We start from the raw sequence: 57671 nt of genomic DNA, 5'->3' as shown, positions 1-57671 counted from the left end.
AGGATAAACAGTCTGTAGCCGTCCTTGTTTTCCGGGAGCGCCTGCATGAACGACGCAAACAGCGACAAATCAATCATGCTCGCTTCGTCAATAACAAAAATCGACTTATCAGGGAAACGCGTCTTTTCGCAATAACGGAAACCGTTGGTCTGCGGATTGTAACTCAGAAGACGGTGCAAGGTCGTATAGCTGTCAATATTCTTTAAATGCTTGACGACGGGGTCTTCCTTTTCTTCAAGCTTGAGCATGGCGATGCTTTCGTCAATACTTTCGCGCAGCCGGTTTGCCGCCTTGCCACTGGGAGCCGCAAAGTGGATATTCCAGGACATCATCTCCGGATTACTTTTCAGCAGGTTCCAAAGCAAGAAAAAAACGACGGTCGTCTTGCCGGTCCCCGGTCCACCTGTAATAATCAGGTTCCTCGTTTCTCCCTTGACAATCGCCTCGTCCTGAGCCGCCTTCAAGTCAAACGATGTATTTTCGATTACCGCCTCGATATCCTCCTTATAGGAATTCTTGCGACTCGAATTGGAGGAATTTCCGTCAAACACGCATTCCGGAGTCCCTTTCCTGAAACATTTTTCAATAATGGTCTTTGCAAACAGGTACTTTTCCGTATACAGGTACGGAATATCCACCTGATTTTCATCCTTCTGGAATTCAATAATCAGTGGCGGCTCGACGTTGTCCACCAAATCCTTACAGCCCGCTTCGACAATTTTACGAAAATCCTCGACACCGGGATACACGTTCTCAATCTCGGACGGATTCTTGCCATTCGAGGCGAGCACCACAAGACCATCCCATTTTTCCTGCCACTTTGCCAGCAGCTTTTCGGGATTCAGCGACATTCGCGTATTGCCGTCATCTGACAGCGAAAAGAACAGATGCAATACTTTTTGCGCAGCGAGCGAATACGTTTTCCCCTGATGAACATCCGTCAGGAACTGGACAAGCCTTTCATTCAGCGGAGACGTACCACGCATGTTCAGCAAAAGACTGAAAAAGTCCCCTGCCGAGCCATTCAACTGTTTCACCATTTCTTCTTTCATTGTATACTTTCTCCGTTAACTCTACTCGTACATTTTTCCTTCGAGTTCTTCGTAAGCCGACTTTAGTTTGTCAAACGATTCCCATGTATGAGCATAGATTCCATCACCTTCACCATCCTTGCAGCCACGGGCAAACACATAATAAATGCCGCCGAAATTTTCGTTGAACACATCTTTCGGTTCCTTATGCATAATGCAGCTTAGCCACTGGATAAGGCAATAGGAATACAGGACCATTTGGATGGAATAGTGGTCTCGCACCGCCTCGAACGAAGCTGTGCTATCGTACTTTGCAAGCAAGTTCGATTTCCAGTCCAGAACGGAATAATAGGGATGCCCAGGCTCATTTTCACGAACAAAGACCAAGTCCATAAAGCCCTTGCAGAAGGTCTTGAGCCTATCGGCGACCACGCCGCCTTTTTCGTTCGCTTTCAGTCGGAATTCCATTTCGGCACGACGCTTGTCGGAAGCAAGCTCATTCAACTTAAACGGCTTGCCCGTTTTTTGGGAGCCATGAATTTCGGGAAACACCGCATTCATGGTATTCCAGACGATATCGATTGTCTTGGTCATCCAGTCAGGATGTCTGCCTATCGCCAAGCCCTGCGACAGGAAGGAATCTTCGACCAGTTTTTTCAACTCCGAATCCGATTGCGCCTTGTCCAAGGTCATATTTCCGATTTCAACAAAATCAAGCTCTTCGAAAATATGGTGAAGGGCATCACCATAAAGATTTCCGCGCGGATAATCGGAGACCTCATTCACCGTTTCCGACTCTTCCGTTTCAACAGGTTCATCTGACACGTTCTGCGGGATCCCATCAATGGACTCAATCTCGATTCCAGAAGATTTCTTATCGATAGAAGAATAGGAATGCTGGTAGAGCGAGGAATCCTTGATCGCCTTGTGGAGCTTTCCGAGAACTTCATCATTCGGAAGTTCCGACTTATCCGGACTCTCATTCTCATTGAGGCATTTCAGTTCCTCTTCAACTATCTTCTTGAGCTTTTCAACATCCCAGTCACCCTTCCATTCGCGTAGTTCCGCATACTGCTTGTCGTTGCAGATTTCGCGATGGGCATAGGCCAAATAGGACCACGCTCCTCTATCGTCGATAACTTCCTTGCCATTTTCAAGAATAAGCTTATTCATTTTCAAATGGTAGCGCGTCATCTTTTGGGGGCTATTACCGATCTTTTCGCACTTATACCATCGATCATACTGGGGCAAAATCAGAAGCGACGATGCACGCGTATAATCGACATAGAGCAGACGGTGCCATTCCGCAGTTTCTTCTTTCTGACGATTTCTCTTGGACTCATCATCAAAGCCGAAGTATTTGGTCTGCAGTACGGGTCCATCAGCATTTTCGGTTTCATCCACACCATACACAAAAGGACCTTTCGCATTGAAATTCACGCCCTTGAACCCAGCACAGGATATGACCACGGGGAATTCAAGTCCCTTCGAGGCATGAATTGTCATCAACTTGACAGCCTTGAAGTCGGTTCCCTTCGCGACGATATTCCCATCTTCATCACCCGCCTTCTTGCTGTCGCTCGCCAGAGTTTCTAGATGCTTGACAGCCTGCTGAAGCGACGCCTTTTTCTCGTAAAGGTAACCGAAGATATAGTTGCCGATTTGGCGCAACTTCATCAGTTCCTGCAATGTCGAAGGAGTGCTAAGTCTCTTTTCGACCTGGGTATCCTCGTAAATCTGTTCCTGAAGTTCCGTCCACAGTTTCTTGGCTGCAAGCTGTCTCCAATGGGCGATTTTCAGGAGAGTCTCCTTGTCGGCATTCTTCTGCGGGTCATCGGTCAACGCCGCAAGATCTATTCCAAAGAAGTCCGTGACAAAGACACTATTCAGCAACTTCGTGTTGAAACCGGTCAGGTTCGGTGCCGCAAGCATTTTCAATACAGAAATCCACTCCGTACACTCCCTAGAGTCAAAAAGGGATGTATCCTTGTACTGCACAAACGGTACGCCCACAGCAGCAAGGCACTTCTTGATTTCATCCATTTCAGGTCTCGTGCGGCCCAAGATAGCGAAATCGGAAAAGTTCACATTTTTCGGTGTATCAGAGCCCCTGTCAAAGACCTGCAAAGCAGTCTTGCCGTCTTGAACCCTACAGCAATCGATAATTTGCTGCACTGCAAAACGCGCGAATCCCTTTTCGGGAACAATGGGCGAAACCCAAATTGGCGCCGTCTCGGGATTTCCTTTAAACAGGGCGTTCTGATGCTGGAATTTCGGTTTGTCCGGGACAAGCGAACGTTTAAAATCGCCCTTCGGCAAGAAGGCATACTTCGTATCGTCGCCTTTTTGGAAGATCAGATTGCACGCCTCGATCATCGAAATGGAAGAACGGTAATTAGTATCTAACGCGCTGCCGTTTTTGATGTATTCCGTTGCGAGGCGGTAAACCTGGAGGTCGGCACCCTGGAAACTGTAGATAGACTGTTTCGGGTCGCCTACGACAATGAGGTAATTTTCTGCGCTTCTCAAGAATACCGGTTCAAAAATTTTCCACTGGTATTCGTTGGTATCTTGGAATTCGTCAATGATGGCAATCTTGTAAGTCGCACGCAGCTTCTTGCAGAGAATGGTCGGTTCAGCAGGAATCTGTCCGTTAGGGCATACCGCCTCGCGAACCGCCGAAATCATGTCGTTAAAGGACTGCTTCTTAAGGCTTTCCTTTTCCTTTTGCCACAAATCATAAAGTTCCCTGGTCTTTTCATTCAAGAAGGAATACTTTTCGACATTCGATTTCGACGACAGCTTTATCGGATTGCTTTGGCACAGCGCAAAAAAGTAAGCCAGCGATTTTCCTAATTCCGAATTCAGGTTACCCGTAAGCTGGGTTCCTTGACCTGTAAACAATTTGCCACTGCCGCCCGGCCACGCCTTGATTTTATTGACAAGGTCTGCCACCTGATATTCGTTTTCACGTCGATTAGAAATCGCCGTATAGGTTTCAGTTTTATGTCGATTCAGGGCATTCCAATGTGCATTAGCCTCGGGATGTATCGCAATCCATTCTTCCACAGACGAACACAGAACATTCGACTTTTTCTCTGGCGAATATTCCTTTAATGCGCTAATAAACAAGTCCCTGACATGGTCGATATACTTCGGAAGCGGTTTCGCTTTTTCAGGGTCCTCCTGCATTGCACACAGTTTTACTATTTCACCCGCCCATTTATCGCGAATGAATCGGTCAATAATGACCTTTGCCGCTTGGTCATCGGCGTTGTCCATATCGAAGGGGACGTCCGCCTCGTAAGCGAAGTCATGGAGTGTTTTTCTACAGAACGAATGGATAGTCCCAATGACAGCCTTATCGACATCCTGGCAGGCGCGTTCAAAAAGAGCCTTGTCTCTAGGATTTTTCGCATCAGCCAGACATTCACTCATTTCTTCGCGGATTCGGTCGCGCATTTCGCCAGCCGCTTTTTCTGTATAAGTAACAAACAGGACCTCGGAAAGGGGGATACCCCTCTTGACCAGTTCAGCGGAAATTTTTCGTATCGTAAATGTCTTACCGGTACCCGCCGAGGCTTCAATAAACTGATCCTTCAAAGGTTTATCCGGCGCAATGGAGGAAATGTCAAAAGGATTCAAGTTATTCATTTTTTCAGCCCTCCAGTATTTTTTCTAAGCTAGCAAGAAGTTTTTTCTGCGAATCGCAGGCTTTGTTCCACCCGTCAGCGAATTCATCGCCCGGCAAATATCCGGAACATTTTTCAAGGTCGTCAATAAAGAGATCCTTACCGGCAAAATTACACCAGGAACCATGATCATTGCCATCATCAAGAGCGAACTTAAGGTCCGCTAAACTTTCAAATTTCTTAGAAATCAGTTCAATAGGCAAAACTTTCTTCCAGCATTCGACAAACGCCTTTCTGTAAATTTTGCCCAGAAGTTCAGTCGCGGCATTCGCATCAAGTTTCATTTGAACAAGTTTCGACTCGAAATCTTCTTCATCCATTTCATTTCCTGCAGCCACGAAAAGGCTCACCTTCTTCATCTTTCCAGATGCAAGCAAACCCAATGCCGCAATATAGGGTTTCAAGTATTTTCCTATAGATACGGAATTACCAAGTTCAACGATTACGCATTCGGTTTCATCGGCTTTCGAAACGAATAGCAGCGGAAGATTTCCCTGCAAGATAAACTCTCTATTAGAATCGACATGGATACTTTCGTTCAATTCCACCGAGAGGCATTTCATCTTGTCCTTCGGGAAGAATTTTTCCAGCTGCCCGTTTATCGCAGTCGCCTTCATACAGATTTCTTCGACGACTCCCAAGCCAAATTCACCGGCGGGGATCCGTCCCTGGTCTTTGAGGCTACTGAAATACATATCAGTCGAGGAATAGTCCATATCCATTCCCCTCTGGATAAATACCGAGGTCTTCACAAATTCGCTTCGGTCCAAATTATTCAGGCTAACAGGTTCCACATACTGTTCAGTCGGATCATCGCCGTTCTTGTCGAGACGCAACATGCGACCAACATAGAACTGGAACGGATCGTTCAGATAGTTCTTCAACTGCGACATGGAAACCTTATCTGGATAGCTAGACGAATCGTCTGCCGGCTTCGCGGAGACATTCCCTGAAACCTGAGATTCAGAACGATCTGTGTTCTCCCCCGATTCCTCTATCTTACGCAAACAGTTGATCGACTCGAGATACCTGCGTCCTCGCCTCGTGAAAATCTGTTCCTTGCTACGGGTCTCATCAAGCGGAATTGATTCCGTCTTCAAGGGTTCCACCGCTTTTCCTTCGGAATCATACGCCTTTGCAAAACCCGACACAAAATTCTTGAGGTCGCTAATAACCGGCGACGGATAGATTTCGCTGTCCTTGGCTAGATTCACATTCTGGTAACTGATATGGAATCCATCCGAGGTGCACATCAGCTGGCACAGGAATGCATAACGGTTTCGACTAATACTCGAATCGTCTCCGGGCCATGGGCGAACCAATTTACGCAAGTCAAGAGTGTTGTAGGAATCAACCGTTGGGAAATGATCCGCATCTGCACCCAGGAAGAACAAATGCTTTACTGGAATAACTCTATTGGGCGCAAATTTCATGAACGAAATTCCGTTCACAAAAAGGTTTCCAAAGCTAAATTCCGAAACAGTTGCCACCTTGAGAATGCTTGCCTTCACAACCTCTAGGGGAATTTCCTTTTCGCCAGCATAGAAGAAATACTTCAGACGATTTAGAGTTTTGCAGACTTCCTTATAAGCGGCACTCTCACCGACCAATTCGCCAGACGGATTTTTCATCCTAGCCCACACACTGATCATTTCGAACAATGCGGAAACATCTTCCTGAGAAAGATTCTCGCCAAAGGCGCATGTCCATTTTTCAAGGTCGTCGACGACCTGCACGAACTTCAGCAAAATCGAATCGTTGGAACTATCCATATCCGCGTATGGAGTGCATACACCTTCCGGAAGTTCAAGCGGCTTCGATGTCAATCGTGCCAGCAGCATACGCTTTGTCGCCATAAGCCAAGGAGCCTTACCGAACTCCTGCTCAGGCCTATCACGATAGACATTCATTTCGACAATCCACTTTTCCCATACGGCAACCATATCCGGAGTAATGCCTCGGGTTTCCTGAACAACCGGATTTGAAACTAGGCCGAAAAAGTCGGGGCGAGAAACAGAACCATTTCTTCTCACACGGAAAAGCGTCTCTAGCAATGCCCCCACCAGGGAATCCTTAGAAATGGAATCCACAATCGTATACGGAATATGGACAATCGTCTTGTCACCATTCTCGGCAGCAGTCTTCGCCTGATCAAAAATCTGATAAATGTAAGGACTGTATTCCTGCAAATTTGGCGACACGACTAAGATATCCTTCGCATCCACCCCCTGCAAAAGCAGCTTACAAATAGACGAATGCAACGCTTCCACTTCGCGAAGCTTGCTGGGTGCGGCGGTCACCGAAATCGACTCGTCCTTTGCATCCTTTAGGAATACGCCGTCTTCAAGCTCCTCTTCATCGAACTTATTCGTGCGATTTGCAACTAGATATTGGACAGCATGCAAAAGACTGTCGGGCGAATCCATTTTCTTATCGAGCAGTTGCAAGTGCTCGTTCTCTGCAAAATCACATGAAGAATAGTCATCCGTAAGACACCAAAGTTTGATGTTATCGCGACCAGCCTTTCCCCAATTACGAAGAAGTGCATTCTCATTTTCGGCAACGGTATCCTCCGTTTCAGTCACAGCGTCGCCATCTTCGGTCATTTTAACCCTCGGAACGATGGCGGAAGTATCCAAATCTTCCCAGAACTCCATGCAGGGATTCTGGACATACGCGTAGACCTCATGCTGCTTCGCAAATTCGCGCAACACAACGCGATAGAACTGCCCCATGCCGGACAGCCCCAAAATATAGACCGGAGCATTCGATTTGTAGTTAAACTGAGGTACTCCCGCAGAATCAAGGCAGGACTTATAAAGAAACGGAAGCGTAAGGTACTTGACCCTTTTTTCGGGCTCCGATTCGCTATCGGCATTTTCGAACACCTGCGTCAACAGGGACTTTGCATCGACATTGTGGAATATCTTAGAGTAGAGGGTTCGCTCCCACGCTTCGTTTTCTACCGGTTCAAACTTTTCGTTCTTTGTGCGCTTCACAAAGAAATCCTTCAGCGAGCCTCCCGACTTGAGCAAGTCCTCGGACCAGCAGTCAAGAATTCCCTTGGCCACTTTTCCATCGGCACCTAGAACATACTGATTGGGACGACTCGTCTCGTATTCAAGAAACAAGCCCGCCAATCGGCTAGCAAAGTCGAAAAGTCTTCCCGCATCGAGTTTTCCGCCGGATGTTAGGAACTTGGCAACCTGACCACTCTCGTCAATCGACTCATAGCTATATTTGCCGTTTTCGTCCCGATGCAACAAATACGCCATAACGACATTCGAAAGCATTTCCGACGAGAGTTTTTGCAGACGACTATCCTTTCCCACCAGAATATCGAACAAGAACCTGTCAATGGTGCTCTTGTTCAGGTTGGCGAGCACACCCTTCTTCTTCATCCAGCGGAGGCGGAACCACTGTTCAAGTTTCGGGTCCGGGAATATCACGACCGGGGCGTTGAACGGGTCTTTCCATTCTTCTGAGATGGCTTCTATCATCTCGTCGGCGAGATGTTCCAGATTCAATGCAAATTTCAAGTGTAGCATAGTGTGAATATATAAATGTTTAGTTTTTATAGCCCCATGGTGCGGCCCTCGCGACCATCTTTATAGGCAAGTTCCGACTTGAGCGCATTGAGGACGGTGTCCGCGGTGAGTTCGCTCTCGTCGTAGAAGCGGAGCGAGGCGTATGCAGCGTTGAAGTCGCCCGGAGTGAGCATGCGCAGGCTATGCGCCGCCTCGGGCATTTCGACCTTCGGGAAGAATCCCTTCCACAAAGCCTCGATGCCTTCGGGCTTCAGGTAACCGAACTTCACCTTCAGCGCAAAGCGCCTGCGGGAGGCCGTATCGAGTTCCCCCTCGAAGTTCGTCGCCGCAATGAAGATTCCCTTGAAGTTCTCCATCTGGGTGAGCATCTCGTTCACCTGCGTCACCTCCCAGTTGCGGGCGGCACCGCTGCGGTCGCGAATCATGCTGTCCGCCTCGTCCAAGAAGAGAATCGCCTTCTTCTCTTCCGCTTCCTTGAACATCTTGCGGATTGCCTTCTCGGTATTGCCCACATAGCAGTCAAGCAGGTCGCTCGCCTTCTTGATGATGAGCTTGCGGTCAAGAGTGCGGGCGATGTGCTTCGCGAATTCCGTCTTGCCGGTACCGGGCGCCCCGTAAAGCAGCATGTTCAGGCTATCGGCGCGGTCGCCCTTCTGCATGTTCTTCCACTTCGCATCGAACGCGCTCATCACCTTTAGGATTTTCGGCATGTCCGCGTCGGTGTTGATGGCATCGAGCAGGTAGCGCGGCGCTCGGCTTTCCTTGTCGCGGTTCGCGTATTCCATATCCAGATTCAGCAGGTTCGCCTGCGCCTCCGCGATGGTGCGGATGCTCTCCAGCGGGTCCACCTTGCAGCCCGACTCCAGCAACTTCTTGGTGCCGGCAATCGCCTGCGTAATGCCGCCCGCCGTAATCTGGAACTCCGAAGCAAAGCGCTTCAGTTCCTCTTCCGAGATAATCGCGCCTGCACCCTGTTCGCTCACCACGGACTGCCACACCTGTTCGCGCTTTTCGACATCGGGGCGTTCGAAACGCACGGAGTAGTCGAACCTGCGCAGCGTGCTGTTCTCGATATAGCCAATGTTGTTCGAAATCCAGATGACCGGAATCTTGATCTGTTCCAGGAAGAAGTTCAGCGCACCCTTCTCGCAGCAGTTGAGAATCATGTCGGATTCATCCACCAGGAGAATCGCCTTCTTCTTCTGGTACTTGGTGGCGGCATACAGGATACTCCCCATGCGGCTACGCACCACCGAGTTTTCCTTGCTGTCGCGATGCACGCCCTCGGTGCTGATGTTGGTGAGCACCAGCGGGCGCTTGAGTTCCTTCGCAATCGCCTTCGCGAGTTCAGTCTTGCCGGTACCCTCGACCCCGTAGAAGAAAATGTTCAGACCCTCGCCCACCTTCGCGTGCTTGATCATGTCGAAAGCCATTTCCACCTTCGGATTCTTGCGGCAGAGTTTCTTGTACGGCACGCAACCGCCCTCGTAAACCCTGAAGTAGAGGCTGTCCAGGTCATTGCCCGAATGCCCGTCCAGGAACATCCCGATCCGCTTGGAAATATCGAGGTCCTCGTCCAGGATACCCATCTGCTTGAGGGTGCCCTTGTTCGAAACCAGGTTCTCGAAATCCACATCTGGGTAAAGCTGCGGGAAAACATCCGGGAGCGCCGCCCCGCGGAACCTGCGGGAACCAATCATGTCCAGGAGCGAACTGCACTGTTCCTTGTTGAAGAAAATCCACGAGAACAGCACGATTTCCATCTCGGCATCGCTCAGGTTGAACGCATTCTGCACAATGTTCAGGCGCCGGAAATACCCGTCGTCCACGCCGCAATTTTCCTCGAGAACCTTCTCGAGCTCGCGGGCAACGCTCTCGTAAAACACCTTCTGCGAGGAGGTGTCGAAAATGCCCTCGCCGCACAGGTAGTTGCGCACGAAATCGGCAATCTCCTTGACGGAACACGACCTGTCGATTACATCGTTAAAGCGCACCACCGCCATTTGACGCCTCTGGTAAGCAACGCTCGTCTCCTCGCTGCTTTCGTCGCAGCGGAGCCTCTTTCCGGCGTAACTCCCGTTCACCTCCTTCACGAACCGCTTCCTGGCGGCGCCGGTGATGCAGTCCTCTTCGGCGTTGAGCCTCTCAAAATGCTCCGAAAGGTCCTTCAGCACGCGCGAAGCGGCCTCCTTCGTGAAAATCGCGATGCAGTCATCCGCATCCGGCATGCTCTTGGAGGCGCGCATCATGCGAATCCAATACTCATAACTTTTAAGCGTTATGAAGTCTAAAGAAATTTTCTTATTGGATTGTTCTGCATGCAACGAGCGCAAAACACCTTTAAAATATCCCTTTTTCACAACACCTCCTTATTAGCGACGCATAATACATCTATATATCGCTATTTAAATTAAAATCGTAAAGATGATATTTTAAATATAGGAGCACTATGCGACAAATATAGTCGCTTATTTTACACGATCAACCACCAACTGAATACGTAATTATTTGTCGCATAAAACAATTATATTGTTATAGGAAACAATAAATTTCGTTAAAAAAGGGAAATTGCAAATGGCGGCACACCATTCTCAAGTCGATTTCATTCTCGGGACGAAAGCAGATATTGATAGACTTTACAACCTGCTTAAGGATTTGCCGGACAGTTTTGACTATTCCGACACCGTGATGAAAACTTTTCCAGGTGAAGTAGGCTACTTTGACGCGAATAGGATTACTTATGGCAACGCCGCCAAAAAGAGTATCGAATTTAAGGATTTATACTTTTTGTCCATTCCCAGTTTTAGCTTTAAGGGACATGGTTGGGATTCTCTCCAATTTTTGCATGCAAACAAGATTAACTACCGATGGCTAGTAGAGGCCGCTTGCAACGACGAAGACCCCAGTGAAACTTTCTGGACTGTTCACAACAACGATACCAGCCAGCAAGAAACCGCCACTACTTACGATGAAGAAATGATGACCTTTCTAAACGGCAGAAAGCCGCTCCCTCCTGACGACCCCAGGCTGCATGTACAGCTCAGCGACTTCGTCAAGGATGGGATTCGGATTTTTGAGATGTGTACGGCTAAGTGAGGAAGTGATTATTACTTTCTCTTAAATATGGCGGGGTTATCATTTTCTGCAGATCTTCTTGCCGTCTCTATTATAGGTTTTGATTTCTCAGCAAGCTTGTGCTCGTTTTCCATATAATTCAGAATTCGGAAATATGTTTTTCCTTCATTCCTTTTTTGTTTCTCGTTTATAAGACCGCGTTCAAATGTATTTAAATCACCGCCTTTTAAATAAATTGGTTGAACATACAGTTCCCTTATAAACTCCACTATTTTATCTTCAGGTTTGGCACATTTATAATATCGCATTAAACTACCGATTGTTTTTCGCAATGTAGAATAGCGAACCTTCCCCTTAATATGTTTTTTTACAACTCTAACCCGCAAATTTGTTGTTTTTCCAACCGCAGCCTTACCAACATAAATACAATAGTACCTTTCTTTGCCACTATCAAAAAATTCAAGTTCCGGTTCAATTTTTTCAAACTCAAGTTCCGGACATTTAAAATGATTTATAATTTTATCGAGTTCATTCCATTTCGCCCACCACTTATAACACCCAGCTTCTGTATCTATGTATTTAGAATTCTCTTCTAGTTTAGGAACAAGAATCGGCTGTTCTTTTTCACTGTACTTTTTAAGGATGATTTTTCCGCTCATATTTTACTCCTTTGTTGAAATCCTGAAATATTCCCAAATGCGGACCATGGACAATGTGTCCAGTTTGCAGTATTCAAGAGACGCCCTGCGAATAGCTTCCGTGTGTAGCTTATTAAAGCGACCTGCTTGCAACAACACATAATCCAATTTGCTAATACCACCTTTATTGATTTGCTTATTAGCATTCCAGACATCCGAATCATCAAAGTCGGCAGGGAACTCGTCCTTGTTGACTTCGGCGGCAAACACCTCCAAGGAGGGCAAATTGTGATAGGGATCCATATCGTCACCATACTTTTCACGGAAATACGGATCGCTCTGCAGAATAGCGGGCATCACCCGCTTAATAGAGTTTGACGATCCCATGCTCGGATGATAGAAATATTTCTGAGCAATTACCTTCAAATCCTTCATATCTCGGGAACCCGCCACAAAAGAATTCTTACAACTTCCTGTGGGATGCGTAATACTTTCTATAAAGCGAATCAGTTCATCTTTATCCGCTTCATTAGAATTGATCAACTGTTCTCGAATAGCATTGAGAATATTATTTTCATGAATATCGTAGCGGAAAATATCGCCATTATCTTTTTCCAATTGACGCTTTAATTCACGAACGAATTCAAAGTTCGGGAATTTACCAGGCTCAAGAGAAATATATTCCCCAGCATGCTTATAAGTACCATCTTCATAGGCGATATGGTGCGAGAACTGATAGGCAATTTCTTCGTTAGGGTGATATCCCTTAAATAGCGGAACAGCTCCCTGATAAGTTTCAAAATCGATAAAATGAAGCGGATACGTCCACTTAATTTCCTTTGCCGCCGCTTTCAGGAATATCGGTTCGTTACTCCCTGTCTTTGTGCTATGCACATGCAGGTAACGGAGGTCATTATTCGATAGTTCCGCACGCTTTTGGAAGGCCTCAGGCGTTGCGTTTTCGGCAGGAACATATTCGTTTTCATCAATATCGGACAGAAGGAATTTCTTTTTTTCAACCCAAATATTCTTAAGGCTTGCGGGCAAGCCTCCATTTCCTATTCCGCCTTTAGTTTCATTAATTAGAACCTTCCCGGCTATATCAACCCCAAACAGATCCTGAAAACATTCGGCACGACCATCTTGTTTTTGTTTATCTTCTTTGCATTTTGCTATGGTTCCGTCTTCTCTCTTTTCATACCTAACATAGTATGGGCATTTATTAAAACATTTTGCACTAAAGCGGCAGTTGCTATAATCCTTGTGATTGTTGACATACATACCTGCCACTTTTTCAACGAATTTTACAAAGCAGCCGTCAAAGAAATCATCTGCTATATTTCGGATTTCATCTGCGATAATCTTATCGCTGATTTCATCGACATCAATAATACGATCAATACGACTTTTGTCTTGCAATTTTTCGCGAATATCAGGAGCGCATTCTATTTCACAATGGTCGCCTTCAAGGAATTTTATTTGCAAAAGGGAGTTCAGCGAATCTACATCGCACACAGCATCGGAATTTACAAGCATCAGACTAGCATGCACTTTAAGACGCGAGAATTCTTTATGGGTCTTAATGAATTGCTGAATTACATATTTCTGGAAGGTCACATCCAGAATTTTGTCAATGTATTTGGAAGAGAATTCTCCATTTTTGTCAAACTCATATAACAGTTCATCAGCGCCAATGCACTTGGACTTGACTTCGATTATTTCAAGTTCGTCACCTCGCTTGTGGAGGATGTCCACATAGACTAGGTATTTGTCCGTCGCAATGGCCGCTTCTCCGATATCTACGTTTTCTTCTCGCAAAAGCTTTAGTGTATCCGCAATTGATTTTGCTTGCGCCTCAATCGGATTCGCGCCACCTCTTTGAATGATATTCTCGTTAGGAACATCCTCGTAAACGCAGGCAAGTGCGCCAAACTGATCACCTACTTCGGCAATGCCATCCGGACCTTCATAGTGATAGGCATACTCTTTGCTGTTTCGGTAATAATACGCCCGCATCGGGCATTCTACGGCATGGTTAAAAGCGGATTTGGTGAAAAGTTTGGGCATTTCCGATCCTTTCTTAGATTACTAACAAATAATAATGGAAACTTGTATCTTTTATTTGATTCCACTTTATTCGGCGTTCTTTAGTTATCTCAAAATATGGGGGAATTTTACTTTTTGTCCCTTTTTTCACGTTTATTGGATTTTTAATCTTTCCCAGAATAGGGGTTGGAGAGTCACCCCTAAAATATTGATATATTCCGTCATTTTTGATTTTCTCTTTCCAAAAGCCATCCCCCTTCGTCTTGCCCTCGCCCTTTGCCAAATCAGAGACCAAAGTTAAACAAAATGTTTTATTGAATTTAGTCTCAGACTTGACTTCTTCCATAAACTTAATGTCTTCCACAAATTGATACATTCTTTTGGGGATGGCACCATTAGTCGGGAATTTTAATTCTATTGCATACTTTTGTGATTTTTTGTCAAGGCCATTGAAAACAACGATGTCCATTTCAGATTTTACAAACCCGCTACCGCCAAAATATTCAATATTCTTTTCAAACTGAATTTTAAAACCTTCTTTTTCAAGTTTTTTTCTCAAGAAGATTCCTAATTCGTGCTGTAAAGAGAATTCATTATAAACATCACCATCATCAATTTTATCAATTTTTTTCTTAAAGAGGGATGAATTCATAAATTCATCAATGAATTGCTTGATATCGTCATCTTGAACCATTTTTTTCTCCTGTCTTTACTTTTGGATCATTCCCCATTCCTACCCCTAATATATACTGATTTTTACAAAAAACGGAGAAAAAATTATTTCCCGTAATTCTCCATCAGGTATTCTGCGTACTCCCTGAGCCATTTGCGTAGAGAAACGGGCTTTATGACGCGGGCGGCATCCGTAAAAGAAACTATCCAATTGAACAGGAGCTTGTTTACTTCGGCTTTCAGTTTCACCGTAACCTTTCCGTTTTTCGGCTTGCCGATTCGCATGGAGCGGTTAAACGGATTTTCGTCGAGATAGAGGATTGTCCGGCTCTTGAACTCAATCTCTATATCTTCAAGTTTCGGCTCCTGGCTCCCCATGAACGCTGCTCCAGACACCACCTGCCTGCGAAGTTTATCAAGAATCTTCGGCTCTTCAACAAATGTTTCTTTTGAAAGCTTGACTTCATTGATTCGGCGGAACTTAAGCGTATAGGTCTCGCCACCCTGCCGTTGGCAACCTACATAGAGGTCGTCTTCGTAGATGATGATCATCAGTGGAATTCGGGTCGATTGTCTTTCACCTTCTTCCGTCTTGTAGGTCACATCAATTTTGCGATGTTCGTGAATGGCCTGCAAAATAATCCGGATTTTTTCGCTGGAGTCTTCTTCAAAATCCGGAGGTGCCCCCATAAAAAGAATTTTGGTGTTCAGCGCATCACCGAGTAACTGAAGGGATTTTTGTTCGCTGTGCGGCAGACTTTTTTCGATGCGCTCCAGAAGCTGTGTGATAATTTCGCTAGTAGCCGGATAAATATTCGCGATGCGTTTCAGGAACACGAAATGCAGCATCGTGTTTTCGAAGTTTGGGAACAGAAGCCTTTCTGCGTTGCGGAGCGCCGAAGTATAGTAAGCCGTGCGCCCCACCGTTTCTACGGCAATGTAGCGTCCGCCATCCATCTCCGAGAGGAACCGCATATCACGCTGAACGTTGCGGCGTTCACCTTCGGGGATTTCAAACGAAGTCATTAGGTCGCTAACGGTAAATTTCTTGTCGGGATTCGAAATCACCTTCGCAAAGAGTTGCACCGTCCTTTCGCCACGGGTCATGTCTGCCATATTTTCTCCTGAATTTGTTTTCCATAAATATATATAAAACATGACAAATAGCGTCGCATGATTTCATTTATTTCTTATTTAAACTTTTCTCAATTTCAACACGGGCAACTTGAGCGCCAGCTGGTCTCGCTCATTTTTCAAGCTGCGAAGATGTTCCTCGACCTGACTTTTTAGCAAGGGAGCCTGCTTGCAAAACATTTCTGTCAGAACATTACGAAGTTCTTGACCATTGTCCCGAACAATCGCATCATCCGCTTTCGCCAATAGGCTTTGCAACGCCTCCACGTCACTGGCACAAAAGCCGATCCACAGGACACACTCGCCCCCTGCCGGTGGGAAAAGTTTCCGAATTTTCCTAAAAGCACCAAGCATGTCCCGATTTTTTTCTTCTAAATCGTCTTTATTTTGCAATAAGAATACAATTTCGTCTTCTTTTTCGGCGAACATCTCACCATAATCGCGAGAAATCAACTTATGCAACTTTTTCATTGCATTGATAGTCCTGCTATATAATTCCTTCGCAATGATTGACGCCTTGGAGTCATCCTCAATACCATCAAGATCAGGACCGCTCGTCGATACGGCATCGTGATCAATCTCCATACCGTCGGACCAACAATAAGACAACAGTCCAAGGTGAGCCTTACGTAACATTGCGCGTTTGCCCTCAAAAACCACCAGTTCTTTCTGAACGGCAATAATGTCATCTTTTATCTGCTTAAGTGTTCGCATATGAAATTTCACTCCTTTATGGAAACAACTATTGACGCATATCGCGATTTTAAACAACCCGCACCATTTCTGCAATATCCATACAACGATAAAGCGTATTTTGGTAATTTCCCTCAAAATGACAGTGATAATGCCCGTAAAACCACAAGGCGGGCTTGACTTGTGACAGGACATAATCCAAATACTTGCGGGATTCGACGAGTTTCAGCCAAGTTTCATCTCGCACATAATCCGCCTGTAGGAGGGGCGGATCAAACGAAAACGGCGCCTCGTGCGACACTACGATATCAACAGCAGTGGGAAGGTCTTCGACAATCTGCACAGGAGCCTCATTCGGCCACCAAACACGTTTTGAGGAGCCAAATTTGATTAGAGAATCGTTTACCATCCGCCGCGACTTGCGACTCAGCGAGTCAACCAAGTCAATGTCTTCAGAAACTGCCCCACCAACAGGATAAATTCTCTTGCCGCATAACTCGACAATGCTGTGATCCGGCAAAAAATGAAGTCGGTCGAAATCGTGCTTACCATCGAAAAACGCGGGGTTGTCGTGATTACCGCGAATCGTGTATATACAAATATCATTTTTCTCTAGAGCCGCACGCACCTTGCCGTAGGCAACGTCCATCGATTTCGGGCGACCGAAGCCTACACCAAAATCACCGACAACCAGGATATCGGCGCACGATATCCCGCGATTCACCGCATTCCGGACAAGCCCAGACAATTCGCCGTGAATGTCCCCGCAAATCCACAGTTGTCGTTTGTTGTGCATGATTACCCCATCAGATTCACCACGATTTTAACCATCATTTCCATGTCTTCGGGGTGGCTCTCCGCAATCATCAGTGTCATGGTCACGAGCGTCGCGTCGGCAATTCGCTTGGAACCGTCATCCTTATACAAGATGCCGTTGTTCAGCAAAAACCACAGAAAGAGCGTTGCCGCGATGCGTTTGTTGCCGTCGCTGAACGAATGGTTCTTCGTGACGAGATAGAGGAGCATCGCCGCTTTTTGTTCCACGCTCGGGTAAAGCTCCACACCGCCGAAGGTCTGGTAAATCTGCCCGATGCTGCTCTTGAACGAGTCATCCTTCTCGTGGGCAAACAGCTCGCTACCGCCAAACTTCTCCTTGAGCCCCTGAATTGCCGCCATCGCGCTCTCGTAAGTCGCATGGAACTTTTCCACATTGGCAGACTTGCGCAGCACAAGCCGCTGATGGTCGTAATCGTCCAGCGTATCCAGCGCAAAAGCGTAATCCGTCACCACGTCAATAAGTGAAAGGGTATCGTTGTTCATAAGAGCCTCTTTTTGTAAAGTTCGTCAAGGAAATCATCGTAAATATACACATACTATCCGACAACTACTGTCGCATAAAAGCTACTTTAAAAAAAATTTTGTGCTAGAGTGACAAACGACAATATTTGTCGTATGCAGAAGATATTTTTAGAAATCCAGCAGGATCCGAATATGAGAAAGTCAGAAATAGCATTCGTTAGGGATATGGAGAGTCCGAAAATCAGCAACATGTTACAGTCTGATATAACCTTCGTAAACTTTGAAAAGCGTCGCTATATCAACGCAGCCCCAACAAACATACAGGAACTCGACATTCTGTACAAGGATGGTTACAGAGCCATTGATACGGCGCTGGCGGATACCATTATGCGGCTTAACAGCATAGATGGCTGCAGGACTCGTTATTGCTGTTCTGGACACCCCGGCAGATTTGGTGAAGGGTATATCGTATTTGAGGAAATCCCAGAGACGCTAACGGAACAGATCGGCAAACTCACATACTGGAAACATGATGCAAGCTGGGAAAAGGGAACAAGCCCCGATGCCGACCATCCTCCTTTAATCCGTTGGGGAATGAACGGCGTCGCGCACACTAGCGCAACCACATGGCTTAAGGCACTGCTTGAACTTGCCGAAATGGAATGTTTGCCCCAACGCAATTCGTTTGACGAATATCGAATCGAAAGTACGTATAAAGGCCGCTCTCCGCGCAAGCAAGAAATCAGGCTCGTATATCCTGTAACGTTGAAGAAATGAAATCAGCCGGATTACGACAGGCTATAACTTGCTTTTATTTTCGCGGAAAAACATCAAATAAGATGTCCCGAGAGCATCGGCTAATTTCTTTGACATGAGCATAGAAATGGGTCTGGCGCCACGTTCAAGCGAATTGTAATTCTGTTTTGCGAGACCAACCTTTTTGGCCAATTGCGCCTGGGTAAGCCCCGCATTTACCCGCATTATTTTCAGCACTTTTGCGGGGTTCATCCTCTTCTTCGCTTTTTTGTACCAACCCAATTCTTCCACCGGCTCAAGCGCATCATCGTCTTCATCGATACGGACGGAATCAGGGAAAAGCACCTTGGGTCCATTTCAACGATGTCGCTATACGAATAAAGGCTCCATTCGTGAGTGTCCAACAGGTGACAAGTGTTTTTTGAAAGAGGAAGCCTAAACCGTTTCCCGCTTGAACTCTTCGGCGGTGGCGTCTGGACCATCCCACCAAAGTTTATTCGAATCGTCGTAAAGCATTTTCGCCGTATTCGATTCCATAAAATCTACAAGGACATCTTCGGGAGACCTCTGGGTTTCCTTTGCGATTTTCTCGACCGCCATAAGCGCCGTCAAGTCCATGGAAAACAAAATTTTGTCGTTTGCCATAGACTACCTCAAAATCACCCGCTCGGATTTCACAAACCGGAGTTTAGAAAGGGCTGCCATACTCCTGAAACAGAACTGGTCCTGCAGGCGTTCGGGCAACAAAAGGCTTATGCACATGTTGTCGGCCTGTTCGCTCCCCATGGGGCCAAAAACATTTCCCATGTAAGCAAGAATCGTTGCGTTGGTATCGTCATTCGCAATCTTGCCCGACACAACATCGTAGTCAGCCATCTCTTTGCGAATATCGATGAATGCGCTACTCCTGCGGTGAGCGACAATGCAGTGAAGCCAGGCGACATCAGCGGTATCGAAATAAAAGCAATTCAGTCCGGCCGCATCCGTCACCGAAAAAGACGAAACAAAGCCAAAGCGCTCATTCTCAGAAATCAGCCCGCGGTTTTTGGCCTTTGCCGCAGAAATCTTCGCGAAGTTTTCCGCCTGAATTTTAGAAGATGTGAGATAGAATCCTCTACCAAAATCCTTAAATTTCGCACACCTGTCCAAATCCGGTTTTTCCACGGCGCAATAGCTTCCGTGATAGAGAATCAGTCCTGTTTCCAGCTGCTTCATAAATCAGCCCCCTTCGCCTTGAGGTAAGCCTTGACATCTTCAAAAACAGCCTCGTCGCCTTCTACATGGAAAATGCCAAAACATTCGCGGATATACCTGAGGACATCGAACTTCTTGAAAAGCTCCGCAGTAGCCTTCAATGTCAGGCAAAACCGTTCCGAGGCCATCCTCAGAATCCGAATCTGCATAAAGAGTATCTGCTGCTGTTCCGGCATACCAACAATTTATAAAAAAGAGGACTGCGTATCATATTTTTTTTCTAAAATCGCTCTTTTATCACATTTTCACCCATCATTTCAAGTCCAAGACAGGGCGGAGCGCGGCGCCCCAATAGTACACGGCACGCATAAAGCTCCCCAGCCGCTTTGGAGCGCTCGCGTTTATGGGGAAATATTCCTTCTCGTTCAGGGCTTCTACGCTGTAGTATTTATCCTTGTCGTAGCAGAGAACCTCGTCGCGGAGGCTTTCCGCAATCGAGGGGCAGCACTCTTCCGGCGACATCTGGATTTTTACGGCGTGCATGCGCTCCGCGACCGTTTGCATGTTGTGCTCGAAGGTCGCCGATTCATGCGTATTAAATACAACATAACGGCAGTCCCCTGCAATCTTCTTTACGGCGTACCCCAGATGGTTCATGCAAAGTTCAAAACGGGTAAGGTTGAACATGGGGGTAAGCTTCTTTTCCGATTCAGGCAACTCCACCAACGCGAACTGCTGTACCCTGAGCCACTCAAGAGTCGCCTCGTAGGTTTCGTCTTTTCCGAGGCCATTGTGCATATAGTACGCACGCTTCCGGAATTCCAAAAATTCATCCACGTTCTCTTCAGAAAGCATCTTCCGCATTTTTTCGTCCAGCCCATCCACAAGCGCATCGATCTGAGCGATGGCATCGAATACCGCCGACGGTTCCTGTAGCGGAAGGCTCGAATTTACCTGGACTAGATAGTAATAGCCGGTGTCATCCGTCGTCTTGGAATATTGCGAGAATTCGGGCGCACGGGCGCCCGCGCGTTCCATGAAGATGTAGCTATCCACCTCCAATTTCGCAGCCAACGCCTTGGCGATTTCCGCCGACGCGACAACACAAACAAGGCAATCGCCGCGCTCACCCTCGACAAGCCTGCACGGGAAGAAATTCTCCTGCATTTCATTCTCTTGCGGGAACTTTCCCTTCTTGACGGCAAACACCGCCATGTTCAGGCCGCTACCCGAAATGGGCGCTCCGCCCGCCTGGCCATAGTCAGGCAAGGTCATCTTGTGCGATTCGCAGAGCAGGCGTGTCATAGCATCCAGTTCACGGTGCATTTCCTTCCGATCCCTGCGTTTCCCGGCACCCTGCAGCTGGTCGATTGCGAAGTGCAGCTTGCGGATATTCCATGGTTTGATTTTGCATTGTTCCATTTTATCCTCCTTATATTTCATCATCGTGAAGCAAGCTGGAATTCCTTCAGCTTCAGTTCGTTGATCATAGTTTCAAGATTGCAGGGTTCTCCATCGTCACGCAATTTGAGCCCCGCTTTTCTCCATTTCGCATCTTTTCCTTCGGCAGCATTCTTTTCGTATGCGACCTCGGCAAGGGTCCACTTGGCGATAATGCTTTTTACGACCTTTTCGATATCCCTCTCGTGCCCTATGCTCATCAGGCCACAATAACCGCCAAAGCTACGGTTCTTGACGAGGATTTCTTTTTTGCACTTGGGGCAAATCGCAGTCGCCACCGATCCTCCCGAAAGGGGCGAACCCGAGAACGAGCGGATGACCGCCGTGTCGCCGCACTTGCATTCCACCTTGAACTGTTCGTTGTCCCAGATTTCGAGGAGCGAGGAAAGCTTGAGGCCGATGCTGACGAGGGTGCCGGCGAAGTTAAAATGCCTTACAGCGGACAGGTGTCCCACATAAAGCCCGCCACCCTTGATTGCGTATTGTACATCGATATTCGCGTACCGCGGGGTTGCGATAATTTCGTCCCGGTGCCGCAGAATCAGGTCCAGGTTATTGTAAAGCAACGCGCACTTGCGTTCAGAACGTCTTTTCTGGAGGGCGTTCAGTTCATCCTGCTCCCTGTTTTCCTGGTGCATCTCGTCGCTCGTGAGCTTGAGCCTAGCCGCCTCCCGCTTGCAAAAATCAACGAAACTTTCGCGATTGTCGTCCGAATGTATTGTCGCCATAAAAACTCCTGTCAAAGGCGTTGAGTTTGCGCAGCAAAGCCGCCTTGCCTGCTGCATTATATTATCGCTTGTTTATGCATAAATGTAAATATACGCACAAATCTAAAGCGTAATATACAAACCCCATGCGACAAATACTGTCTCGATTTTGTCATTTTTTTAGGGATTTTCGCAAAAAAAACGAAAATCCTGCTTTTTCAGCAGGATTTTGCTGTTTTTACTTGCATTTATCTCTCTAGATTTATAGAGTTGTCTTTGAATTTAGTTTTAATTCCTTTTATTTAGAGAATTAACAAATTCTAGAACGGAAGTTCGTCCACAGATTCCGTTTTCGCCTGCTTGAGCCCGCGGCAGAGTGCCACGGCGTACTTTTTCTGGACAGGGAACGAGGGCGGGAGTACATAGGCCGCATCGCCAAAACGATCGCAAAATTCGGAGGGAGCGTTTTCGACGAACAATTTTCTTGATGTTGTTTTCGGCATCGCGCAATGTCTCGAAATACCCGACCTTCGTTTGCCAAGTGAGGGCGCAGGGGCCAGCGCAGCGGCTCCATCTTTCTTTGTAGACCTGGTAAGCACGCCTTTCACAGGGCGCGAACTCGTAAACTTCCAGGACGAAAATGTTTTTTGTCTGTTCTGCTTGTTTTTTCATGGAGATTCCTTGACTTATAAGGCAAATATACAACGGGAATGCGACAATTAAAGACGCATATAGCGATGATTGCTTTAAGCCCCCTGTTGCCGAAGATTTTTCACCTTATCCTATCATAAATCTTGACAAAAACCTCCCACGAAACGATAATATTTATGGAAACGAAAAGGAGTTTTTTATGGATGAAAACGATAGATACCAATGCATTATTTGCAATTATATATATGATCCGGAGTACGGAGACCCGGATGCCAGCGCAGACGCCTTGCCGGGAACATCGTTCCAAGACTTACCCGACTATTGGGTATGTCCTCACTGCGGAGCAGAGAAAGAAGATTTCGAGAATATTGACTAAACTGGTTAAAAGAATTCTTTAATGCGAGCAATGAAAGTTTCTTCCATCACACGCATATAATTAGAGAACTCCTTAAAAGAGTCAACTTTTGAACATATCGGTAATGCGATTATGTCAATCTTCCCGCCATACCCTAAGGCCGTTTTTCCCCTACCGGTATCTTTTGAAAACTTCAGAGAGTTCGCTACATCGACATTGCAACTCTCGTAAAGGGATATCAATATGGAATTGCTTGCTTTTAATGTATGCATATAGGCTAGCATTTGGAACAGGTCGTTGCGCTGGAAATGGAAGTTCGTACCGCCCGCTGTTTCGACAGACTCTTCATCACCATCTATTTTTTCTTCATTTACTGTATATAATTGCTTGTATTTTGCGTCAAGGACAAATCCATTACAATCCCCAATGGTGTTTGAATTCCTGGAATCTTTCCTATAGAAATCTGGATAATAAATACCGCCATTTTCAAATATTTTAACGCCATTTTCCCTGTCGCGATTATTTGAATGAACCAAATCTATTTTATGATCTTCAAACACCTTTGCCAAATATTCTTCCCACAAGGACGCCCCATCAAAAAGAATTCCAGCAATCGGATTATTGGTGTCAGCTCCATACCCCATTTTTTTATGGCACAAAATAGCAAGGCATAACTTGCGCAAAGGCTCGTATGCTGTATAATAGGGATGCGTTATCGGTTTTAGATTTTGGGCGATAATCTGATGCCTAGAATTTCTATTGTAACTCACGGTCGAGGCAACGATGTCATTTACATTGTCTCTCGTATCTCCGTTATTTTCGAAAACACAACTGCCATATTGTAAGCTGCGAATATATTCAATAGTATGGCGAACAAGCTGAGTCACCTTGTTGTCGGTCGTGTATTCGCGGGTATGATAAGCAATTTTCCCGTTAAAGGGCGTATTGAAACGAATGTGTTTTGCGACATCAACTGGTCCACGGACATTGACATCGTTGTAGCTCCTAGTCACGTAGGCGCGATAAATTCCCTGACGACAAGCGGCATTCAGGTAACCAGGAAATAAATAAAAGAGAAAGTCAAAGAAATCGTCTTGTTCAGAATCCGTTTCTTGCGGAACAATGGCAACGTTGCAGACCCTCTGAAGCATGTAGTGCAGGAAATAATTTTTCCCGCTACTGTCAAATCGAGATGTTATCCGCATTTGCACATCATCACCCAAGCGGAAAAAGCCCATGACGTTTCCCGTCAAGAATGAAGGTTTTGCAAAATTTTCGCCTACGGACTTGAAGATATAATCTTTATCCTCGAGTTCTTTTCTTGCGGATTTAGAAGGGAACACAAGGAAATTGCCGAATTTCTTTTTCTCGGAAAGTCCTTTGAGAGAAATTCCGCTGAATCCTTTCAGCAATTTCTGTTGTTTTTCGTCAAGCGAGGTTTCTGCACTTACAGCTTCATCCCACGGGACAGCCTTGTACTGATTATCCTTTATAGAAATAATCATAACTATTCCTGAGATTCACTAGATTCCGAGGCAATCCCAATATCGTACGCTCTCTTTAGACCTTCTATTTTTTCTTCAACTTTGTCCATGCCACGAAGGTATTCCCTCAACAAGCCTTCTATATGATTTGTCCAAAGTTGTTCGAAGTCGCCTTCGCCTTTGTAATTGTTCAATTTAAGAAAATACGCTGGACCAATATGGTATGCAGAAGAAAGACCAGGAATTTTTTTAATGGCGCTGTTAAGGCGAGTCATCCGTTTGTCAGCTTCATCATAGGACGAGCCCAGTTCTTTTAACATATCTGAACGTTCAGAAGCTGTAATTTCTTTAAACGCGAACCTGCGACGCATGGCGAAATCCATACTTTCGACACTGCGATCAATATCGTTCATCGTGCCGATAATATAAACATTTTCGGGGACAAAGAAGTGACCGAAGTTTTTGTCGGCTATTCCCAAGGCGGTGTCAAATTCATTTGCTCCATCTTGAAGGTTCGCGTATTGTGTCCTGATTTTACCTTCTTTTCCTCGATATCCTGGATCAATAGAGAAGAATAGCTCGCCAAAAATTTTTGACATTTCACCACGGTTAATTTCATCAATGATGAAAACATAATCGTTTTTTTCATCACGGAGTGCTTTTTGGCAGAATTGCTTAAATACGCCGTCCTTTAACTCGAAAACGATGTCTGTTGAACCCTCTTTTTTAACAGGACGCAGTCCTTCTACAAAATCAGTATAGTCGTAAGATTGATGAAATTGGACAAAACCACACTGTTCGTTGAATTGCTTTTTCAATGCGTCAAATCTTTCTTTATCTTCAATCGCAACCTCAGATTCTTTTTTGTTAATCAGAGCTCTATCCTCTGCATTGAAAATCAAATCCTTGGCAATTTCTTTGGCTAAGTAAGTTTTACCAGTGCCCGGAGCGCCATGAAGAATGATGTTGTGATTGTTGAGAAGCAATTTTACATACGGATTTTCATTTTCAATCATTTTATTTTCCTTGATGACGGATGGGACGGATTCATCATTACTTGAATTTTTACTTTTCTTGATATACCCAAGAATTTTATCTCCATAGTTCTTTTCAAATTCAATCATTTTTTCTACAGCGTCTTTCGCAGTCTTTTCAAGATTACCATAGTCATAGGAAATTTTGGCATATTTTATAGCGCAATGAGGCATAGAACGCCTCTTGGTGCTTATTGACTCCAAGAATTCATCATTTGCAATTAATGTGTCAAATCTAGCTCTTTCAGGACGTTCGATCATGTCTTCACAATGAAACCCAACTTCAACTTCATTTGTCATCGGAGCAAATTCATAATGATATTTTTTATATCCCCATTCGCTTCCACCATCATTAGTTTTGTATTGAACGCAAGAAGAATCTGTAACTAAGCATACCAATTGGGTTTCTGATTTACGCCTTTCCATTTCTTTTTTTATTTCTTCTAGCAGTTTTGCCTTTTGTTGATCATTCAATGCCATTTTATCTCCTTGATAGATTCATCACTTTTTATTTAAATATATACATATTTTTCGACTATTAGGATTTTTTTAGGGACTTTCAACAAAAAGAGAGACTTTTTTAAGGGACTTTTCGTAAAAGCTGTCTTTTTTGCTAAAAATGCCAAATCACATCTCATCCGCAGGATTTTTGAGCATTTCCATAATATCCTTCACCTTAAACCACATGTCATCTTTTTCCTTTTTTAGGAACGGAAGTGACTCTAGATCCTCGGGTTCTTTGTACCAGGCGGGCACCTTTCCCTTTGATTTAAGAGCCGAGGCCCTGAACATATAGTTCATGTCGGTCACCTTGGAGACGTCCCATTGGTCAATATTTCCATTAAATGCAGAAATGGCGAACATCGCTCTCATGTACAGTACGTTCGAAACATTCCACTGGCTGATATCGCCATTGAATTCTGAAGAGAAAAACATGGCGCACATGTTTGTCACGTTGGAAACGTCCCATTGACTGATGTCACCATTGAATTGCGATTTAACAAACAGTTTCGACATATCCGTTATCTGAGAAACGTCTATAAAATTCAGGTCACACTCAGGACCATAAAGAGCCATAGTCTCTTTAATCAAATCCTGCAACTGCTTTTTTGTCGTAACAACGACGATGGGCATGTCTTTGGGTTGTTGAGTCATCATCTCTCCGGTTATATTGATACATTTTTTTACAGGCCGAGTTTAGAACGCCATTTTTCTTTAACTTCAGTGGACAGATCCCGGCGACCATCATCGGTACTTTCAAAGTCCCCTTCCATAATTGGATAATAGACGTTCCCTTCGGAATCAGGTTCAGAATGGTCAACGTCCTTAAGGCAGGTCACCCGTTTTCCCTCTTTATCCAAGAGATACAGCTGTTCACCGCGAGAACCAAGACAACGTAGATAATCAGAGAATTCATCTATTTCCTTGCCTTCAATATCGTACAAATCTTCAAAGAAGTCAGGAACCTTAAATGCGATAACGTCGCTACCTGCAGCCACTCTTTCTTCTATGAAACTTTCGTGATCAAACTTTTCTGTTTCAAGAATCTGTTTTACGGGGAGCAGATAGACCTTTGAAAAAATACTTGGAGCGAGGCCGGTAACGCACATCACGTCGCCTTTATCCAGTTTGCAGCCCGTGTCATCATCATATGTTATATTGCAAACGTTCCCAAAGGAATCTACATGGTACCCCTGGTAGTTTGTAGGGATAAATGGCGATTCACTTCTCAGCTCATCTGCTTCTAGTTCGATCATTCTTTGTCTTGTGGCCGCAAAATCAACGCCATAACCAAATCGACCCGAATAAGTTCTTCCGCGGCCAACGGCCCATTCGTCATCGAGGTCAAATGATTCCCATTCCGCCTCAAAGACAAGGCCGTCCGAAGCCATCTTGTCATATACCTTTATCGGTGGACAATTGGCCGTGCGGAAATCATATTTTCCGGCAAGGATTTCGTCCAACGAGCAAAAGAAAGTTTCGCCCATGTCGTCAAAAGCATCACCGGTGCCCCATTCCTTTTGATTTGGTTCAATCATCGCGAACGAGAAGAGCACTAAGTCATCTTCATAAGTGAAATTCTTTTCATAGAGCTTTTTGAATTTCTCTATGTTTTCTTTGTCCATCTTGATGAAATTTTGTATTTCAGCCATAGTTTTCCTGGATTCCTGGATAAATTAATACAATTGATAACTCAAAAAGGAAGGTCATCGTCCGTTTTTTCTTTGAGAAGAGGTTCTGTCACCGCATCAATATTGTACCGAAAAATTCCTCTTGGAACCTGGTCTCCTTTTACGACTAGACCTTTACCAACGGCCCATTCGTCATCAGCATCAGACCTCCATTCTGTTTCGAACACCAGTCCGTCAGTTGCCATTTTGTCATAAATTCCAATGGGAGGCCTACACCTTGTGAAAAACTCATATTCCCCCTTTAACAACCCCTCTAAAGTCTGTAAGGATGGTCCTTTTTCATACAGCAAATCGCTGGGAGTTCCCCAATTGTCCAAACGCCACGTCGCAAGGGTTTTGCCTATCGGCTCAGACTTTTCATCTCTAAAAATACTTGCATCTTGTTGAGAATTATCGAACCATTCCTCGTCTGCCTCGTTCTTTTGAACTTCCGGAATAATCTGCGAAAAAGAAAGCCGTCCCTCTCCATAGAGTTTCTTGAACTTTTCGATGTTTTCATCATCCATCTTGATGATGTTTGCAAATTCTAGCATGTTAGATAAAATTTCATCATCAGCCTCATCCAATAGATACTCGGCTCCCTCGTCATCGATTTCCTGCGAATAATCATGAAAAAATTCTAGGTCGGGATAAAGCTTTTCCAACGCTGTTAGAAGTTCGCTTGGAGGTTGCCAAGCGGTAGTAAATGAATAACCTATAGAATCATCGGTTTCTTCCGTAATTGTTGAATCTAATGAATTGCGATTTGTTCCCCAGTGGTCAATTACCCAATCTTTAAAATTAAATTGCTCATGCCCTTCTATTGGTTCACAGTCGGGGTACTTTTCGGATAAGTTCTGATAACTAGGATCGTCATAATCGAAGGGAACAAAAGCCTTGAAGTTAAACACTCTGCCGTCAAGGTTTGCCTTCTCCTTGAATTCTTTAATTCTTTCGGGCTTTCCCGAGACTTTTAAATAGTTCCATACCCAGTTTGCCATTTTTTCCTCCGATTATTTGCTCATGTTTACTAGATCAACCCGTTTGTTATCATGCAGGAGCGCGGTCTTTGTTGCGTTTGATACGTTCCATTTGCTGATGTCCAGTTTGATTTTGCAGAACCATCCATCTTCGGGGTGGGGGGAGATGTCGAAATTTGCAAAAAGATTGCTCAAATCGGTTACATTGGAAACATCCAAGAAATTCAGGTCTAAAACATTATTCAAGACAACCGTATTTCCTACAATGCCGCCTATAAGAGAAAAATTTCCTTGCATATACAGAGCAGTCTTGATGTTTTCTTGCAATTCCTCAAGGAGCTGATCAAGATGCTCGCGATCTTTCACGACAATCGTCGGTTGGTCATTCAAGCTTTCTTCTGAATCGAGGAAATTATTGGTCACGCATTGCAAAGACATTTTTTCAGAACCAGTCATCGGACCGATATGATACTGAAACAGCCCATCCACAACTTGGCCTTTTCCAATCGTCCATTCGTCATCGGCATCAGACCCCCATGTCGTTTCAAACACCAGTCCGTCTGCAGCCATTTTTTCATAGACTTTAATGGGTGGTCTACACATTGTGAAAAACGCATATTCTCCCTTCAGCAGACCTTCTAATGACTGGACATTCGGCATATTCGAGTCGTATAAAAGATCGCTAGATGTACCCCAGTTGTCATACCGCCAAATTTCAAGTTCCCGACCTACCACTGGGTCCGGCATTTTATCTTGTAAGGAATTATCCACCCAATTCTTATCCGAATCATCCTCTGCCGGTTCAGGAATAATCTGCGAAAAAGAAAGCTCTCTTTCATCAAACGATGAGTCTGGAGGGGTAAGGCGACGACCTTCGCCATAGAGCTTCTTGAACTTTTCGATGTTCTCGTCATCCATCGTGATGATGTTGCTGAATTCACTTTTTCCTGATTCCATATATAGGCCTGCATGCAAAAGTTGTCATGAACTTAAAATATATTCTTTTTCAATTTACGCAATAATTCACGCTTCATTAATCCTCTAGCAGATTCACTAGGTTTTTATTTTGAGTTTTCTTGGTTGGCATCATTCACTCCTCGGAATAAAGGTGACGCGATTGCGCTTGATTTTGCGGATCCACGTAGAGTTCTCTGCATAGCACTGCCTGCTGCAAATGACCCACAGTACGTCGATGGGGCGCTTGGTGTTGAATACCGGAGGCGGGGCGTAACCGTCGGTAAAGTAGATGAGCTCATCGCATTCAGGGTGACGTTCTTTAAGTTCATTGTATACGCTGAGAGTCTCTCCCTCGGAAGGTACGCAACCCCGCTCGCCTGGCACAAGGATCCCGTTGACAAACTTTTCCCAGTACCTGCGGGCAAACTGGTCAAAAGACCGCTCTTTGGACTTTTTTTTGATCATTATCACCTACATATACAATATAGCATACGCAAGCGACAAATAATGACATTTGATGCTCTCCCCCAAAAAACAGAAAAAAATATCTTTCTACCCGTAAACCGACTGCAAATATTCCCCATATTCCTTGAGGCTCTTTTGCAGCGAGGCTGGCTTCACTACGCGGGCGGCAGTCGAGAAAGAAGTTACCCAGTTCACCAGAAGCTGGTTCACATCGGCCTTCATCGTCACCAGAATTTTGGCGTTGCGCAATACCCGCATGTGCATGGAACGGTTGAACTTGTTTTCCATAAGGTAGTGGCGCGCACCCCATTCAAATTCAATTTCTATGTCTTCAAGATGCGGTTCCTGTTCGCTCATGAACGCAGCACCCGACGCAACCGGCCTGCGCAGCTTATCTATCACCTTCGGATTCTCGACAAAGGATTCCTTGGAAAGCTTGACTTGCACTATCCGGCGGAATTTCAGCGTGTAGGTAGCTTCCTTGACTTTTTCCGATTCGCAGGCCACATAAATTTCGTTTTGATAGACGATAATCATCAGGGGAATGCGGGTGGACTTTCTCCTCGACGCCGAAGCCCCCATGTAAAAGACATCTATTTTGCGGTGCTCATGGATTGCACGAAGAATGATCCGCAACTTTTCGCTTGCGTCTTCTTCGAAATCCGGAGGCGTACCCATAAAAAGAATCTTCGTATTCAGTTCGCTGCTGAGCTGGCCGAGCGATTTCCGCTCGCCGACCGGCAGACTTCCCTCGATACGCTCCAGAAGCTGCATGATAATTTCACTTGTCGCGGGGTAGATGTTCGCGATACGCTTGAGGAACACGAAATGGAGCATCGTGTTTTCGAAATCCGGGAACACAAGGCGTTCGGCATTGCGGAGCGCAGAACGGTAAACCGCAGTCCGGCCCTCGGTCTCGACGGCAATGTAGCGGCCAGCATCCATCTCCGAAAGGAACCGCATGTCGCGCTGCACATTGCGGCGTTCTTCAGCAGGAATATTGAAAGATTCCATCAAGTCATTGACGGTGAATTTTATGTTCACTTCTAATATAAATAAATGAGGGCGCAGATTCTTTCACTATTCGCTTTTTTCGAATTCCAAGATGTCGGCCTGTAGAGTGACATCGTCCGGGAAATAGCTTTGGGCGGTGCGGAGCAGGCGTAGCGCCTCGTCGTCGCGCTTTTGGGCGTGGGCATCGTAGGCCATGTTCTTGAAGCCGAACACGGCTTCGGCGTTGCCATGCTTGGCGGCGAGCTCGTAGGCGGATTCGGCACGGTCGTAGAACTTGGCGTCGTAAGCTAGGTTCCCGAGGAAAATAGCCGCATCGCTAAAGTCGGGCTTTATTTGCGTAATACTGTTCAGCACATCCATCGCGACAAAGGGCTTGCCGTCTTCGGCAAGGACATCGGCGAGCTTGTACATCGTAGAAACTTCGTCGGGGCGCACGCCAAGAGCTTCGCGGTAGGCGCCTGCACTCTCTTCATACTGCTTGTTCAGCCGATATACGTCGCCTAGGTAAACGAGGAAATCGATTTCTTCGGGATGCGCGGCATAGCCTTCGCGAATCACCGCCACGGCGCGCTCAAAATCGTTCAAGGAAATGTTCGCTTCGGACAACTGGTAGACAATGCTAATATCTTCCTTGTCGAACTGGTAAGCCTTTTCGATGGCCCGCAGCGCGCCGACCGCATCGCCCACTTTACTATAGGCTTCGCCTAAGTAAAGCCAGCCCGAAACATTTTCGGGTTCCAGTTTCAACGCGCGGTGGTACGCCGCCACGCATTCGGGGTACTGGCGCAGGCGAAAATAGACACTCGCCATGTTGAATAGCGCAGGTGAAAACTTTCCCGAGGAATAGTCGACAGCCTTGCGGTAAGAGGCGGCGGCTTCGGCGTACATGCCGCTCTGATAGTAGCTGTTCGCGATGTTGAAACTGGTGGCGATGGGGTCGGCTCCGCGGGATTCTGCCTTGCGGTAAAGCGTAATCGCCTGTTTGAATCTTCCATCGCGGTAAAGGGCGTTCGCGCGCTCCATCAGGTCGTATGCGGACTGGGCGGCGAAACAAGATGCAGCGAGGAAAATAGCTACGAGCCATGAGCTATGAGCTATGAGCGAAAAAACTCTTAACCAAGATTTTTTTGTCTTACCATAATTACACATTCATCAATCCTCATAGCCCAAAGGGCCGCTAGGCCCGAGCTCACACCTCATAGCCATTAGTCTCTGAACTTCACTTCGAACGGCTGTTCCATCCCGCAGAACGGCACCGCCTTGCCGCCCTTTTCGGCAGGGGCGAACGTCATGCGGCCAAGTGCCTCGCGGCCCGCAGCAGCAAGTCCCGAACCCGCCGGAGATTCTTCAATTACCTTAATGTCGTATGCTCTTCCGCTCACATCCACGCAAAAGCTCAAGCGGAGTGTCGCATCAATTTCGTTATCGCGAATCTTGGGAGGAACCTGAAAATTCGCCATGCCGCGGCTTTCGGGTTTCTTGTCGACATCGCCCTTTTCGGTAGAAAGCGCCCCGCCGCGGAAATCCGCCACGAGTTCTTCGCTGATGGCGGCACCCGCCGTTCCCGAAGCGGCACCTAAATTCATCGCAAAGCGCGGCCCCGCCTTGGGTGAACGTGAATTTGACTTCATTCGATTCGGCTTGCGCGCAGGTTTCTTCTTTTCAACTTTTTTCTCGACTTCATCCACCTTCTTGATCGCCACTTCCGCCTTGTTGTATTTTTTTTCGTGAAACACCTTGCCTGTCAAGAAAAGGTTCGCCATCGTCACCGAGAACACGAGCAACATACTCGCGAGAACCGCCGCGAGCAGTATGCTAAAACGCTTTACCAGTTTTTTAATCCATCTAAACATTACGTTACCATTTAGGCTCGAGGCGCGAGGCGACTGCTGGAGATTGCTGCTCCTTCGAACCTAACTCTACTAAGGCAACAAGTTGCCAAGTATCGTATATCGTCTTCGGCTCGCAATGACAACCTTTTCCCTCTTTCATCTATCGTCATACGTCTTTTCCTAACCACTAACCACTGTTTACTAACCACTATCTACCTCATATCTCAAAGGCACGAAGTGCCGACCTCACACCTCATTGCTCATAGCTCCTACTCCGCCTGAGCCGCGATCGATACCTTTTTCACTCCGGCCAAGTTGCACATGTCAATCACCTGCACGAGCACGCCCGTTTCAGCGCCCTTGTCGGCAATCACCACAGCTTCGCGATCAGGGGTCTTCGCAAGCGACTGCTTCAAGATATCCTGCAGACTCGCAAGGTCCACTTGGCGTTCGTTCATGTGAATCGTCCCTTCGCGAGTAATGGCGATCAGCAGGTTTTCCTTTTCGAGTTGGCTTGCAGTCTGCGCCTGCGGCTTAGTCACATCCACACCCGTTTCGCGGGTGAACGAAGAGGTGACCACAAAGAAGATGAGGAGAATGAACACGATGTCCATCAGCGGCCCCATCTCGATGCCCATATCCTTCTGCTTCCGTCTTGGTAAATTAAACTCCATCAGTAAATCCTCATCCATAGGTTGCTTCGTTTCGCTCGCAACAACTTTTAGCCTTCCGCCTTCTCTACAAAAACGTTCTCTATCACCGTCGCACCGAGTTCCATGTTCTGGCGTAGCATCTCAACTCGTTCGTCCAGGCGCTGTTTCAGGAGTGTGAGCGGGAAGGCCACCAAAAGTCCGCTCTGAGTCGAAATCAAAGCTTCCGAAATACCGTCGGCCATAAGCACCGGGTTCTGGTTTCCATAAAGCGTGATTACTTCGAAGGTAGACACCATGCCAGTCACCGTTCCAAGGAGTCCAAGCAACGGGGCCGCGGAGGCCATTACCGACACGATGTGGTTCCCTTGTTCCATGTAGCGCACCGTTTTCATCAAGCGCACCTGCATATAATCGCGGAACCCCTCGGGATTGTTTTGCGCCATCTCGATGGCATAGCAAAGTTCCCTCGACAACAGCCCTCCACGCTTGCGCAAACGCTTCAGAGCCATTTCCACGCTCGCGGGAGTCACTGCATTTAGCTTGTCCCTTTCGCCACTGTTCAGGTCGCGATGCATGCGTTTCACCACCTTGTTCACATCTGCACGGAAAAAATCGCTGCCAATGCGTACCCATGTCGAAAACAGGTAATAGAATCCGATGACCCCTGCCAACAGAATCGGGAGCATCACCACGCCACCGGCCTGGTACGTGTTCTGCAGAGACTCGAGGAATATGTAGTGGGTGTTAGACATTCCCGCTTATGCATCCTTCCCGAAAATTCTGTTCAACAGCGAGGTACTCTGCACATACATTTCGCTAGTCACCTTTTCGATCTTTTCGCTCAAAAGGCCATGGAGCACCATCACGGGAATCGCAATGACAAGGCCCGTTTCCGTGGTCACCAAGGCTTCCGAAATACCGCCCGCCAGCACACGCGCATCGTTCGTGCCCACTTCGGTAATTACGGTAAAAAGCGTGATGATACCTGTCACCGTGCCGAGCAGGCCGAGCAGCGGAGCAATCGTACCCATGGCCGCCAACAGGCCCATTCGGCGTTCAAGCCTGGGCTGTTCGCGGAGCAGCGCCTCTTGCAGCGAGCGTTCCGCATCTTCGCGCTTATCGCGGGCACGGTTCAGCACCGCAAAAAGCACCATCGAAAGGCTAGTCCGCTTTTTCAGGCAAAGATTTGCCGCATCTTCGTAACGGGATTCCTTCACGAGTGCATTCAACTTTTTGAGGAAGCGACGGCCCAGATGGCCGCGGAAAGAGAGCACCAGGAACCGTTCCAGGCAAAGGAGTAGCGCAAAAATCGCCACCAGCATGAGCGGGTACATCACGATGCCGCCCTTCTTGAAAAACGCTTCAAGCTCTTCGCTCCAGCTGAGTTCCTTGGTGTCGGAAATGGCATTCTTGACGGCCTTGTTCTGCAGCACATCCAGCGGAATCGCCACCTGTGCAGAGGCCTGTGCCGAATCCACAGCGTCACCCGCCTGCATCACGGCCCGCTTGATGTTTGTGGCCATCTCCAGCGGAAGCGCTGCATTCCATTCGAATACCTTGCCCTGCAGGGCCCCCGAACGTAGCAGCGCCTGCACATCGCCATTGTCCTGCGCCACTTCGCCAAGGAACACGGTCCCCAGTCGCAGGCGGTTCACAGCAACATCGGGGCGGCTTCCCACCTGGGAAATTTCGCGGCCATACGACTGCGTGTAAGTCATCTCGTGGCGGAGCAGCATGTCGTTCATAAAGTTCTGCACCGCGCCAATCGTATTCGGAACATCCTTGGAGGCTTCGTCAGCGGCGGTCTTCAAACGGAGTATTCTTCCATTCATGCCTACCGGGTAATCGCCCAGCATATCGCCCAGGCTCTTCTCGATCGAGAGCTTCACCTGCGTATTCAGCGCATCGTAGGAGCTCTCTTCGGCCTTTGCATTGTCTTCGGCTTCATCGGTCAGGCTCTTGCTCGCCGAGACTTCCTCGGTCACGCGGCCCAGATCCGTCGAAAGCTTTGAGTAGCGGCCATCCAGTTCACGGGAGGCTGCCTGGTGTTCCTCGGTCAGCTGCGATTCCGCATAACGCCTCTTCCAATGTTCCGCTTCGAGCTTTTCAAGCGAATCCGCCTTTTGCAGGCGTATGCGGGTCAGCGTTTCTACTTCGCGCTGCAAGGAGCGCACTTCTTCGAGTTGCAGGGAATCCTTGATTCGAGCTTGGTCTTCTTCGGTAGACTTCTTTTCGCCCGAACCCGACCAGGGCCACGCAAAAGCAGACGTCGCCAACAAGAAAGTAAGAGTCACCAACAAACGATACGGCATGGATTGCTTCGTCGCTTCGCTTCTCGCAATGACATTATTCAAAATCATTTTTCACCCCCCACCACAGACAGGCTCACAGGAAGCTTCACAATCTGGGGCGGCTTTTTCGCCTGCTTCACATCAATCGCTAGCTTCACGGCGGCGCGCTCTTCCAGGTTCAGCTCCTCGTTCCATTCGTAAACAATCTTGCCGGCTTCCACCCTACGCACCATGTTGCCAAACACGGTGCCGTTTTCGTCGCTATAGACCATCCACTGGTTTCCAATGCGCAAAATCACCGCATTGATCAGCTCTCCGTTCTTGCGGGTCAGCGGGCTGTTGATCACAGCGACCTCGTCGCCGAACTTGATTTCTTCTGCCATGAGCGATTTCAGGCGCGAAAAGCTTTCTTCTTCGCTCGCATTGCCGCTTTCGATGTCGCGGGTGAGCGACTTGACGCGGTCAAGCCGAGTCTCTCGTTCCCAGGGCACCGTCTGCGCCACCTGCGCTTCAAGCCGCTTGCTGATGCCCGCGAGCGCTTCGCGGAGCGCCTTGCGCTTGGCAGCCACATTGTCGCCACGGTTCTTGGCGCGCGCCTGCTTGCTACGCTCCACCTGCAGCTGCTCTGCAACACCGCGAATCTTGGCATTCAGAGAATCGATTTCTGCCCGGCGGCGATCCGTATCGGCCTTGTAGCGCTGCGAGAGCATCTTGTAGCGCGAATCGTCCGCCTTGAGCATCGAATCCGTCGAAGCAATCTGACGGTTCAGTTTCTGAATCTCAGAATTGAGCTTTTCCTTCTCAAACTTCAGATCGCGAATTTCGGCATCCCGATCGGCAAAGGCCTCCCCCGAAAGTAGGAACACCATTATCGACAAGTGAGCAAAGTGCAGTAAATTCAGTCTTTTCATATTGTTCCGCAATGTTTAGGTATAAAAATTACATAATTAAAACACCCGGCCACACGAAAAGTGTCACCGGGCAATCTCTTTTTTCCGTTAAAAGATTTTATTCTAGAAGACCCACATCACGCCGATGGTGGGCACGATGCTGTAGTTTCCAGATTCACTATCCGTAGTGGTATCGACACGGTTGAAGTCGTCATCCTCATACTTGACCGAAGTCCCCACGCCGCATGCGGCAACCCAGCGGCCACCGACCTTGGCAAAGACGCCGGCATGTTCCGTGATGGAGTAGCGGGCAATCAAGTCGCCACCCAGGGTAAAGGCCACCAGAGCCTCGCTAAAGCTCCTGTCAACCTTGCCAAGTTCCTTGTGGTCGTACTCGTCTTCATCACTTTCAAACACAGCAACTTCGAACCCAACGATGGCAAGCATCGACAAGCTGAACTTCTTGCCAAGTCCAGCGGTGTAGCCGAGACCAAAGTCGAAGGCGCCGAAGTTGCCAATCTGCCAGTCGTCATCGGAATTCACGAACTTGATGTTGTCCGTGGCAGCGCCACCCGTCGAAAGGGAAAGTTCGACGGAGAAGCCGTTCGCAGCAGCGCCCACGAAAGTGGCATTTATGCCGTAATCAATCAGGTCAATCTTCTTGCCGTGCACCTTGTACTGCGAAACAGGAACCGTCAAGCCAAAGCCAAGCATCGTGTACCAGCTCTTTTCGGCAGAAGCGACAGCCTGTGCAGCGGAGTCGGCAGCCGGAGCAGCTTCTTCTGCAGCGGGGGCAACCGGGGCAGCGACAGCCGTCACGACAGCAGCGCTATCCGCAGCGGGTTCGGCGGAGGTCACCGTAGAATCGGCAGCAGGGGCGGCAGCTTGTTCAGCGGGCGCAGCAGCAGGTTCTGCAGCGGGGACGGCTTCTGCCACCTTGGCGGTATCCGCAGCGGGGGCAACCGCTGCCGGAGTAGCTTCGGCAGGGGCCGCTTGTGCAGCGGGAGCCACTGCAGGTTCTGCAGCGGGGGCAGCTTCTGCGGCAGGCTGTGCCGGAGCAGCAGTTGCCTCAGTCGAAGCTGTTGTTGTTGCAGCCGGAGCTACGGCTTCTTGCGCGAAGGCCGCAACGCCAACAAGCAGGGCGGCATAGATCGTATTACGAATATTCATAACCATCCACCTTTGTTTTATTGTTTTACACCTTCAAAAAATAATATTTGTCAATGAATTTTCAAGGTCTCGGCACCATTTTAAGATGGATCCGGCCAATCGGAACACATCGGCATCGAGTCAGAATGCTTTTCACAGATTCTGTCCACTTCTCGCTCCAACACACTCGACTTCTGTTCATCCAAGTGGAAGCGGCTCACCAGCGCCGACTCGCACTGTTCATAGCCCATGTACCAGCCGCGGTCAGCGCACCAATTCCACAGGTATTCCTTGCAGCTATTCTTTTCGTGGCTCACCATGCACTGCTGGTACATATCGAAACAATCGGCAATCTTATTATTCTGGAAATTGCTTGCGACGCAATAGCGCTTGAGACCATCCGCATAAGCTTCGCTCTTTTCCTCGTCGCTGATATCCTTGGGCAAGAATACGGACCATTTCGTGGTATCGAGCATCATCGCGGCTTTCACATTGGAAGCGTAACATGCCTTGGAAATAACATATTTGTCATTGCGGTAGGCCTTATAGGCTCGACTATTGAGCGATTCCCAATCGGTGCCCCCAAAGTACATGTACTCATCATCATAGACGTCCATGCCCGAGCAGGCGACATCCTGGTAGAGTCTGCAGCCACGGGAATCCCAGCTTTTCGAGTTGTCGCCTTCCGTATTCTCGCAGTTGCGCCATGCAATGTGCTCAATGCTCACACCGTTTCCATCGACATAGAAGTCGAACACCGTCTTCGACATTCCGCTAAAGACGCCCATCCCATTTTCGATATTCGATTCCGGAATAATCCTTGAATCGTTCACCGATTCCTTCACCTTACGCTCGTAGTCGTTGTAGGCATCGTCCGTCGCATAGAACTCCACGCGAGCTCTTCCTAGCGGAAGCATCATGTTCATCAGGTAAAGCGTATCGAGTGCATAGTAATTGCCCACGCGGGTATTCGTCGTAAATCCCAGGTTCTGCTTTCGTTCCAGCGGATCATGCAGGGCGATCCCCGTGTAGCCCATCGAATCCTTTTCCGTAAAGCCCTTGAACATGTCGTTCAGGGTCGTCGCCTGCGACTCCGAATTTTCCATATCGTAATCGAGTATAGAAATTACTCCATGCACACTCTTGTCATAGTCCATGGCGCACTTCACGAACTCCATGTCGTTGGGAAATTCCAAAAATTTGATGTGGATCGTCTTCCTTCCGTCGTTTTCTATCCACTCATAGCTGCCGTCAGGCTGCGGAACATTCAGGCCTTTCACCTTGACCGCGTTTGGAATCGTCGCCTGCGCCCTGTAGGTGGTCTTTGCCGAGTGTCCCGCACTGTCCCACTCGAAGTAGGCCTCCATCTCGTACTTTTCGCCGACAATTCCGCTAAACGAACTCGACGCCTCGAAACAGTTCGGATTCTCATCCGAGCCCCACAAGACAAGCGTCGTATCCTTCTCTCCATCACCGGAATTGTGGCCCATAGCCCGATAGCCGAAGTTGCCCTTCACCGTCACATGAGCGCTGTCGTAAAAGGCGAAGTCCCGCGAAGACGTCTCGTCAAGTTCATAGACCTTCGAAAAGCAGATATAGGGGGACTCGCCTGACACAATGTAGCCGTAGGTGTAGATGCCTGTGTAGACATCACGCTCTTCGGGATAGTATTCCCAAGGGCCATGGAAGTCGCAGCCCACCAACATCGCCACGAACACGACACACGAGAGAACGAACTGGGGCAGCGTTCCTTTGGGCATGCGGGCGAATGTGGAGAGCAACTTTTTCATCGTATTCCTTAAATTTACATATTTATAACACCCGACCCCGCCCCGAGTGTCACCCCAATAGAAGAAAAAAACTTACATGCGGCATAAACGAAGCTCCAGACATTAGTCTGGAGCTGAGTATGCCGGCGAGCGCTGACTTACGCCAATGCAATCTCGGTTCCGCCCCCGAGCTCTCTTTATACCAAAAACACCCCAGCCGAGAGTCGCGGGCAAGCTTGCTTGCCCATAACCGAGGCGCCAAGTTTTGAATTTACAAGGTAAATACAAAAACACCCCGCCCTTTCGGACGGAGTGTAAGGAGTGAGTGTGGAGTATCTTAGAAATTCTTACATTGGCCTTTCCACTTGCCATCGTGGCCGGCTATGTTGCCGTCAATATACTTGCCGCTCGTGCCGACAAAGTCAGCCTTGCGGAAATCTTCGCCACCGAGGTGCCAGCGCATCCAGGCAACTGTCGCCGCCATGCCGTCCCAGGAACCGGAACCGTGACCGTAACCGCACTCCCTACGTCCAGGAGCGACTTCGTAGCATTCGTTCCCCTTGCCACCCGTCATCTGGATAAGGCAGGCGGGCGCCTTGACATTTGCGTTGTTGTAATCGTTCTCGGCATTGCCGCGTTCCATGCCGCCTTCACCGTAGAGGATAGCGATAGTCCGGTCAGTCGCCACCTTCATGGCACCGGCTCCGCCCCAGTCTCCGCTGTTGTTGAGGAACGCGGTAAGCACGCGCCTGTCCTTGATAAGAGCCTGTTCCGATTCTAGGCCACCCATGGAGTGCCCGGAGCAACCGACCGTATTCATGTCGAGTTTGTTATAAAGCGGACTACCCGAATCCTTATTCAGCCCATCCAACCAGTCGAGAGCCTTGATTGCCTGGGTCGCATCGCCCGGAGATTCCTTGAGGGCAATCACCACGAAACCGTGAGAGGCAAGACGACGAATCATGCCCTCGTAGGCACTCGGTTTAGTACCACCACCGGGGCCCCATACCACAATGGCATGCTTCTGGTCCGGATTGTCGGTCAAGCGCTTGGGGTATGCAAGGATACCTTCCCCATCCCAGCCGGTATTTGTCTTGTACTCGACTTCCATATAGTTCTTTTCTTCTTCCTTGTCGTTCGCAAGGAAAATTTTCGGCACGGCGGGCACTTCGCTCGAAGAGGATTCTTCGACAGCGGCTTCGCTCGAGCTGGACTGCAGACTTGGACCCACTTCGCCTTCGGAGCTGCTAGATGCAACAGGATTTGTTGCAGACGTATCGGCAGGTTCGACACCGGGGTCCACTTCAGGATTTGCTCCCAGCTGGTCCGGATTCGTGGACGGATCAACGACTTCTCCCGTAACCGGGTCTACCGTCGGTTCTGTATTAGGATTGATAACTTCGCCAGTCACGGGATCGATGACAGTCTGAGACGGGTCCGTCACCTGGGAAGAATCTGCCGGATTGTTCGGATTAGCCGGATTATTCAGCTGATCCTGATACTGATCCTGAGCATCGGCAATTGCGGAATTCACCTTGTCGGCAGCATCTCCGCAGTTTGCGAGAGCCAAGGCGGCACTTACAACAACGCCCTTGGCAAAGTTCCTGAAGAACATGGATTTCATTTATGACTCCTTATTTTACCAACACCGGAAATAAAGATACCTTGAAAAAAAGGCAAAAAAAACGCCTTGAAATGAGTTTCTGTGGACAATAAGTCCATAGTCAGCGCCTTTAATTTATTTGTAATTTATCCATTATGGACACGGTAATTTTTACACGCAGCGAACGCGAAAAACAAAATAGCCCGCTTTTAAGCGGGCTCTGCAGACTAGTTCTAAAGATTGTCTAACACACCTTCATTTAGAAAAGCGTATTGTCTACCTAGGAGCATAAATCCTGGACATGAACTCGGCGCGGGTCTTCTCGTCGGTCTTGAAACGGCCGAGAAGCTGGGTCGTAACCATCGTGGCACCCGGCTTCTTTACCCCGCGCATGGTCATGCACATGTGGGATGCCTCGAGCACCACCGCGACTCCCTTCGGGTTCAGTTCCTTCTGGATGAGTTCTGCAATCTGGCGGGTCATGCGTTCCTGGATTTGCGGGAAGCGGGCGTAGAATTCAACGACGCGCGGAATCTTGGAAAGGCCCACCACGCAGTCGCCCGGAATGTAGGCCACGTGGGCCTTGCCCGTAAACGGCAGAAAATGATGTTCGCACATGCTCGCGAACTCGATATCCGGCACGATAATCATCTCGTCGTACTTCTCGTGGAATCGCGTCTTGAGAATGTCTTCGGCACGCATCTCGCCCGAAAGGCCGGTCATGAGTTCGGCATACATCTTCGCGACACGCTTCGGCGTATCGAGCAATCCTTCGCGGTTCGGATTCTCGCCCATGCCGGTGAGAATCATCCGGAAGCCGTCTTCCATCATCTTCAAGTTCATACGGACAAAGATAGAAAAATTACCGGATATCAACCCTCACCAAGGCGCCAGCGCCCTTGGCAATATATATGCCGTGCGGAATGTTCTCGAGCGACATGCCGTTTGTCGCGGTGCGGACAAGCGTTCCGTTCAGGTTGAACAGCCTGATTTCGCCCGCAGATTCCAGGCGGTTGCCCACGCGCAGAATCCCGGGGGTCACGCGCGCCAAGCCCTCACCCAACTGCGCGCCGTTCACGATTCCCGTCGTTTCGCCGCCGGCCTTGAAATTTTCCACATGCGTGATGCCGCTGTTCACGTAGTCGCCGAGCCCGTAAGCGCTGCGCATAATCTTCAGCACGTCCATATCGAACACGGAGCCGTCCGGCGCGGACTGCCTGCGGATAATGGTCATGTTGTTTTCGCCCTCGTGGCCGGTATCCCAGGCGATGGGCACCACCTTGTTCTGTTTCGCGAGTTTCATCACGGCGTCGTAATAGGCAAGGCGGCCCTTGCGGTGCTTCGCGTAGTTGTCGCCCGTCAGCACGCCAACGCGGTCGTTCGCGCCGAACTCGCCGATAATCACGGGCACGCCCTTGTCCACAAAGTTCGTCTTCATCTTGCCGAACTGGTCCTGAATCTGTGCGCTGGTGCACTTGTCGCCCATCGCGCCCGCCCAGGCGTTATAACCGCAGTTGTGCACGATGTCTGCACCGGTCGCAAGGTCATCGCCCCAGTAGTATTGCGGATAAACTTGCGCGCCCCAGTCGGCAATGTCGTTCATGAGCGTGTAGGTGTACGGGTCATAAAAATGCACCTCGACCATCAGGCGGTTTTCAATCACGTCCTTCGGGAGCTTTGATACCGGCATCACCTCGGTCGTGCGGTCGATACTTGTGGAAGGCCCTTGGATTACGAGCGTGCGACTCGCGTTGTTGCCGCCCGTCGCGCGCACGGCATCCACGAACGTCTGGTGGTACACCATCAGGATTTCGGTTTCGTGCCTGTAATTGTCGTCGGTAGTCGCAGGCTCGTTCGCGCTCGCAAAGAGCAGGTTCTCGTTATAGTCCTTGAAACGCGTCGCAATCTGCGTCCAGTAGGATTTCTGCTTCGCGTTCACCTCGTTCTTCTTTTCGTCCTTCAGGTTCTCTTCGAGCCAGCCGCCATCCCAGTGGATGTTCAGGACCGTCACGAGGCCTGCGCGCATGCACATGTCCACCACCGTCTGCACCGAGTCCATCCAGCTTTCGTTAATGACGCCGTTACTCGCGTGGCTGTCCCAAGCGCAGGGAATGCGTATGGTGCTGAACCCCGTCGCCTTCACCGAATCGATGTAGGCCTCTGTCGGGAACTTGTTGCCCCAGCCCGTCGGGTTGCCCGGAACTTCCATCGTGTTGCCGATGTTAATCCCGAAACCCATCTTGTTGAACATTTCGCCCGCAGTCGGGAGCGTTTCAGCATTCGCGAGCACAGCAAGCGACGCCACGGAGAAGGAAGCGGCCAGCGCCGCAGTCCTGAGTCTGCTTTTAAGCATAAACAACCCTTTAGGGATGCAATCGCAACCCTTATTTAAACAACCCACACAAAATATATATGGATTTATGGCCTGCGGGCACCCATCCGGATGCATTTTCCGTTGACAAAATGTCCTTAATTCAGCCAACCTTAAACAAATACAACTTCGTTCCCGGTGCGCGGGGATTCCGTGCGGTTGGGCAGCCCGGTTTCGGTATCGGCGTAGCCAATAGCGACGGAGGCGTACACGCGTTCGTCCTCGCGCAAGCCAAGGCCGCGCAGGTATTCAAGAAGCGTCGGGTCTTCGTTCAGCCACTTGAGCTGGTTGATGTAGCAACTGCCCAGGTCGAGTTCGTTCGCCGCGAGCATCATGTTTTCTACAGCGCAGGCGACATCGGCCATGTTGTTGCCGTAATCTTTCTTGTTTGCAACCACAATCAGCACGGGCGCCGTATAGCAGAAGGAATAGTTTCCCTTGCGGGCGAGCGTAATGGAATTCTTGAGGCTCTTGTACAGGTCCTCGCGGAGTTCCATCTTCGCAAACGCTGCCTGCACCAATTCCTTGAGTTTCGCAATCACCGAAGCATCCGAAATCACGAAGAAATGATTGCTCTGCGCATTACCGCCGGTAGGCCCGAAACGTCCCGCCTCGACGACGGTCTGCAATTTTTCCATTTCTACGGGCTGCGCCTTGAACTTGCGGGTGCTGCGGCGTGTTTTAATAGCTTCGAGTGTATTCATCGTCTTACCTCGTTCTAAAATCTACAAATCAATCGTCCTCAACGCAAATTGTCTGCACCATCGGATACAGGTCCTTGGGACATTCTGCAACACGCCATCCCTTCTCTCCATTGTAGGGATGCCAGGCGATTTCAACGCAATGCTGCGATTCGGCATCATTTTCGGTACTCGTCCAGAAAATGTCAAAATACATGGTGTTGCCGGAAACACACCCGCTGCGGTGCATCGTATAGTCCCAAATAATCGGCGAATCGTTGCGGACATCCATATCCGTCGTCATGTAGGCAAGGTAGTCTTGCTGCGCGAACTCTTCCAGCGACGGCACATGGAATCCTTCGGGGCAGAACTTACTTGCGTACTCCCAGTCCATGTAGGCGCCTTCGTAGAACCGCAGCGAGGACACGCTGGAATCCACATCGGCGCGCCTGCCCTGACACAAGCTGCATTCCTTCGCCCAAGCCTTCCAGTCGGCGTAGAACGTATCGAAGCTTTCGCTCTTGTTCCCGATGGAATCGAGGCGGACCCGCTGCACACCCCGTTCGCCATGCAAGAAGAGTCGTCCCCTGTAGAAATAGGCATCGTAGGTCTTACCCGAAATTTCCACATGCGTCAGCGTCCAGTCGTCGTCGTAGATGTTGAACTGGTAAAGTTTCCCGTCGACAGTCACCTTGTAAAGGGAATCGTTTTCAATGATTCCGCCCGCAAAAGATTTCTTGTCGTAGTTCAGCGGCATCGTGTTCGGGTGAGGTCCAAGCTCTATCCGACGCCAAGCCACCGAGCCACTGTCCTTGGCGCAGCCGTAAAAGCCCAAAGCCGAACCGTACCAATGAAGTGTTTTCTCCGAAATTGTATCGCAGCGGCCAAGGCTGTCCCTGAACATGTACGGTGCCGAAGAGAGGACTCCCATGACACTCCACTGATAGTTCGAATCGCAGGTGTAGTAATCGCCGCCGTATTTTCTGACGGCGCCAAACAAGGAATCGTTGCAAACCTGGCGGTCCTTTTCGGGCGGCAAAAGCGTCCCCTTGTCCACCACATGCCAGGTGCCCGCGCTGCATTCGTAGAACACATCTCCGTAGACAACCTTCCGGTTCATCTTGGACCTTTCGCAGGCATCCATATTGAGAATCGGCGGAATCAATTCGGCATCTTCTAGCTTACGCCAGTTTCTCAGGGCAAAGCAGCCACTTTCCGGAAAACCGTCAGGCGCCCTGCATTCGTTCGATTCGCAAATGTAATACGAATCGTCATATTTCACGACGCGGTTCAATTCGCAGTCATCTTCATAATACACGGGCGGATAAATTTCCTGCCACATGGTATCGCTCAGGCCGCTCCAGTAGTTCGCGCAAGAATAGTAGGCTCCGTTATACTCGCCCTTCTTGTTGACGTTGTTGCAGCGTCCCAGATGGTACAGCAGCGCCTCAATCGGAGTCCACTTGTAATCGTAACATTCCACATACACGCCATCCACTTCAAGCATATCACCCGTTCTCCCATCCGTGCACTTGCCAAACCGGGCTGCCACCTTTGCATCCAGCACCGTCGCATACAGCGGATCGTCTTCATCGAACTTCTTATCGGTATACTTGTCGCTCCAGGAACAGGGCTCGAGACCTTCACAAACGCATGTGTACAAGGAATCGCCTACATAAAACATCTTGCCCATATCGCTCTGCCGGCACTCCCCGAACAAATGATCCTGTATGACCTTACGGTCCGTTTCCTTGTGCCATATGTTGGAGTATATCTCGCAGCGATAATAATCTCCCTTATAATAAATCAGGGAATCCTTGAGAAAATGGTAGCTGCACAGGCCCACTTCTTCTTCCAGGAGCGACTTCAGGCGCCAAATATTGTCCATTACAAAATGCCGCTTGTAATAGGCGCTGGACTTGTCCATTATCTGAATCGTGTCATTGCTTCCAGACGGCCATGGGAACACGATTCCGTAGGCTTCCTCAAAAAAAGTATAGTCCATGTTGCGAAGCCCCATAATGGAATCTCTCGACATACCGTGATAAAGCGTCGCAGACTTATCTTCGAATACGCGCTCAAAAGTCGAAAGGAAGGCGTCGGCCGCACGCACCAAAAACGACGCCTTTATCTTGCCCGTTTCTGCAAAGTTGTCGCGAAGTTCCTTAAAGTCGCTATAGAAAAGACTGTCCGAGATTTCGTGGCGACAGTAGACATAGGGCAACATCCCCCTCAAGCGGGTTCCGCCCTTAACGTTTTCACTCCAGGCGTTAAAAGTTTCCTTATCGATGTTGCTCAAGTCCTGCCTGAAAACGCGGCCCAATTCCGAAAGCGCCTGCGCATAGGCATCGTCAAAAGACATCTTCTGCTTTTTCACCAGCGTCTCGATGCGGCCCGCCGCAAGAGCCGAATACAAGTTCGGCCTCAGGCCATTGTTGTCATCGTTCAGCCGCACATACTGCGCAAACTCCATCTTCCGCTTCTTGACATCGGACGGAAACACCGCGACCATCTTCAGGTACGGCCATTGATATTCGCGGAGTTTCGCATGAAACCTAAAGCTCGGAGAGAGCTTATTACCATCCCAACTGGAATCCATCGACACCTCGAACGAATCGATTGCATCCAGATTCTGATCCAGACTTACAAACCGTACCTTTTCGGGGCGCATCGTCGTTAAAAACTGCGACTCGCCGCCGAGCTCCGTCGGCGAGAACACCTTCCCGTTTTCGTCAAAGCGGCGGACGATGTCTGCACTGCTGCCGTCATCGTTTGAACACGCCACAAGGCTCAGTAGCACTAACGAAGCCGCAATTATTTTATACAAAAAAGACACAAGTTCTCCAATCCTAAGCAGTAGCTAGAATTTACATAAATTAGCAAGAGAACGAACAATTTAACTGCAAAACGGCGACAAACGGCCATTTTTGCAAGACTACTTGTCGAGCGGAAGCATCAATATGCGGGATTTCCGTTTCTGGTTGTAATGGTCACGCTTGGTGGGCGGAAGTTCGTCCACCGTGCCGTCGACAAATCCGAAATGGTAGAACCAGTCGAGCGCCTGCGTCGTGAGCAGGAACAGCGTCTTGTAGCCCTTCATGCGACCGACAGAAATCAGGTGACGCACAATCGCATCGCCGATGCCCGACTTGCGGTAGTTCGCGGCAACGGCAATGCCCGCCACTTCCGCCATGCCGTTCTCGTATTCGTGCAGGGCGCCGCAGCCGTGGATGCTGTTGTCGATGCTGTAGACCACATAGTCCTTGAGCCTTTCGGAAATGCTGTCCTGGGTACGCGGCACCAAGAATCCCTTGTCGATGTAGTCCTGCATAATCCGCAAGATATCCGGAATGTCTTCCATGGTCGCCGGGCGAATGCTCGAGTACTGGTTTGCGTACACCATGGTACCGTCGCCGCGGGCGCTGAACACTTCCTGCAGCACGCTCCCCTGGAATTCACCACTCAAGAGGTGAACACGGTTCGCACCCGCCTCGCAGGCGTGAATCGCATTCATCAGGTAGTCCATCTGCGCAAAGTCGAGCTGGTCGGAATTGAGTTCCAGAAGTTCCTTCGCCTGGTCCACGTCCATAGCCGAAATCACGCCCGACTCCGTGGGTTCCAGATACTTGGTGTTCTTGCCGGTCACAAGGCCGTCGAGCTTGATACCGTTCTGGTTTCCGATGAAGAAGAGCTTTCCCACCTTCATGTACTTGCAGAGTTCGGTGGCCAGTTCGGTAGAGCTGATGTTGTAGGCATGCCCGATCTTGTTCCAGCCAATCGGCGGAATGATGGGCACAAACTTCTCGTCCATGAGCTGTTCCAGGATGTCGCGCTGGATGCGCTCGATACGGCCGGTGCGCATGTAGTCGACACCGTCGATCACGCCCAGGCTGCGAGCCAGCACCCAGTTCCCCTGGATGCCCCGAAGGCCGCTCGCCGTAAGGTGGCTCATGATATGCTGCGCCACGCCCAGCGACGCCTGCTCGATGTGCGGCAGGGCCTCTTCGCTGGTCAGGCGTACTCCCGCATGAAAGCGGGATTCAAGGCCCCAGGCCTTGAGCTGGGCGTCGATGCTGTTGCGCGTCCCTGGCACAATGATGATACGGATACCCGACTTGTGCAACAGGGCGATGTCTCGCATCAGCACCGGGAAAAGGGGGTGACTCATCAGGTCATCCTCGATTTTCAGCACAAACAGCTGGCCCTTGAAGCGTTCCATGTAGCCGAACACTTCGCGAATGAAACCGGCAACTTCGAAATGTTGCGAATTGAAGTCAGGTGTCGCGTTACTCATATTAGATAAGTTAGAAAAATGCCGAGCCGAGGCAACAGGCTGTTCGCGTCTATATATAAAACAAACGCGGCCCCGTAGGACCGCGTTCGTTTAGTTGAGATAGAATACTCTTTTGGAAGCTAGTCCTGAATGCGGGTCCAGTTGAGGATTCCCTTCTTGATCAGGTAGATGTAGCCCGCTTCCAGAATGACAAGGAAGCCAAGCAGCACGAAGAGCAGGTCCCAGCCGCCCTTGAGGAACTGGACGGTCCAGGGGTAGAGGAACGCCACTTCGAGGTCAAAGACCAGGAACAGCATGGCGACCATGTAATACTTGACGGGGTAACGTTCGCCCGAGGTGCCAGACACGTGTGCGATACCGCATTCGTAGGACGTTCCCTTGATGGATGTGCCCTTGATCTTGCCCGGGTGCAAAAACCAGTTTGCAACCAGAAGGGCCGTCGGAACCACGAGAGCCAGAACCACCAGGATGGTCATGGCAAAAGTCGTATCGAAAATATCAACATTCGTCATAGTGATATAAAACATAGTAAAATTCTTTTTGCTAGTTAAGAGCCAAAATGTAAACTATATTTATGGGCATGAAAAAGATCACTACATTTTTGGGATGTGTGGGTGTGGTGTGCTTATTCTGGGGGTGTTCGTCTAGTGAAGACATTCTAGACCCGAACGCAGCGTTTGCCGACGATGAAGAAATTGTTTCTTCGGAATCTGGCGATACCCCGACAAGCTCCTCTTCGTCTGCTAGTAAACCCTCTAGTTCTGATGCAAAGCAAAACCCTCAAAAAGACCCCGCACCTAGTTATTCCGACTCCGTGGTCGTAGACCACGACACGGTGACAAAGCAGGTCGTCATCATCCAGGACGCAGACCTCGGGAGCGTTCCCACTCCGAACTACAGCAGTGGAGTCTTCTGCTGGAGCGAAGAATGCAAAACCAAGTATGCAGGTCAGACCGCTAACCCCAACCTTCAGTCATCGTCTTCCATGGTCATCGATATTGGCATGTCCGTCGAGCAGCCCGTCTACCCGAAGATCGAAGGCGACAAGATGACCGACTTGCGCGACAACCAGACCTACAAGCTGATAACGATCGGCGGAACCCGTTGGACGGATTCGAATATCAAGTTCAAGCCCACCAAAGGCTTCTACTGCGAAGACGGCGAAGGTGAAGACGTCTGCGCCAAGTACGGAGTGTTCTATTCGTACGGGGCAGCCCAAAGCGCATGCCCAAGCGGATGGAGACTTCCGACTCAAGCCGAAGTCGAAGCTGCCGACGCCGTCCAGCCACACGAATGGTGGACCATCGGCGGACGGTTCAAGCTCGACGAATCCGGCAATGCGACCGAATACGGCCTTAGCGACGGCCAGGGCTATATCTGGATTGTCCAAAACGACAGCTATTCTTCTTGGCGCGTCAAGGACTATTCCGACGACGACAAGGAACACGCTTTCCAGAAGAGCGAAGGCCCTCGCGCCTACAACGTCCGTTGCGTGCAAGGCGAATAAAGAGCCGTTTCGAACAACCTCTCAAGACAGAAAAACCCGAGCGCAAAGCCCGGGTTTTCTTTTTGCAAATGTCTTTGGCTAGAGTCGCTCGAGACCGTCCATCCCTTCGTCCAGCAAAAGCGAAAGGTTCTGGATTTCCTTTTCCATCTGGTCGTAATAGACCTTGGCCCGTCCCAGCTGCTTTCGCAGTTCCCTGATCTCGGAAGTCAGTTCCACCGCAAGGAGTACCAGCCGCTTGCGGGCATCCATCTGGAACTTCGCCGACCGTTCGAAACGCTGGTTGATGTTTTCGACAATCTCTTCAAGTTCCGAATCGGGCAAGTCCGTGCGGATTTGAATCGTTTCCTGCGCTACGGAAACATTTACCGATCTCAAAGGTTCGATGCTAGCCATTTTTTATCCCTACGCCGAATGGATCATCGTCCATCAGCATCCTTAGCCGAAAAAACTTGTCTGCGAGCCCTCCGACTTGCTCGCAAAAAGATCGTTGTCCGTTTCATCGGCACCGTGAACTTCTATTGTCGGAAGGTCGTCTTCGGCTTCCTGCGAAACCGAGTCGTCCACCTGGATGTCGTCTGCCGCAGGCTCTTCGGCTTCGACCACAGGTTCTTCAACAGATTCTTCTGAGGCATCGTCCCCTTCGGCAGCGGGCTCTTCAGCAACTTCTTCCGTCACCTCTTCGGCAGGTTCTTCTGGAACGTCAGCCGCTTCTTCCGTAGCGTTTTCCGCCACTTCGGCAATATCGTTTGCGCCCCCTTCGGCAGGTGCTCCACCCTGGTCGAGCGAAATGTCCGTACCAAGTTCGTTCTCGATCGTCTCCACCAGCTGCGTAAAGCGTTCCTGGGCCTCGGCAATCTCTTCGTTCTGCGCCTGCAGCTGCACGTTCAAGTTTTCAATCTCTGAACCGCGGGAAGAAAGCTGCTCCATGAGGTTTTCAATCATCGAATCCTTTTCGGCAACCTGCGAGTTGAGCGCATTCAGAAGTTCAACCTTCTCGTTCAGCTGACCGTTCAGCAAGTCTGCCCTTTCCGAAAGTTCACGGACCTTGTCGTTCAGGCTCTCGATGCAGCCGTCCTTTTCGATCAGCTGCTGGCCAAGCACGGTCGACTTTTCGTTGAGTTCCGCGAGTTCTGCCGCCTTCTGGTTCAACTGTTCCTGCTGAGCATTCGCCTGGTTCGCTCGGGCGTCCAGCGCCGCCATGCAGTCGGCAAGTTTCTTGCTTGCCGAATCCAGGAGCATGGTCTTGTCCTGGGCTTCGTCCTTCGCCTGCGCAAGTTCGCGCTTGACACGGGCATTTTCTTCCTTGAGGGTGCGAACGAGCCCCAGAACTCCCTCGATCTTCTGGGACAGCATGCTCACTTTTTCCAAATTCATCTTTGCTCCGTCTGTTGTTTTGGAACCTTTTCCTTATGCATCATTAAAATAATAAAAAATAGAAGCAATAGTCTAAAAAAATGAAAGAATTTGTTATATTCGCCACAAGGTTCCGCAATGACGATTCTTGTGAACGAACATATCCAGCGAAGGCTTTCGGAGCTTCCCGACCGTCCGGGCGTTTACATCATGAAGAACGCCCAAGGGAAAATCATCTATATCGGAAAGGCGAAGGTGCTCAAGAACCGCGTAAGGAGCTACTTCGACGGCAGCGACCATGCAGGGCACCGTGCGGCAACGCTCATGCTCCCCTACATTCGCGACATCGAGTGGATCATCACCGAGAGCGAGCAAGAGGCGCTCATCCTCGAAGCAAACCTAATTCGCAAGCACACGCCCAAGTACAATGTGCTCTTAAAGGACGACAAGCACTTTCCGTACCTGGCATTCTCGGTCAAGGAACCGTTCCCGAGACTCACCCTTTCGCGCTCGGTCAAAAAAGACGACCGCCAGTATTACGGCCCGTACATGAGCTCGCGCTACATAGACAAGCTCATCGACCTATCGGCCAAACTCTTCCACATCCGCGAATGTTCCATGGAGCTGCCCGCCAAGCACCCCGTGCGGCCCTGCCTCAACTACCATATCGGGCGCTGCGACGCACCCTGCGCAGGGCTCATCACCCAAGAAGAATACGCCCACAATGTCAAGAACGCGCGGCTGATGCTCGAAGGCAAGCGCGACGACCTGATTGAGCTTTGGACACGGGAGATGGAAGAGGCCAGCGCGAACCTGGATTTTGAAACCGCCATGAAAAAACGCGACGCCATACAGGCGCTAGAATCTACGGGCACGCGACAAAAAACAGACACCAGCGACCCGAACTTGTCCCTGGACGTGGTGACGCTGCGGCGCAATGGTTCGATGGCCGCGGCAGTAATTCTCGAGTACCGAAAGGGCGTATTGATGGGCCGCAGGCATTACCGCCTGGAATGCAAACTCGAAGACGACGAGACCGAAATTTTCAGGCAGATGATTCTGCCGTGGTACATGGACGCGCCGCTGATTCCTGCCGAGATCGCAACCGACATCGCGCTCCCCGAAGACTACCGCGAGCTCGAAGCGGCGCTCAGCAAGCAGGCGGGCCGCAAGGTATACTTCAGCATTCCGCAGCGCGGAGAAAAGCTCGGGTTCTTAAAGCTTGCAGGCGCAAACGCCGACATGATTCTCGTGGAAATGCGCGCCGAAGTGCAAAAATACAGCGAAATCGACCAGAGCGTATTCGAACTGCAGAAGGTCCTCGGATTAAAGAAGACGCCCTTCCGCATCGAGTGCGTGGACATCTCACACCTTTCCGGCACGAACACCGTGGCAAGCCTTGTAGCGTTCAAGAACGGGCGCCCCGACAAGAGCAACTACCGTAAATTCATCATCAAGACCGTCGAAGGCGTCGACGACTTTGCGAGCATGCGCGAAGTGATGACGAGGCGCATCCGGCGACTCGAAGAAGAAGGCACGCCGATGCCCGACCTGTGGGTGTGCGATGGCGGCAAGGGCCAGGTAGATGCCACGATGACCATTTTGAAGGAACTCGGCCACGACCAGGATCTGCCGCTCATTGGCCTTGCAAAGCGCCTCGAAGAAATCGTGTTCCCCGACGACCGGAAATCCATCGTGCTGCACCGTACAAGCCCAGCACTGAAGCTTTTGCAGAACGCCCGCGACGAGGCGCACCGATTCGCCATCACCTACCAGCGTAGCAAGCGCAAAAAAGACCTGGAAGTGGAATGGCTCAAGATGCCAGGAGTCGGCCACGAGACCCGCGTCAAGGTTCTCAGCAAGTACAAGAGTGCCGAGGCATTCATGGAAGCCCCGCTCGAAGATATCGAAATCCTGCTCGGCAAGGTCCGCGGAAACAAGCTCCGCGAACAGGTGGCAAAGTACGTCGCCGACTTCATCGTTCCCGATACGGAACGCTGAATATTCCAACATGGACTAGGGCTTATTTGAACAAAAACGACCTTTATGACCGAATTTCGCCATGCAAGGATAAGAATTGTTTACTTGGCGGATTCTTTAAAAGGGCAAAAAAAATTTTTTCTCTTTTTTGCTTGCTTTTGCATTTCAAGTTAGGTATATTACGCTTAGGCATCCCACGGATTAACGCCCGATCTAACAGTAATATAGAAGCTCGTTGCTCTTGGTACTCAGTTTAGGCGCGCTCCGACGCGAAAAACAAACCACCGAGGCACTGCTATCATTTTTTGATTAGTAGCATCGAGTGTTCCACCGTGAGAGATGCCCTTTTTTTATGCCCAGATTTTTCGGGTTTACTTTTCGGACTCGACTGCCCCGCGAATAAGCATCAGCTGAGCAGGCACATACACCCACCAGATGAAGTTATTCGCCACCGCCGAAACGGCCTGTACCGTGCTATGGTCTTCGCCCGAAAGCATCGAAAGGCCCACCAGGACATCGCCAAAGAAGAACGCGACCATGCCCCAGCGGATAAGCGACGCGTTGGGAACCGGATAGTAGCCATTTCGGGGAGCGAGGATACCCACCACCGTCGAGCTGATAACAAAAGCCGCATACGCAAGCACCGTCGCAACCGTCAACCCGACAACGCCTGTTGCAAAGAGAATCACCGCTGCAAGCGTCACTACCGCCAACAGCCAGTAGACCTTCGGGAACTGCGAATCGGAATCGCTTTTACGCGAGTGCCTGTAGATAAGCACCGTCTGAAACGCCATGAAGAAGACGATGCCAAGAACAGTGCTCATGGTCGCCGCGTCGGGCACAAGGATTTTCAATTTGCTGAAACAAAAGTCGGCTAGGAGCGAAAACACGAAGGCTATCCGCAAAAACTTCGCATCGCGCGGGGAAAACGCCCTGTTCGTCGCCAAGAAGGCTAACGCCGTCAAAAGGAACGACATCGCGAACTTGGTGTAGAGCTGAAGGACTCCTGCATCCGACAGGCACTGGCCCACGGCATCGCAGGTATAGAAATCATACCAGTCTTTGCCCGTCGTCACCAAGAGCAAGGCGGCTATCAGGAAAAAGAAAATCCTCTGGGCAAGCGACTGAAAGAACATGGGTAAAGTATAGCAATTTACCCGCTATCCGTTAGCCCATGCCCTTAAATCACGGTACGCGAACGCGAAGCATGCGGGAGCCCCGCTTTACAAGATAGACACCTGGAGCAAGCTTCTTCAGATTGAAATCGTACACATTCCGCAGGTAGCGCCCCTGAAGGTCGAAAACCTGCAACAGCTCGTCAGAACGGAACGTTTCATGCCGGCACATTCCGAAATCGCGCAGCGCCACCGACGAAGAATCCCCCGTGGAATCCTGCTTGTTCGTATCCGGTTCCACGAAGGGGTGGTCCGGGTCGTCCACCACCACCTTGAAGGTCACGGAACCCTCGCAGCCCGAGGCGTTCGTGTGGACCGCCTTGTAGTAGCCGCTCATGGTGCCGTCCATCTTGCCGAGGTGGATTTCACGGTTCGTGGAGGTAAAGCTGTTCGGGCCGCTCCACAGCCAGCGTCCGCCTTCCCACGGATGCGGGCCAATCGAAAGCGAATCGCCCTTGGAAAGCGAGATCTCGGTTGCGGTGGACCAGCCCTCGTTATTGTTGATTTTCGAATACGGGATGATGGAATCCGGCTTGCATGCGCCACCTTCGGCGCCGTCAATCACCATCGTGGTAATCGTGTTGGACTTCGCGGTCATCGAGAGCGCCTTGCCCGAAACCACGATATCGGATTGCTTGGTGAGGCTACCCGGCAGTTCGAACCGTACCACCTTCGCGCTCGTGCCAATCTTCACGAATTCACCCAAATCAAATTCATACTTCACGTCGCTCGAACCGCTGTTGCGCACGATAAGCACCAGCGCTCCCTCGGGCGTGAGCGCCGCGAGCGTGTTGCCGTTGTCGCTATCGATAATGCGCGATCCCGGACGGATGTAGCGGCTGAATGCAGCGTGCATGTAGTAGCGTGCGTTCGGGCTGAATGTCTGCTTGCTGTGGTTCAGCGCGAGGCTTCTCCAGTTTTCGGCCGGGTCGCCAATCTGCCAGTCCACCCAAGCGCTCGCCTTCATGTCGCGCAGGTCTGCAAGAATCACGCCCGCCATCCAGAGCGCAATGTTCTCGTCGCCACTCTTGTGAAGCGGGCCCGTTTCGGACTGCCACACCTTCTTGTCTTTCGCGAACGCCGCATTGAAAAGCTTTGCGCGGGAATCACCGCCGGAATAGCTGTGCGTGTTCACCTGGAACATGTAAGAGAGCGCTTCGCCGCTGTACTTGTTGAACTGGTTCAGGGCATCGCCAATGTTCGTCTCGTCGGCGGCACTCACCGAAGTCTCCGGGAACAGGCCCTTCTTCTGGAGCGCCTTGCCGAGTTCCACAATCATCTTCGTCTGGTTGTTCTTGAAGCCGCAACCTTCCTGCCCGCCGTTGGATTTCCACCAGCCGGCACTCGGCTCGTTGAACGGTTCCACCGTGCGGAACGTGATTCCCCATTCCTTCTTGAAATGCAGCGCCACTTCGGAAAGGTAGTCCGCGAAGTCGTCGAAATAGTCTTCCTTGAGGTTGTCGCTGCCGTCGCTACTGCCCGAGACGCAACCGCTCTTGGTCATCCACCACGGGGGCGAATTGCTGAACGCCTCGAAAATCGGGTCCTTTACGCGCTTGGAAAGTTCAATCGCAATCGTGCGCTGGTAAGGGTCGGCCGTCCAGTCGAAATCGCCCTTTTCGGTAGGCTTGTAGCCGGGAACGTTCGCGCCGCCGTCGCCCTTCGTAAGGTGATTATGGCCCGGCTGGTCGCCGCCGCCGATATTGTAGCGGAAAATCGTATAGCCGAGGCCCGTATCGGGGTCGGCAATCGCACCCAGAAGCTTGCTGCGGTTCGCCTCGCTCCAGGCGCCCGCCTTCACGGCCCACCAGCAGAGACTCGTGCCCCAGCCCTCGAAAACCTGATACTTTTTGCCAGGGTCGACAACGACCTTAGTTTGTGCATGTGCGGGAGAAACGATACCCGCGAGGCCCGCGACAAACGCCGTTGCCAGAACCGCGCCGGATACTCCAAAATTCCTTTTCATCATAAACCAAACCCTTCCTTGCGCCACGTCATTTTACGCGACTGAATATAAATATACCCTAACAACTGGGGATTGTCAAATGTGGACTTTTTGGGGCTTCAATGCCGCCGAGGCTGATCTTGATTTTTATCCCAGTGCAGCCAGAAAAATCAACTACTTCACTTTCTTCAAGTTGTTTCCCTGTCGCACAATGTAGGCGCCGGGGGTCCTGAATTTGGCGCGGAGCACTTCGGCAACAGTACCGAATCGAAGCTGTTCGGGCTGTATGGTTCCCAAGTAGCGTCCCTGCATGTCGAATACGAGCGCTGCTTCCGAAGATTCCGCAAGAATTGCGTGGGCTTTTGCGGTAATCGCGGCGGTTCCGGAAGAAGAACCCGCGGCAGAACTAGATGAGGTTGCGGAATTGCTCGACATTCCGTATTCGAATGCACCGAGGTCGGGCGCATCGCCCACAAACGGGAATCCGAGATCTTCGCCCTTGTCGATGGCGCGGCTCCCCTTCTTGAGTTTCAAGAAACCTACATAGGGCAAACTACCATCAGCATTGCGTGGGCCAAGCATTCCCGGAATTGTAGAGAGGTCCTTGCCGGTCACGGTCATGCTCGGGTCATCGAGACTCACAAAGTCATCTTCCGTCAAGTCCAAATCAAGGTTCCAGGTGTTATTTTCACCCGCCGGACAATCCACATAATGGTCGATATTCTGGCTCGATATCTTTTCCCAGCACGTTCCGATTTGCGAAACCTTGTTCGGGAAGGCGATGTTGTTCTTGAGTACGTGCGCCTTGTCGCCCGTGAGCGGGACCACTTCGGCAATGCGAGTCCTTTCATCTTCAGCGTAAAGTGTCGACGCCATGGTATAGGCTCGGGCGCCGTTATTGTAAGCAGTGTTGTTAGTCCAGGTGCTACCGACGCTAGTGTAGTTTGCATAGAATCCGGAGGCGATATTGTTCCAGGCGACGCAATTCCTGATAGTGTGTCGTCCCTTGTCGTTACGGCTGTATCCCATCTTGAACCCGTTGCCATTGACGTTAGGCGGCTTGCTTGTCCCGTAATGGATATAGCCGTTTCCCATGGCGTAACTGTTTTCAACGACTACGGG

Annotated in this window: 49 protein-coding genes and 2 pseudogenes (1 of these 51 running past the window's edge); 5 read left to right on the top strand and 46 right to left on the bottom strand. The window is 49.4% G+C overall.

The genetic code is table 11. From position 1 onward, the window contains the following. The 4 genes in view from ACKI61_RS04415 to ACKI61_RS04400 are tightly spaced (at most 26 nt apart) and all read right to left on the bottom strand, a layout consistent with a single transcriptional unit that may run on beyond the window. Nucleotides 1-1052: the 5' portion of an ATP-dependent RecD-like DNA helicase gene (locus ACKI61_RS04415; RefSeq protein WP_407456569.1), read on the bottom strand. Its footprint begins 976 nt before the window's first position; the window shows 1052 of its 2028 coding nt (coding positions 1-1052); its start codon is at nucleotides 1050-1052; its stop codon lies beyond the left edge, outside the window. Nucleotides 1053-1073: 21 nt separating this feature from the next. Then, nucleotides 1074-4685 (bottom strand): UvrD-helicase domain-containing protein, encoded by a 3612-nt coding sequence (locus ACKI61_RS04410; protein WP_407456568.1) that lies wholly within the window; start codon nucleotides 4683-4685, stop codon nucleotides 1074-1076. A gap of 4 nt (nucleotides 4686-4689) precedes the next feature. Next, complete coding sequence (locus ACKI61_RS04405) at nucleotides 4690-8271, bottom strand: exodeoxyribonuclease V subunit gamma (protein WP_407456567.1); 3582 nt, start codon at nucleotides 8269-8271, stop codon at nucleotides 4690-4692. A gap of 26 nt (nucleotides 8272-8297) precedes the next feature. Continuing rightward, nucleotides 8298-10631, bottom strand: a complete 2334-nt coding sequence (locus ACKI61_RS04400) for an AAA family ATPase (protein ID WP_407456566.1) — start codon at nucleotides 10629-10631, stop codon at nucleotides 8298-8300. Nucleotides 10632-10845: 214 nt separating this feature from the next. On the opposite strand from ACKI61_RS04400, the gene ACKI61_RS04395 reads away from it, so the two are divergent. Next, entirely contained in the window at nucleotides 10846-11367 is a 522-nt protein-coding gene (locus tag ACKI61_RS04395) for a hypothetical protein (RefSeq protein WP_407456565.1), read from the top strand. Between the two features lie 11 nt (nucleotides 11368-11378). On the opposite strand, the gene ACKI61_RS04390 is transcribed toward ACKI61_RS04395, so the two are convergent. From ACKI61_RS04390 to ACKI61_RS04360, 7 genes and pseudogenes are all read right to left on the bottom strand, one after another. After that, nucleotides 11379-12005, bottom strand: a complete 627-nt coding sequence (locus tag ACKI61_RS04390; protein WP_407456564.1) for a GIY-YIG nuclease family protein — start codon at nucleotides 12003-12005, stop codon at nucleotides 11379-11381. 3 nt (nucleotides 12006-12008) lie between these two features. Next, complete coding sequence (locus ACKI61_RS04385) at nucleotides 12009-14051, bottom strand: DUF2779 domain-containing protein (protein WP_407456563.1); 2043 nt, start codon at nucleotides 14049-14051, stop codon at nucleotides 12009-12011. Between the two features lie 13 nt (nucleotides 14052-14064). Continuing rightward, on the bottom strand, nucleotides 14065-14724 hold the full coding sequence (locus ACKI61_RS04380) for a hypothetical protein (protein WP_407456562.1): 660 nt from the start codon (nucleotides 14722-14724) through the stop codon (nucleotides 14065-14067). Nucleotides 14725-14807: 83 nt separating this feature from the next. Further along, nucleotides 14808-15818 (bottom strand): helix-turn-helix transcriptional regulator, encoded by a 1011-nt coding sequence (locus tag ACKI61_RS04375; RefSeq protein ID WP_407456561.1) that lies wholly within the window; start codon nucleotides 15816-15818, stop codon nucleotides 14808-14810. 78 nt (nucleotides 15819-15896) lie between these two features. After that, nucleotides 15897-16550, bottom strand: coding sequence for a hypothetical protein (locus ACKI61_RS04370; protein WP_407456560.1), 654 nt, complete (start codon nucleotides 16548-16550; stop codon nucleotides 15897-15899). A gap of 49 nt (nucleotides 16551-16599) precedes the next feature. Further along, complete coding sequence (locus ACKI61_RS04365; RefSeq protein WP_407456559.1) at nucleotides 16600-17325, bottom strand: metallophosphoesterase; 726 nt, start codon at nucleotides 17323-17325, stop codon at nucleotides 16600-16602. A 2-nt stretch (nucleotides 17326-17327) separates the two neighbouring features. Further along, a pseudogene (locus ACKI61_RS04360) lies at nucleotides 17328-17828 on the bottom strand (type II toxin-antitoxin system death-on-curing family toxin); the annotation flags it as partial. A gap of 153 nt (nucleotides 17829-17981) precedes the next feature. Here ACKI61_RS04360 and ACKI61_RS04355 point away from each other — a divergent pair. After that, complete coding sequence (locus ACKI61_RS04355; protein WP_407456558.1) at nucleotides 17982-18605, top strand: hypothetical protein; 624 nt, start codon at nucleotides 17982-17984, stop codon at nucleotides 18603-18605. A 21-nt stretch (nucleotides 18606-18626) separates the two neighbouring features. Here the strand turns inward: ACKI61_RS04355 and ACKI61_RS04350 are convergent, their stop codons facing one another. The 7 genes from ACKI61_RS04350 to ACKI61_RS04320 form a co-directional block, all read right to left on the bottom strand. Continuing rightward, nucleotides 18627-18929 carry a helix-turn-helix transcriptional regulator gene (locus ACKI61_RS04350; protein WP_407456557.1) on the bottom strand — a complete coding sequence of 101 codons (303 nt, stop codon included), beginning with the start codon at nucleotides 18927-18929 and terminating at the stop codon, nucleotides 18627-18629. A 90-nt stretch (nucleotides 18930-19019) separates the two neighbouring features. After that, the gene (locus ACKI61_RS04345; RefSeq protein ID WP_100425943.1) at nucleotides 19020-19229 is read right to left on the bottom strand and encodes a hypothetical protein; all 210 of its coding nucleotides are present in this window, start codon (nucleotides 19227-19229) and stop codon (nucleotides 19020-19022) included. A gap of 3 nt (nucleotides 19230-19232) precedes the next feature. After that, nucleotides 19233-19799 (bottom strand): DUF3990 domain-containing protein, encoded by a 567-nt coding sequence (locus tag ACKI61_RS04340; RefSeq protein WP_407456556.1) that lies wholly within the window; start codon nucleotides 19797-19799, stop codon nucleotides 19233-19235. Then, a complete protein-coding gene (locus tag ACKI61_RS04335) occupies nucleotides 19796-20014 on the bottom strand; it encodes a DUF3791 domain-containing protein (protein ID WP_072979441.1) in 219 nt (72 codons plus the stop codon). Before ACKI61_RS04335 ends, ACKI61_RS04340 begins: the two co-directional genes overlap by 4 nt. A gap of 76 nt (nucleotides 20015-20090) precedes the next feature. Then, a complete protein-coding gene (locus ACKI61_RS04330) occupies nucleotides 20091-21200 on the bottom strand; it encodes a hypothetical protein (protein ID WP_407456555.1) in 1110 nt (369 codons plus the stop codon). A gap of 20 nt (nucleotides 21201-21220) precedes the next feature. Continuing rightward, nucleotides 21221-21967, bottom strand: a complete 747-nt coding sequence (locus ACKI61_RS04325; RefSeq protein ID WP_407456554.1) for a hypothetical protein — start codon at nucleotides 21965-21967, stop codon at nucleotides 21221-21223. 299 nt (nucleotides 21968-22266) lie between these two features. Further along, nucleotides 22267-22449, bottom strand: coding sequence for a hypothetical protein (locus tag ACKI61_RS04320; protein WP_407456553.1), 183 nt, complete (start codon nucleotides 22447-22449; stop codon nucleotides 22267-22269). A 347-nt stretch (nucleotides 22450-22796) separates the two neighbouring features. On the opposite strand from ACKI61_RS04320, the gene ACKI61_RS04315 reads away from it, so the two are divergent. Continuing rightward, nucleotides 22797-22973 carry a rubredoxin gene (locus ACKI61_RS04315; RefSeq protein WP_407456552.1) on the top strand — a complete coding sequence of 59 codons (177 nt, stop codon included), beginning with the start codon at nucleotides 22797-22799 and terminating at the stop codon, nucleotides 22971-22973. 5 nt (nucleotides 22974-22978) lie between these two features. Here the strand turns inward: ACKI61_RS04315 and ACKI61_RS04310 are convergent, their stop codons facing one another. From ACKI61_RS04310 to ACKI61_RS04200, 23 genes are all read right to left on the bottom strand, one after another. After that, a complete protein-coding gene (locus ACKI61_RS04310; RefSeq protein WP_407456551.1) occupies nucleotides 22979-24457 on the bottom strand; it encodes a 5-methylcytosine restriction system specificity protein McrC in 1479 nt (492 codons plus the stop codon). Between the two features lie 2 nt (nucleotides 24458-24459). Beyond that, entirely contained in the window at nucleotides 24460-25950 is a 1491-nt protein-coding gene (locus ACKI61_RS04305; RefSeq protein WP_407456550.1) for an McrB family protein, read from the bottom strand. Between the two features lie 147 nt (nucleotides 25951-26097). Further along, entirely contained in the window at nucleotides 26098-26625 is a 528-nt protein-coding gene (locus tag ACKI61_RS04300; protein WP_407456549.1) for a BspA family leucine-rich repeat surface protein, read from the bottom strand. Nucleotides 26626-26654: 29 nt separating this feature from the next. Beyond that, nucleotides 26655-27623, bottom strand: a complete 969-nt coding sequence (locus tag ACKI61_RS04295) for a hypothetical protein (RefSeq protein WP_407456548.1) — start codon at nucleotides 27621-27623, stop codon at nucleotides 26655-26657. Nucleotides 27624-27664: 41 nt separating this feature from the next. After that, nucleotides 27665-28642, bottom strand: coding sequence for a hypothetical protein (locus ACKI61_RS04290; RefSeq protein ID WP_407456547.1), 978 nt, complete (start codon nucleotides 28640-28642; stop codon nucleotides 27665-27667). A gap of 12 nt (nucleotides 28643-28654) precedes the next feature. Continuing rightward, nucleotides 28655-29578, bottom strand: a complete 924-nt coding sequence (locus ACKI61_RS04285; RefSeq protein WP_407456546.1) for a hypothetical protein — start codon at nucleotides 29576-29578, stop codon at nucleotides 28655-28657. Nucleotides 29579-29707: 129 nt separating this feature from the next. Continuing rightward, entirely contained in the window at nucleotides 29708-30043 is a 336-nt protein-coding gene (locus ACKI61_RS04280) for a hypothetical protein (RefSeq protein ID WP_407456545.1), read from the bottom strand. Nucleotides 30044-30130: 87 nt separating this feature from the next. Continuing rightward, nucleotides 30131-31087, bottom strand: coding sequence for a helix-turn-helix transcriptional regulator (locus ACKI61_RS04275; protein WP_407456544.1), 957 nt, complete (start codon nucleotides 31085-31087; stop codon nucleotides 30131-30133). 36 nt (nucleotides 31088-31123) lie between these two features. Then, entirely contained in the window at nucleotides 31124-32206 is a 1083-nt protein-coding gene (locus ACKI61_RS04270; RefSeq protein ID WP_407456543.1) for a tetratricopeptide repeat protein, read from the bottom strand. Between the two features lie 56 nt (nucleotides 32207-32262). Next, nucleotides 32263-32910 (bottom strand): energy transducer TonB, encoded by a 648-nt coding sequence (locus ACKI61_RS04265; RefSeq protein ID WP_407456542.1) that lies wholly within the window; start codon nucleotides 32908-32910, stop codon nucleotides 32263-32265. 248 nt (nucleotides 32911-33158) lie between these two features. After that, nucleotides 33159-33563, bottom strand: a complete 405-nt coding sequence (locus ACKI61_RS04260; RefSeq protein ID WP_173352170.1) for a biopolymer transporter ExbD — start codon at nucleotides 33561-33563, stop codon at nucleotides 33159-33161. 47 nt (nucleotides 33564-33610) lie between these two features. Further along, entirely contained in the window at nucleotides 33611-34294 is a 684-nt protein-coding gene (locus tag ACKI61_RS04255) for a MotA/TolQ/ExbB proton channel family protein (RefSeq protein WP_407456541.1), read from the bottom strand. A 6-nt stretch (nucleotides 34295-34300) separates the two neighbouring features. After that, entirely contained in the window at nucleotides 34301-35902 is a 1602-nt protein-coding gene (locus tag ACKI61_RS04250; RefSeq protein WP_407456540.1) for a MotA/TolQ/ExbB proton channel family protein, read from the bottom strand. Then, entirely contained in the window at nucleotides 35899-36744 is an 846-nt protein-coding gene (locus ACKI61_RS04245) for a DUF3450 family protein (RefSeq protein ID WP_407456539.1), read from the bottom strand. Before ACKI61_RS04245 ends, ACKI61_RS04250 begins: the two co-directional genes overlap by 4 nt. Nucleotides 36745-36846: 102 nt before the next feature. Beyond that, nucleotides 36847-37893 (bottom strand): hypothetical protein, encoded by a 1047-nt coding sequence (locus tag ACKI61_RS04240; RefSeq protein WP_407456538.1) that lies wholly within the window; start codon nucleotides 37891-37893, stop codon nucleotides 36847-36849. An 80-nt stretch (nucleotides 37894-37973) separates the two neighbouring features. Beyond that, nucleotides 37974-39662, bottom strand: coding sequence for a hypothetical protein (locus ACKI61_RS04235; protein WP_407456537.1), 1689 nt, complete (start codon nucleotides 39660-39662; stop codon nucleotides 37974-37976). 316 nt (nucleotides 39663-39978) lie between these two features. After that, nucleotides 39979-41265, bottom strand: a complete 1287-nt coding sequence (locus ACKI61_RS04230) for an alpha/beta hydrolase (RefSeq protein WP_407456536.1) — start codon at nucleotides 41263-41265, stop codon at nucleotides 39979-39981. 255 nt (nucleotides 41266-41520) lie between these two features. Then, on the bottom strand, nucleotides 41521-42087 hold the full coding sequence (gene folE / locus ACKI61_RS04225; RefSeq protein WP_073116020.1) for a GTP cyclohydrolase I FolE: 567 nt from the start codon (nucleotides 42085-42087) through the stop codon (nucleotides 41521-41523). 19 nt (nucleotides 42088-42106) lie between these two features. Further along, nucleotides 42107-43597 (bottom strand): glycoside hydrolase family 5 protein, encoded by a 1491-nt coding sequence (locus ACKI61_RS04220; protein ID WP_407456535.1) that lies wholly within the window; start codon nucleotides 43595-43597, stop codon nucleotides 42107-42109. A gap of 131 nt (nucleotides 43598-43728) precedes the next feature. Then, on the bottom strand, nucleotides 43729-44319 hold the full coding sequence (locus tag ACKI61_RS04215) for a nitroreductase family protein (RefSeq protein ID WP_407456534.1): 591 nt from the start codon (nucleotides 44317-44319) through the stop codon (nucleotides 43729-43731). Between the two features lie 28 nt (nucleotides 44320-44347). Beyond that, nucleotides 44348-47080 carry a hypothetical protein gene (locus ACKI61_RS04210; protein WP_407456533.1) on the bottom strand — a complete coding sequence of 911 codons (2733 nt, stop codon included), beginning with the start codon at nucleotides 47078-47080 and terminating at the stop codon, nucleotides 44348-44350. 150 nt (nucleotides 47081-47230) lie between these two features. Next, nucleotides 47231-48589: an amino-acid N-acetyltransferase gene (argA, locus tag ACKI61_RS04205; protein WP_407456532.1), complete on the bottom strand. Its 1359-nt coding sequence runs from the start codon at nucleotides 48587-48589 to the stop codon at nucleotides 47231-47233. A gap of 119 nt (nucleotides 48590-48708) precedes the next feature. After that, the gene (locus ACKI61_RS04200; protein WP_407456531.1) at nucleotides 48709-49101 is read right to left on the bottom strand and encodes an NADH-quinone oxidoreductase subunit A; all 393 of its coding nucleotides are present in this window, start codon (nucleotides 49099-49101) and stop codon (nucleotides 48709-48711) included. Nucleotides 49102-49169: 68 nt separating this feature from the next. On the opposite strand from ACKI61_RS04200, the gene ACKI61_RS04195 reads away from it, so the two are divergent. Next, entirely contained in the window at nucleotides 49170-50096 is a 927-nt protein-coding gene (locus ACKI61_RS04195; protein ID WP_407456530.1) for an FISUMP domain-containing protein, read from the top strand. Nucleotides 50097-50174: 78 nt separating this feature from the next. Here the strand turns inward: ACKI61_RS04195 and ACKI61_RS04190 are convergent, their stop codons facing one another. Together ACKI61_RS04190 and ACKI61_RS04185 are read right to left on the bottom strand one after the other, a co-directional pair. Further along, on the bottom strand, nucleotides 50175-50489 hold the full coding sequence (locus ACKI61_RS04190) for a hypothetical protein (protein WP_407456529.1): 315 nt from the start codon (nucleotides 50487-50489) through the stop codon (nucleotides 50175-50177). Nucleotides 50490-50531: 42 nt separating this feature from the next. Next, entirely contained in the window at nucleotides 50532-51470 is a 939-nt protein-coding gene (locus ACKI61_RS04185) for a hypothetical protein (protein ID WP_407456528.1), read from the bottom strand. Nucleotides 51471-51587: 117 nt separating this feature from the next. Between ACKI61_RS04185 and uvrC the strand changes: the two genes are divergently transcribed. After that, the gene (gene uvrC, locus ACKI61_RS04180) at nucleotides 51588-53450 is read left to right on the top strand and encodes an excinuclease ABC subunit UvrC (protein ID WP_407456527.1); all 1863 of its coding nucleotides are present in this window, start codon (nucleotides 51588-51590) and stop codon (nucleotides 53448-53450) included. A 350-nt stretch (nucleotides 53451-53800) separates the two neighbouring features. Here the strand turns inward: uvrC and ACKI61_RS04175 are convergent, their stop codons facing one another. The 3 genes and pseudogenes from ACKI61_RS04175 to ACKI61_RS04165 form a co-directional block, all read right to left on the bottom strand. Further along, nucleotides 53801-54565, bottom strand: coding sequence for a hypothetical protein (locus ACKI61_RS04175; RefSeq protein WP_407456526.1), 765 nt, complete (start codon nucleotides 54563-54565; stop codon nucleotides 53801-53803). Nucleotides 54566-54614: 49 nt separating this feature from the next. Next, nucleotides 54615-56573, bottom strand: coding sequence for a glycoside hydrolase family 30 protein (locus tag ACKI61_RS04170; protein WP_407456525.1), 1959 nt, complete (start codon nucleotides 56571-56573; stop codon nucleotides 54615-54617). 150 nt (nucleotides 56574-56723) lie between these two features. After that, a pseudogene (locus ACKI61_RS04165) lies at nucleotides 56724-57671 on the bottom strand (pectate lyase); the annotation flags it as partial.

It is taken from the genome of Fibrobacter sp. (assembly GCF_045601785.1).
Taxonomy (GTDB): domain Bacteria; phylum Fibrobacterota; class Fibrobacteria; order Fibrobacterales; family Fibrobacteraceae; genus Fibrobacter.
The sequence above is the reverse complement of the archived record's forward strand: the minus strand, read 5'-3'. Positions and strand labels throughout refer to the sequence as shown.

Bases quoted from the DNA above. Each gene is read 5' to 3' on its own strand.
- ACKI61_RS04410 (WP_407456568.1), bottom strand. From the start codon at position 4,685: ATGAATAACTTGAATCCTTTTGACATTTCCTCCATTGCGCCGGATAAA.
- ACKI61_RS04405 (WP_407456567.1), bottom strand. From the start codon at position 8,271: ATGCTACACTTGAAATTTGCATTGAATCTGGAACATCTCGCCGACGAG.
- ACKI61_RS04395 (WP_407456565.1), top strand. From the start codon at position 10,846: ATGGCGGCACACCATTCTCAAGTCGATTTCATTCTCGGGACGAAAGCA.
- ACKI61_RS04390 (WP_407456564.1), bottom strand. From the start codon at position 12,005: ATGAGCGGAAAAATCATCCTTAAAAAGTACAGTGAAAAAGAACAGCCG.
- ACKI61_RS04385 (WP_407456563.1), bottom strand. From the start codon at position 14,051: ATGCCCAAACTTTTCACCAAATCCGCTTTTAACCATGCCGTAGAATGC.
- ACKI61_RS04380 (WP_407456562.1), bottom strand. From the start codon at position 14,724: ATGGTTCAAGATGACGATATCAAGCAATTCATTGATGAATTTATGAAT.
- ACKI61_RS04375 (WP_407456561.1), bottom strand. From the start codon at position 15,818: ATGGCAGACATGACCCGTGGCGAAAGGACGGTGCAACTCTTTGCGAAG.
- ACKI61_RS04370 (WP_407456560.1), bottom strand. From the start codon at position 16,550: ATGCGAACACTTAAGCAGATAAAAGATGACATTATTGCCGTTCAGAAA.
- ACKI61_RS04365 (WP_407456559.1), bottom strand. From the start codon at position 17,325: ATGCACAACAAACGACAACTGTGGATTTGCGGGGACATTCACGGCGAA.
- ACKI61_RS04355 (WP_407456558.1), top strand. From the start codon at position 17,982: ATGCAGAAGATATTTTTAGAAATCCAGCAGGATCCGAATATGAGAAAG.
- ACKI61_RS04345 (WP_100425943.1), bottom strand. From the start codon at position 19,229: ATGGCAAACGACAAAATTTTGTTTTCCATGGACTTGACGGCGCTTATG.
- ACKI61_RS04340 (WP_407456556.1), bottom strand. From the start codon at position 19,799: ATGAAGCAGCTGGAAACAGGACTGATTCTCTATCACGGAAGCTATTGC.
- ACKI61_RS04335 (WP_072979441.1), bottom strand. From the start codon at position 20,014: ATGCCGGAACAGCAGCAGATACTCTTTATGCAGATTCGGATTCTGAGG.
- ACKI61_RS04330 (WP_407456555.1), bottom strand. From the start codon at position 21,200: ATGGAACAATGCAAAATCAAACCATGGAATATCCGCAAGCTGCACTTC.
- ACKI61_RS04325 (WP_407456554.1), bottom strand. From the start codon at position 21,967: ATGGCGACAATACATTCGGACGACAATCGCGAAAGTTTCGTTGATTTT.
- ACKI61_RS04320 (WP_407456553.1), bottom strand. From the start codon at position 22,449: ATGCCGAAAACAACATCAAGAAAATTGTTCGTCGAAAACGCTCCCTCC.
- ACKI61_RS04315 (WP_407456552.1), top strand. From the start codon at position 22,797: ATGGATGAAAACGATAGATACCAATGCATTATTTGCAATTATATATAT.
- ACKI61_RS04310 (WP_407456551.1), bottom strand. From the start codon at position 24,457: ATGATTATTTCTATAAAGGATAATCAGTACAAGGCTGTCCCGTGGGAT.
- ACKI61_RS04305 (WP_407456550.1), bottom strand. From the start codon at position 25,950: ATGGCATTGAATGATCAACAAAAGGCAAAACTGCTAGAAGAAATAAAA.
- ACKI61_RS04300 (WP_407456549.1), bottom strand. From the start codon at position 26,625: ATGACTCAACAACCCAAAGACATGCCCATCGTCGTTGTTACGACAAAA.
- ACKI61_RS04295 (WP_407456548.1), bottom strand. From the start codon at position 27,623: ATGGCTGAAATACAAAATTTCATCAAGATGGACAAAGAAAACATAGAG.
- ACKI61_RS04290 (WP_407456547.1), bottom strand. From the start codon at position 28,642: ATGGCAAACTGGGTATGGAACTATTTAAAAGTCTCGGGAAAGCCCGAA.
- ACKI61_RS04285 (WP_407456546.1), bottom strand. From the start codon at position 29,578: ATGGAATCAGGAAAAAGTGAATTCAGCAACATCATCACGATGGATGAC.
- ACKI61_RS04280 (WP_407456545.1), bottom strand. From the start codon at position 30,043: ATGATCAAAAAAAAGTCCAAAGAGCGGTCTTTTGACCAGTTTGCCCGC.
- ACKI61_RS04270 (WP_407456543.1), bottom strand. From the start codon at position 32,206: ATGTGTAATTATGGTAAGACAAAAAAATCTTGGTTAAGAGTTTTTTCG.
- ACKI61_RS04265 (WP_407456542.1), bottom strand. From the start codon at position 32,910: ATGTTTAGATGGATTAAAAAACTGGTAAAGCGTTTTAGCATACTGCTC.
- ACKI61_RS04260 (WP_173352170.1), bottom strand. From the start codon at position 33,563: ATGGAGTTTAATTTACCAAGACGGAAGCAGAAGGATATGGGCATCGAG.
- ACKI61_RS04255 (WP_407456541.1), bottom strand. From the start codon at position 34,294: ATGTCTAACACCCACTACATATTCCTCGAGTCTCTGCAGAACACGTAC.
- ACKI61_RS04250 (WP_407456540.1), bottom strand. From the start codon at position 35,902: ATGATTTTGAATAATGTCATTGCGAGAAGCGAAGCGACGAAGCAATCC.
- ACKI61_RS04245 (WP_407456539.1), bottom strand. From the start codon at position 36,744: ATGAAAAGACTGAATTTACTGCACTTTGCTCACTTGTCGATAATGGTG.
- ACKI61_RS04240 (WP_407456538.1), bottom strand. From the start codon at position 37,893: ATGAATATTCGTAATACGATCTATGCCGCCCTGCTTGTTGGCGTTGCG.
- ACKI61_RS04235 (WP_407456537.1), bottom strand. From the start codon at position 39,662: ATGAAAAAGTTGCTCTCCACATTCGCCCGCATGCCCAAAGGAACGCTG.
- ACKI61_RS04230 (WP_407456536.1), bottom strand. From the start codon at position 41,265: ATGAAATCCATGTTCTTCAGGAACTTTGCCAAGGGCGTTGTTGTAAGT.
- folE (WP_073116020.1), bottom strand. From the start codon at position 42,087: ATGAACTTGAAGATGATGGAAGACGGCTTCCGGATGATTCTCACCGGC.
- ACKI61_RS04220 (WP_407456535.1), bottom strand. From the start codon at position 43,597: ATGCTTAAAAGCAGACTCAGGACTGCGGCGCTGGCCGCTTCCTTCTCC.
- ACKI61_RS04215 (WP_407456534.1), bottom strand. From the start codon at position 44,319: ATGAATACACTCGAAGCTATTAAAACACGCCGCAGCACCCGCAAGTTC.
- argA (WP_407456532.1), bottom strand. From the start codon at position 48,589: ATGAGTAACGCGACACCTGACTTCAATTCGCAACATTTCGAAGTTGCC.
- ACKI61_RS04200 (WP_407456531.1), bottom strand. From the start codon at position 49,101: ATGACGAATGTTGATATTTTCGATACGACTTTTGCCATGACCATCCTG.
- ACKI61_RS04195 (WP_407456530.1), top strand. From the start codon at position 49,170: ATGAAAAAGATCACTACATTTTTGGGATGTGTGGGTGTGGTGTGCTTA.
- ACKI61_RS04190 (WP_407456529.1), bottom strand. From the start codon at position 50,489: ATGGCTAGCATCGAACCTTTGAGATCGGTAAATGTTTCCGTAGCGCAG.
- ACKI61_RS04185 (WP_407456528.1), bottom strand. From the start codon at position 51,470: ATGAATTTGGAAAAAGTGAGCATGCTGTCCCAGAAGATCGAGGGAGTT.
- uvrC (WP_407456527.1), top strand. From the start codon at position 51,588: ATGACGATTCTTGTGAACGAACATATCCAGCGAAGGCTTTCGGAGCTT.
- ACKI61_RS04175 (WP_407456526.1), bottom strand. From the start codon at position 54,565: ATGTTCTTTCAGTCGCTTGCCCAGAGGATTTTCTTTTTCCTGATAGCC.
- ACKI61_RS04170 (WP_407456525.1), bottom strand. From the start codon at position 56,573: ATGATGAAAAGGAATTTTGGAGTATCCGGCGCGGTTCTGGCAACGGCG.